This is a genomic window from Pseudanabaena sp. CCNP1317 (assembly GCF_034931345.1).
Taxonomy (GTDB): domain Bacteria; phylum Cyanobacteriota; class Cyanobacteriia; order Pseudanabaenales; family Pseudanabaenaceae; genus Pseudanabaena; species Pseudanabaena galeata.
Genome location: NZ_JAYGIF010000010.1, coordinates 1 through 57,671 on the forward strand (window position 1 = coordinate 1; position 57,671 = coordinate 57,671).

Below are 57,671 nucleotides of genomic sequence, written 5' to 3' on the forward strand. Positions count from 1 at the left end.
ATTCAATTGTAAGTTCGATTTTTACTTTTGTGCCTTCTACACTTATTAACTTTGCCGACATTTTCTTTCTTGATCTCCTTCGTTATTCTTTCATTGTTCTACAATCTTCGTATTATGTCAAGGTCGCACCCCCACCCACAAGGCAAAGGGAAAAAGACAAAAGGAAGAAATGAGCGAATTTCGATGATTTCTTGCGATGGGGCATCATAATTTGGCAAGGAAAAAGTAGAAAGGAAAAAGTGAGCGAGTTTTGGGCTTTCGGGCGTGATTACATCCCAAACCCTACCATCCGCAAAGCCAATATATCACTAAATTTTCTTGTGTCCCCATCTCCCCAAATTTTTTAAACATTCACCAAAACAAGTAAAAAGTAAAAAGTAAAAAGTAAAAATTATCGTAGGGGCGCAGCATTACTGCCACCATTTAGGCATTTCACCACAACCTCCAAACGGTAATGCTGCGCCCAAACCCCACCACGCAGAGACAAGCGATCGGCGAGAGCAAAGAGGGTTTAGCATTTGCGAATTGAGATTTTTTGTGAGGAGTTTGAATATTGTGGCGCAAATGCTTAACCCCTACAGTTTTTTGCTGTTGTTGGCTGTTGGCGATCTATTATCACAATAAAAAAAATCTCGTAGGGGCGCAGTATTACCGCAACCATTTACGCATATCACCGCGATCGCTAAACGGTAATGTGCGCCAAACCCCCACAACGCAGCTACAATTTATCTATAAATAGCCTTCCTCTTTTAGATAAGAGCGCCCTGTAAATTACTCTCATCAAGAATTGCGCCCGTTGTATTTGCATCCCTCAAGTCAGTACCCCGTAAATCAGCACCCCGTAAATCAGCACATTGGAGATCTGCATACTGGAAATTAGCACCCCGCAAATCTGCACCCCTTAAATTTGAAGATTGGAAATTGGCATAGCTACAATTGCTCCCATTCAGAGCTACACCACTAAAATCCGCGTGCTGTAAGTCAGCTTCCACAAAATAAGCACCGCGCAGATTTAGACCAGCAAAATTACGTTGCCCAATTTTGTATTGATTGAGCAGAGTATTGGCATTGATCGTTACATAATTAGCGATCGCCTCTGTTCCAGAACGGAGTAGTGATGAGTTACGAACTTGCTCCATTTGGATTGTCTGGTTATAGTCTGAGCTAATAGAGAAGCGATCGCCTACTTCATCAATAATTCGTAATACGCCCACAATCTTGCCATGGGGATCGTGAACGAGAACAGTTGAGATACTCACATTTGTCCAACTTCCATCACGAAGTTGAAACGTCATCGGGAACTCATTAAGAGGATGCCCCGCTAACGTATCGAGAATGGCAGCTTGTAGTTCCAATGCTTGGGACTCAGGAATGCTAGGGACAGGATAACCAACGATAGTAGAAGTATTCCAAGCAAATAGTTTTTCGGCGGCTGAATTCCATAACAAAACTTTTCCTTCGGGACTGACAATATCAATTGATACAGGAACAGCCTTAATCACTGCGCGTAAAAGTTCATTAGTGCGTTGAAGGCTAGATTCTGCTTCCCCCCGTTCGCTAATGTCAATACAGACTCCATCAGCCAATACTGCGCCCGAATCCGTATGATAATATCGCGCAATGTTCTGTACCCACTTGACTTCACCAGAAATCGCGATCACACGAAATTCATGGCGAAAAGTAGCAAGTTTATCGAAGCCAGCCTTGATGAGTGCTTTGAATTGATCGACATCTTCAGGATGGATTAAGTCCAATAATTGATATGGAGAAGAAATCGCATATCTCGGTGAGATCCCGACTAAATCGATTAATCCATCACTGATAAATGGAATAGAAATTTTCCCTTCTTGTGAGATTGCTAGACGATAGAGAGTAGCGGGCATACTTGAGGCGATCGCTGCTAATCGAAGTTCACTTTCTTGAAGTGCTGTTTCTGTGCGCTTACGTTCCGTAATGTCACGAGAATTGATTACTAAACCTTGGACATTGGCATCTTGTAAAAGATTACAGCAAACTGATTCTAGATGAACCCAATCACCATTAATATGTTGATAACGCATCACAATTGGTATTGATACGGATAGAGTATCGACAGATTGAGTCAGAAAATCTTGAAAAATTGGTAAATCATCGGGATGGATAAACTGCACAAATTTTTTGCCAATCACATCTTCAGGTAAATACCCTAGAGTCTTAAATAATGCAGGACTACAATAGTGAATAGTCGTATCAATATCGAGAATATTCACTATATCTGAGGAATACTGCATCATCGCCCGTAGTTTTGCTTCGTTACGGATGAGGTTGCGAGAAATACGACGTTGCTCTTCTCTTTCTACCCGAATTTGGCGATCCATCAGGTTGAGTTTAGCGTTCATTTCGGCAACACGAATCTCTAAGCGCTGATGAGACTGCTGCAATTTATCAATTTCTTGTTTGCGTTGGGTAATGTCTTGAATCCACCAACGCATCCCAGTTACGCGCCCATCTAAGGGCGTGCGAATACTGATAATTGTAAAACTAGCGTCAAAGGGTTGCCCTGTCGGAAACTGCATCCGAAAGTCCAAACTCTTGATGTTTTGACCGCGTTGAAGTTGACCTAATAGTATCTGAAACTGCTCTTTGTAGGAAGGGTAGACAAAGTTTTCTAAGTTTTGACCAATTGGCTGTGACCCAAACATTAGTGTAGCGGCTCGGTTAGCTTCGGAAATGTCGCCATTAGCATCGGTGACAAAATAACCATCGGGGGCAAAATCAAATAGTTCGCGATACTTATCTAGTTCTCCCGCAAGCGATCGCTGACAAACTTCGAGTTCTATTAAGCTAGCTCGCAAAACATTAACGGCATCTTCTAAGTTGAGTTTTTTTGTCTCAATTTCCTCAGAAGATGCTTCGGATGAAGCTGCAATATGCTCTAGCTCATGCAGTTGCTGAATCGAGGTTGCGATCAATTCGAGGCAAAGGCGCATTCCCATAAAGCATCCATATTTTAGTCTGGCTAAGACTTATATAGTATAACAATGATAGCGAAAAGGGGCGCAAAGCGCCCCCATTTCGCTGTCGCTATGGAAGACATCTATAAATATTCATGCCCAAAATAGCAATACCCAAAAGTACAAAATGGCTATGCCGTTTTGTGCTTTTGCTAGAACTGATGTTACGTAGAACAAAGATCTCCATACTGTCTCTATATCATCTTAAAAGAGGATTTGGAGACCAAATCCCTACATAATTATCTTAAAAGAGGATTTGGAGACCAAATCCCTACATATTGGTAGTAGGGGCTTGGTCTCCAAGCCACATTCTCAGCATTCCACGTAACTTAAAAGAACGTCAGTTCGACGAAAGCGAAAAATGGTAAGAATTGCTTAGCGATTCTTACCATTTTTCGCCATTTGCATCGTGCGAAGCACGCCGCAAATGGCTATATCGAACTCACGTTAAAAGAGGATTTGGAGACCAAATCCCTACATATTGGTAGTAGGGGCTTGGTCTCCAAGCCCCATTATCAGCATTCCACGTAACATCAGTGATATAACTACCGATTACGGTTGTGATGTGAGTCTCCACGCTCAGATCTTACTGGTTGAGACACAGATTGAGAGGTGCTTTTGCCTGATTGACTTCTTGGTTGTGGCTTAGCAGGAGATTTACTAGCCCCAGACGAATTCGATGGTTTTGCAATTGGATTACGATCGCCATGTCCACCCCGTCGAGGCTGATGCTTTTGTCGCTGTCCAACTTGGATTGGTTCAGGCTTAGCGCGGGGATCAGGCTCGAAACCAGTAATGATTTCTTGAGGTAGCGATCGCTTGATCAGTTTCTCGATATCTGACAGAAACTTGCGCTCATCCACACATACGAGTGAAATAGCTTCACCCGCAGAGCCAGCACGTCCTGTGCGTCCGATCCGATGGACATAGTCCTCTGGCACATTTGGCAACTCGTAGTTAACCACATGGGGCAGTTCGCTAATATCCAAACCTCGTGCGGCGATATCCGTTGCAACTAAGACTTGCAAACTGCCATCTTTAAATTTGCCAAGGGCGCGAGTACGAGCGGCTTGGCTCTTATTGCCATGAATTGCCATCGCCACAATGTCATCTTGGTGCAATTGCTTGACTAGGCGATCGGCTCCATGTTTGGTGCGGGTAAACACCAATACCTGATACCAATTGTGAGTCTTGATTAAATGGGTGAGCAGATCCCGCTTGCGATCGCGATCGACAGGAAAGACTCTTTGCGTTACTAAATCGGCAGTAGCATTTTGGCTTGCCACTTCCACCATTACAGGCTGATTGAGCAAGGTATTAGCAAAGGCTTTAATCTCATTGGAGAAAGTTGCTGAAAACAAGAGATTTTGGCGTTGTTTTGGTAATAGTGCCAAGATTCGCTTGATATCCCGAATGAAGCCCATGTCCAACATGCGATCGGCTTCATCTAATACCAAGATTTCCACTTGCGACAAGTCTAATCGCCCCTGCTGCACATGGTCGAGCAAGCGTCCGGGGGTTGCCACCAAGATTTCGACACCACCTCTGAGGCGATTGATCTGGGGATTAATATTCACGCCACCATAGATCACCATTGAGGTTAAAGGTAGATGTTTGCCATAGGTCTGCACGCTTTCTTCAACTTGGGCGGCGAGTTCACGGGTGGGTGTGAGAATCAGGGCGCGGATCGGAATTTTCCCCGTAGCCGATCGCTTGACGACTTTCTGAGAAAGTAAATGTAAAATTGGCAGGGTGAATCCTGCGGTTTTGCCCGTACCAGTTTGAGCGCCCGCTAATAGATCGAGACCTGAGAGGACGACGGGGATCGCTTGTGACTGAATTGGTGTGGGATTGGTATAACCGCGAGATGCGACAGCACGGACAATTTGCTCAGACAAACCTAATGCTGAGAAACCCTGTGCTGAGGCGATCGGTGTAGAAGATTTGTGAGATACAGAAGATTTCTTAACAGGCAATGTAATTGAGGAAGAAGACATAGAACTCCAAATTTTTTATTGGTCTGCCGCTGTTAGCGTTGCCATTTGTAGTCGTACCAATTCTTAGAGTTTTGCGACATTCCTAAGAATCTAAAACCTTACAGAAAAAATAATCAGGGGGGATTTTAAAGCTTCAAAAGCTGGAGTTACCATTTTTTGAAATTGGTGTCAGACGGATCAGAGACAGAATTGTGTAACGTGTCAACAGCATCAATGACTGGGAGCAGACACTGTAGGGTTACATCTTAGCAGAGGTTCGCGATTTATAGTAATACCAAAGAACCGATTTTTTGTGGTCAGCTTCGCTGACCACAAAAAATCGGTTCTTTATTAAATCGCAAAACCTCTATGGTAGAAGTCCACCACCACTTCCAATACCCAGTCGTTCTGCAACACCAGAAGTAAGTGGAAGTAAAGTAATCAACATCCAAAAGAGCGCTACTACACCCAAGGCTTCGCGATCGCCATCGAGTTCTGAAAGTTCATTCAACATTGGACGTTCCAAATCTCGCAATAGAATCAAAATAATGCCACCCCAATAGAGCGCTAATGGATTAATCACTGTGGCAATCACTAGGAAAATCAAGGTTAATACCGTTGTCCAGCTGGCTGTGCGTCGTCCATAGATTGATTGCACAATCCGACCACCATCTAACTGACCTGCGGGCATCAAATTTAAGGCGGTGATGACTGAGCCAAGCCAACCCAGAATCACTAAGGGATGAATCGAAACAAAGTTAGTATGTAATGCATCACCAAGGAAGAGTTTGGCTAAGGTTCCTGCTAATACTGAAGCTTGGAAAATTTGACTGGGAATGTCAATACTGCCCAACCCAATCGCCGATAGATATAAACCCACAAGCAACAAGCCCAAAGATAGTAATCCACTAACTACGGCTGGGGCGATCGCAATATCAAACAGAGCAAGACGATTGGGCAATGGCGTAGAAATCCGACTGAACGCACCGAAAGAGCCTAATTGTGAAGAAGGCAAGAGAAAAGGCAAACTCATCGTTACCTTATATTTCTTTGCCATCATCCGCATCGCCAACTCACGCACGCCTAAAATTGTGCCAATCCCAAGAGCAAAGGGCAATCCTACTAAATATTCTTGAGGTGCTTGTACCACAGGAATACCCGCAACTAATGCGCCCAAATTTAAGGCTGTATAACCATTTGCCACAATCAATACTGCAATCAATATTCTTTGAGGAATCGTATTGTTATCAATAGTGCTGACTCGGCTAGGCAATACAATCACCACAGGTTTGCGATCTTGTCCTTCCACTAAAAACAAATTGTATTTATCGCCAAGGCGATCGCTGAGGGTCTGGGTGAGTCGATTGTGAACAACATCAGGCTCACCGCGCAAATTCCCTTTAAAAATCGCTCCTTCTTGATAGGGAATCGTCTCAGTAACGTAGTAGGTTTCAATTCCAAAGATCCCCTGTATCAGCTTCATATCTTCCACAGGCAGAGCCTTAAACAGTTTTAGCTGTGTTCGACCCTGAGACATAGCCACAGCAATGGGAGAATTAATTGGTGATTTATTGGTTGAGTTGTCAGGAGCATTAGAGCGATCGCCTGCTTCAAGATCTTGCTTAAGTTTCTGCTCGATCTCTGATTTTTGCTCAGTGACGGCTTTGCGTAATTGATTGCTAATGGCTACATAGGCGATTGTGGAACCAAGCAAGAGGAATAATAGCGTTGTGAAATTTATAAAAACACCCGATACAAACAAGCCAAAGTAAACTAACCAAGGCGACATAAGAGCTACGAATTGTAGCCAAGACAGTAACCCAAGCTTGCCAAACTTGCGGGAACGAAAATATCCCCAACCGAGCAAAGCAAGGGTGAGTATAAATACGGTGATTGGAAGAAGTGGAGTTGACATCATAAAAATAAATTACAGGAAATCCTAGGAACTCTCGACAAAAAGCCATAATTCCCTACAATTTCTGAGTAGTTTGGCGGTGTTCTGTGTATTCACTTTAGCGACAAACCGTAAGCTACTGCATAGAAACAGAAAGTTTTTAAAATCTTGCTACATAAGTTATTTTTTTACTCTCTAGGTTATATTCTGCTTCCCACCACTAATTCTTGACGGGAAGAGAGTATACAAGCTCTAAGGGTTGGCTCAGTAAAGTTACAGAAATTGCCGATCAAACGAGCCAGAAAGAAAATGAAAGCGTTGCTTTGTAACGCTTTCATTTTCTTTCTGGCTTGGGTTTGAGAGCAAAGTGCTGTAGGAATTGATTTTTTCAGTGGAGTAGCAAAAAAATCTAATTCTTTATTAAATTGCAGCACCCTAAGTATTGTAGTATTGAGATCGGATATAATCAACGGTAAACACACAGGTTAACAGTGGATTTGTGAAAGCTTTTATAAAATTAATTAACTTATACCAAGGCACAAAATGGCGTAGCTATTTTGTGCTTTTAAAACCCTTGCTGGGTCTGGTTTTCAATCCACAAAAGTGTTGCCACTCTTTTGTGAATTGGGATTACTCTATAAAAGCGATCGCGTCGGACATGTCAAGACAATTTGAGGTAAGTGCAACGTGGGCATTGTTGTAGAAAGCGTAGTTAAGCAATTTGGTGATTTTTTAGCCCTAGACAATATCAATCTTGAGGTCAAAACTGGCTCTTTGGTGGCGTTATTAGGTCCATCTGGCTCTGGTAAGTCCACTTTATTACGATTGATTGCTGGCTTAGAAACCCCTGATCGCGGCAAGATTTTTCTGACTGGCAAGGATGCCACTGATCAAGATGTACGCGATCGCAACATTGGCTTTGTGTTTCAGCACTATGCCCTATTCAAGCATATGAACATCCGCCGCAATATTGGCTTTGGGCTAGAAATACGCAAAGAACCGAAAGCGAAAATTGCCGAACGTGTTGAAGAATTATTAGAATTAATTCAACTTAAAGGTTTAGGTCACCGCTATCCATCCCAACTATCGGGCGGACAGCGCCAACGGGTCGCCCTCGCCCGCGCTCTCGCTGTTCAACCCAGTGTCCTGCTCCTTGATGAACCATTTGGAGCACTCGATGCCAAAGTCCGCAAAGAGTTACGGGCTTGGCTACGCCGACTCCATGATGAGGTGCATGTCACCAGTGTATTTGTTACCCATGACCAAGAAGAAGCGATGGAAGTTGCTGACGAAATTGTGGTGATGAATAAGGGCAAAATCGAGCAAATTGGTACACCTGCGGAAGTTTACGATCATCCAGCCACTCCCTTTGTGATGAGCTTTATTGGACCTGTGAACGTACTTCCTGCCAATCGCGATCGCAAGAGTGAGTTTCATGAAATTCATCAGCACGATAGTGATGTTTACATTCGTCCTCGCGATATTCATATCGAACTTGAACCAACGAGCACTTCTATATCCGCCAGAATCACGAGATTGATTCATCTTGGTTGGGAAGTTCAGGCTGAATTAATACTAGGCGATGGACAGGTTTTGACTGCTCACCTGACTCGTGAACGCTATGATGAGTTGAAGTTACAACCACAGCAATATGTCCACATTGAGCCAAAGGATGCCAAGTCATTTCCACTCGATTATTCGATTTAGTTAGATGCTATTTACGGAATCTATCAGCTCTATTGCGATAGATATGTTTGTAGTCTTTGGCTTTTTGAAAAGGCGATCGCTGTAGTTTGATATTTGCTAATTAGGATTTAGGCGATCGCTTTGTTTTTGGTGACTTTGGCATCTTTGATTTTTGTGCTGAAAGTTTTTGCAGTTTTTGAACCTGTTTCAGAGTTAACCCTGTAAATTGGGCAACTAATTCTACGGAAATATTAGAATTCAACATGTTTAGGGCGATTTTGTTAGATGCCTTAGCCTCGCCTTTAGCCTCGCCTTTAGCCTCGCCTTCCAGCAGAATCTCTTGATAAATAACTGATTCTTTCATGATTTCGCTCCTCAAAAGTCTTTGGATGATTTCTTTATTCAGGGCTATACCCGATATTATAGCGGTCGATGCGGCGACGTTATTTTGTAGACAAACAACTACAAAGCAACGTTGCTGCATCGTCTTTATATTGGTAATATGCACAACATATGTCAGCTATTCTTATTGCTAAAGCTAAAGAAGTTCGTGACGATGGCTCGATTGTTGAAATCGTGATTTGGGAACTTCCCCAGCCTCTACTGCCATCAATGCATAGCTACAAGTACCGACTTTACTACGGTGCTTCTGGCATTTGTCGAGTTCGTTATGACAATGAGCGCGGTAAAGGTGACCACCGCCATTATGGCGATCGCGAAGAAGCTTATAACTTCATCACACTTGAGCAACTACTGGCAGATTTCGAGCAAGATGTGAACGGATGGAGTAACCCATGAAAGCAATTATTGAACTAAGTCATAAAGGCTCGATCTTTGGAGCAGTTAAACAGCAAATCATTAACTCTCGGCAAGGACAATCACCTGACTACTACTTAAGCTTCGAGTCTGCCCGCGCCTTATTTTCTGAATTGACTCCAGCCCGCCTCGACTTGCTTGACACCCTGCGTCGCATGGGCGCTAGTAGCATGGATGCTCTTGCCAAAAACTCTGCTCGCAACTACTCAAACGTTAATACCGATGTATCTCGACTACTGGAACTAGGACTGATCGAACGTGCTGAAGATGGCATGGTTTGTGTACCATTTGAAGCGATCGAGATTCGTTTTCCCTTAGCACAAGTCGACTAAATCTTGTACTTTGCTGCCGATCGCTACAGGCTCAAAAAAATTTGGTATAAACTAGTGATCAGATGTTACTTAGGAGCTAAAACTATGATTGTTAAAAATATTTCTCTAACTGCGGTAAGTCTTGTGTCAGCCACGATGTTTGCATCGGCTGGCGCGATCGCCCAGATAAACCCTGCACCAACTCTATCTGAGCAAACCTTACGTGAAGCGCAACAACAAGAGAGAGGCTCACTTAGCGTCGGTGGCAGCAACCTCAACTTATTGCAACTAATTAATAATATCAACCTTGCTGGTGGCAAATCCCCTGAGCAGTTTCGAGCAAATCAAGCTGAATCCCTTGAAGAAGCTGTTTCTAATTTTAGAGATCAACAACGTCGTGAAGTGAAGATTTCAATTCCCTCAGCAAACACTCAAGCCAATTAATGTTCCACAAAAAGGGGATGACGTTTTATGTCAGCCCCTTTTTTACTTCAAACTGGTGTTAGGAAGGAATTTTTGCGATGGCGTAAGTCTAGGGACGGCACGGGGGCGCAGCCCCTACAAGATCTGAAATTTACAGGTAGGGGCAGCAATCCCCCCGTGGTTGCCCTGTTATGCTAGCAGCAAGAGGTTCATCATCTGAGTTCCACGTAACATCAGTTCAAAGTCAAAAACTTATCGAGAGCCGTAACCAGTGATGGCGGCCAACGTCGAATATTTTTGACCCAATTAATATCTCGATAGCGTGGATCGAGATTTTCTACAGAGACCCAATTGCTTTCGGCTTCGCCTTGTTTTTTTTCTGCCCAAAGAGCAGCAGTTAAAGCAGCCCGCACATCCGTAAAGTTAGGATATTTGCGGAGAATATTCTTCATCGCCTTAATTGCTTCATCGCTTTTACCGACCTCATACAAAGCGATCGCCTTATTCCCAAAAGCTGTGCTAAAGCGCGAATTGACATTCATTGCCGTTTGATAATCAGCGATCGCCTCTTCCCATTTACCTAGCCCTGCTTTTGCGTTACCACGATTGTTATAGGCGGCTGCATCCTGAGGATCTATCTCTAAAACGCGATTATAATCAGCGATCGCCTCTTCCCATTTGCCTAAGCTTTCTAACGCCGCACCACGATTGAGATAGGGATCGGGGAAATTGGGTGCAAGTTCCACTGATTTGTTGTAGTCGGCAAGCGCCTCTTGAGGACGATTTTGGCTCATTTTTGCGTTGCCGCGATTGCTCCAACCTGCGGCATTTTCAGGATAGAGTTTGATTAAATCAGTCCAATATCCTTCTGCGGATGTGAATTCTCCAGCATTTGTTGATTCAAAAGCCTTTTTGACCAAGGCATCAAGTTGATTTGATTCGACTTCGGTAATGTTGAGTTGAGCTTGCACTGGTGCAGGATTCAAAAGTAAAAGCAAGGCAATTATGCTAGCAATGATTAAGTGCATCGGTTCTAATTAATATTGGCTCAATAGGTGGTTCAGGGAGGTCAAACATGATAAATGAATCAATGCTAAGTAGCTCACCATAATAAAAACCTAAAACCAGTAGCTGTCCTGCCCGCTACGCGGGCGGGACAGCTTTCTAGGTTTTTAGTTTACTTATGCTTAGTTACTTATTAATGACAGGTGTTTCAGGCATCAAAGACTTCCGAGGCTAAAACTATTGTATGTCAAGTATTTCAGCTCAAACATGCTCTTATTGTGGGTGGATTTTATTTACCCATATTGCGTTTGAGGCGATCAAGTTCTTCATCCATTTCCCAACGCCGAAAAGTTTCTTCTAGTTGATCGTTAGGATCTCGAAAAGGTGGAGTGTAAAGGTTATCCCAATTTAAAGGAGTACTAGTTGGCGATTTTGCCTTGGCAGTTTTGGCGGCTTCAGCGACTTTGGCTTGGACTTCCTTGCGCCGATCTTGGATTTGCACTTGTAGTGTTTGGCTATCAGTTGCACGTTTTTTGACCAGTTCCATCTGCGCCCAGATTTGATTACCTTGGCGCAATAAAGCTGCTTCACGTTCTTTAGCCGCACTAGCTAAGTCAGGACGATCAAAGGATTCAGCTTTGACAGTGCGATCGTGCCAGACGCGAATTTCTTCAGCAATTTCCAGAATCCGATCTTGGAGTTTTTTCTCCTCCAGTTTCGAGCTAACGATTAGTTTCGCTATTTCTTCTTCTTGCTGACGCAACTTATCTTCAAGGATTTGCAACTCAATCTGTGGGTTATTGCGAATAAACTCCTCTAGGCGGGTCTCTAAAAAGCGAGATATATCCTCTATTAACCCCATATACTTTCCTCAGATGTTTTAAGCGCTTTCCAGAAAAATTGTAACTCAAGATCAACATTGGCATTGACACCAAACCGAAAAGAGAGTGGCGGCGCAAAGTGCCACCACTCTCTTTTCGGTTTGGTTAAAACTTTTGACCTACAAATATAGTTTTAGTTTCCTTACCACGTTTGAGGATAATCTCTTGCTGACTAACGCGCGATAAAATCCAACCTGTATTATTGATCGCCTTGCCTAGTCCGATGGACTGCACAGAGCCATTGATATCAAGCATGGCAGTAGAGCGATCGCCTAAATCCAGTACACCAATCAATGTATATGATGGTGCAGGTGCAGCAGCAACTGGAGGAGATACCGCCGCAGTATTTGGTTTTGCTGTAGTTGCTGAGTTAGAGACATCCACCGAGTTATTTGCGGTGACAGGTGGCAAGGCAAGGGGAGATGGGGCGTTACCACTATTGCTTAAAGCTGGTGGTTGATATACAGGCACATACATGGGTTGTTGGATGCCATTAGCAAAAGGATTATTTGCGCCAACGGGTAGGGGCATATTGCCAACTAGGGGCGCAGCCATGAGCGGAAGGTTGCTACTGATATTGTTGGGATTAGTGGCGATCGCGCGATTTTTATCTGCTACTTCCGATAACATCCGCTTAATTTCTTCGCCAAAGGATTTGTTGGCAGCGGTATCTTTTGATGAAACCTGAGCAACAGTGACTGATTGGCGACCCAGCCAAATTCCATGATTAATCGTCCACATTACGGCGGCAATCAAGGCTGAGCTACAAGCAAATACTAGTAATAGCCGATCAAGCAGATTATATTTTGGAGCTACTGGTTCGGGTGGTATCGGTGGCAGGTTGCTAGTCGGTTCTGGATTCCGCATGATGTAGGGTTGAATCCAGAGGACATCTTGTTTGGAGATGGGCGGTAAGGCAATATCAGCAACGTTAAGTTTGGTAATGCTAACGGTATCTTTTGAGGTTGACATCTCTTTTTCGGAGGTGTCAATTTTGGAAATAGCAACTATGTCTGAGCTTGAGGAGTTTACAGATGCATAGGGGGCTGATGATTTGCTTTGTTTGGTTTGTGGATTTTTTGACCTAAGCGATCGCTGCTTAGCATAATCGACATGGAGGGTGGATTCGACATCTCCAAATAGATCGTCCATTAAGTTATCAACGTTGTCTGTATAAGCATCAACGTCTTGAGTTACATAAAACTGGTTTTTATTATCTGTATTTTGCATCATATGCCGATCCTATTCACTCCATGAGCCATACACATTTGGTAATACCCAATGTGCTGTTTTTACCGCTATCTTAGCCAAATCACAATACTTTAAACTTGTCTCAGCAAAAATAAGAAAAAATAATACTGGTAAGTGATACCACAAATTGTCTCTAAGCGCCACAAATTTACACGAGATTTCGCAAATCTTTAAGGCAAAAAGGAAAAAGGACACATTGTGTCCTTTTTCCTTTTTGCCTTAAAGATTGATGGCAGCGCTTTGCGCTGCACAAAATCAAAACCCAGTAAGAGAATGGCGGCGCTTCGCGCCGCCATTCTCTTATCGTACTAACAGAAAAACCTTAAAAGCTTTGCTTTGCGAAGCTTTTAAGGTTTCTCTTGGTTTGGGTTTGAGCACAGAGCGCTGTATCTAGATTCTGACTAGATCGGGATAGATCGTTAGAACTTCATCGTTAGTGAGGGTATATTCCTCAGATTGGGGTTCCCATAATACTTCGACGGCTAACAGGTTGTCCGTAGGCACAGAGCCAATTACGGATAGTGCCGATTGTAAATCTGCGGAAGAGCGCAAGGTTGGTAATTTGCTGAGGGTTTCGCCAGCTACCGCAAGTAAAAGCGTCACCACAATATATTCGCTAGGATCTTCTAGATTGAGGCTACCTTCGCTGGGCAAAGATGTCGCAGTTTTGCCTTGGAGTACCCGACCACCGACATTGCTCAAGACTTCAGCATTAAGTTTGCTGCGCTCAGACATTACTAGACTATTAAATTTTTGTTCAGCTAGGGCAAACTTGGTATTTTCGTTAGCGCTACTCACATAAACCCAATATTCGGGATGACGCATTAAAGCGATCGCTGTTTCACGGGTGACTGTAGCTAAGCCTTCCGATGTTGAGGTGTCCGACTCTAGCGCGAGACGAGTTAACTCTTGTTGCAGCGATCGCGCAGAAGAGAGTAGACCCACTTGGATTTTGGCAACACTAACTTTGCTACCCATGCCAGTAATGCCTTCGCCATCACCATTGCCACGAAATGCTTGCATGATCGCGCCTGCAACGATTACCAATAACAGGAGCGTAAACAGTCCGCCGCCACCGCCACCAAAAAACATGGGCAGGAAGAAAAATCCTCCACCACCGCTATAGTTTCTGCTGCCGCTATAAGTAGATCGAGATGGCGATGAACGACTTGGGGAAGATTTGAAGGCGCTACCACCAATGCGACCACCTGAGCGTTTAGCAAAGGCTTCGTGGGCATTGCCAAATATGGTCATCGCAACTAAGGAAATTACGACCAGCGATCGCGTCCAGACTGTGATGTGAGCTTTAACTTTTTTCATAAATTCTGGGCTAAAAAACTTCATAGGTAAAAAGGCTATTTCTCAAAGAATTGCTATAGATGTTCTAGATCAATTCTAACCTAGTCAAGATCTGCTACATGGGTTTCAGCACCTACGGCGCTAAAACCGATGGTTAATAGATTAACCATCGGTTTTAGTTGCTAACCAATCCATTACCCGATCGCCTAGTGACACACCATCAAGGCGATCAATTTCGCGTACACCTGTGGGGCTAGTGACGTTAACTTCGGTTAGGTAGCCGCCGATAACATCGATACCCACAAACATTAAGCCATCACGCTTTAGAGTCGGTGCAAGTTGAGTACATATTTCCCGTTCGCGATCAGTAATATTGACCTGAACTGCACTGCCACCTGCTGCCATATTGCCACGAAATTCTCCTGTTTGGGGAACGCGGTTAACTGCGCCAATTGGTTCTCCATCTAGCAGAATAATCCGCTTGTCACCCTTTTGTGCGTCGGCTAGATATTCCTGCACCATTACGGGAGTTTTACCGATATTAGTGCTGATTTCGATGAGAGAGTTGATATTGCGATCGCCTACTTCCAAAAACAAAATTCCCTCGCCACCTTTGCCGCCCAATGGTTTCATAACTGCCTTGCCCTCAGCCGCCACAAAGTCACGAATTGTCCCTTTATCAGCCGTCACGATTGTTTTAGGGATTACCTTGGTAAATTGCAGTGCATACATTTTCTCGTTGGCAGCACGAATGCCCTGTGGTGAGTTAAGAACTGTAGTTTTGCTAGCATCCACATAATCGAGAATATAGGTGGCATAGAGATATTCTGTGGTTACGGGTGGATCGGGACGCATCCACACAAATTGCATAGCTTCTAATGGTTGAAATTTGCCCTCGGCTACTTCATACCAAGGATTTGGGACTTGCCATTTACCATCAACTAGTGGCACAGGATGAATTTTAGTAGGTTGTAAAAAAGCCCAAGCCTTGCCATCTTTGACACTGAGTGTATTCATATTAGTGATAAATACTTCATACCCCTTACGACAAGCTGCTTCCATCAGGGCTACACTGGTGTCATGGGCGGGATCGAGTTTTGCGATCGGATCAATAATAAAGGCAAGTTTCATGGGATTTTATTGATTTTTAGAGCTTTTAACACTCAATCTATCAGTTTTATAATCAAAACCCAAAAGATAAGTGATGGCGCTTCGCGCCATCACTTATCTTTTGGGTTTAAGCCAAACCAAGAAAGTTTTTAAAAGAGTTGCTTTGCAACTCTTTTAAAAACTTTCTTGGTTTGGGTTCTATTCATCAATAGTAACTGTGGAAACTAGTCGTAATAATTTGGGAATTTCCTCAGTGTCAGGCGCAAATTCTAACTGAGTTTCGCGGGTGGGCAAATATCCTGACTCTGCAAAAGAGATTAACATTCTCTGCAACGCAATCCAGACTTCCGATTCAAATTCCCAGTCATAACGAGAGTTAGCTCGACCTGCGATCGATCGCAAAGCCCAAAAGTAACTATTACGGACGATTGAGCCTTGTTTGTTATACTTCGGTACGTCCTCACGATGGATAAATAGAACTTCATTCTCAATCTTGACTCGCATAATCTAGACTTGCCTAAACGTTTATTTGCAAAATTCTTGCCAATCTTGATGTACTTGCTGGCTATAGGTCTTAGCATATTCCATCAGTTCTGTTTTCCACTCTGTTTTACTTGCAAAATCAATTAACTGATCGGCGATCGCTGAGCCTTGTCGTCCACTAGTTCGCAAATGTGACCAAGCCACAATCTGCCCTAGCGATCGCATTAATTGTTCGGATTTTGACAACTTATCATCCCATTTCTCGATCTTCAAATGATCGGTGGGGCTTTGGGTAGACTGAAGTTCTCGCAATACAAAAGAATCCCCATCAATAGTGACAGCATGGAGAAAGGCAATCGGGATCGCTTGCGATCGCTTCTGAATCGACACAATGCGATCAGCTTCACTTTGCCACTTTGGTTGTTCCCAAATAACATAGGGGCTAAGCGAAGAAGGAAGAGATTTTTTGAGATCGAGCAGATAATTGCCATCGGGTGAGCCTTTACCTTCTACCAGCAAAACATAGCGCTCAATTCCCAGACTTCCTTTGCCCGCAATCCGTTGAGCAACATCTAATAATTTGAAAAATTGGGGATTAGGTTGTTGAGCCGCAAAGGATTCTATAAATTTGGTTACCTTCTTCCTTTGTTGTTCAGAAATTGATTTTGCTTTTTTGTTATCAATTTTAAGCGATCGCCTTTGTTTATCTTTATTGAAAACTGTACGCTCATCAAGGAGTTCCTTGCGCTGTACTTGCGTTTTACGACAAAGCAAGTCTGTAATCACTGAAGGAGCCATATCTGCACCCATCCAATAGGATTTACCCTCCGCGATCGCCTGAGTATAGGCATTGAGAAACTGCTGACAGAGGCTTTCGGCAACTGATGGCTTAACGGCAAAGGTTTCTGAAGCCACAAAAATACTGGTCAATAACCGCACAATTTCCCAAGTACATGGAGCTAGTAAGGCTTCATCAAAATCATTGACATCAAAATAAACATGGCGATTATCCGCTTTGTAATTGCCAAAATTCTCAACATGAAGATCGCCACAAATCCAGACCAGAGGCGCTTTTTTTAACCAAGATTTTATTGGCAAGTCTTCGTAAAACAGATGACAGGTAGCCCTAAAAAAGACAAAGGGATTTTCTTTGTCTGCACACATTGCCGCATATTTGTCCTTAAGCAATTCAGGATCTCGTGGTTGGCTGAGATTAAAACGCTGAATGCGATCGCGAATATTTCGACTTGCCATAAACATCCCCAAATTAATGTAGTCAACCCTTCGGGTTTACTACATTAATTTACTTTACTAAGCCCTGTATAAACATTTTCATTTACTAATCCCAGCCAAGGATCACTAGCAGGAGTGAGAAACAGCTCATCGTATACTCGACGATTAAGAGCCGTTAAAGTAGCAGTATCACTATTTAGAAATTCACCATTGGCAAACCAATTATGAATCTGCGCGTGAAATACATACTCATTGCGAACTGTATCCTGCGCGATCGCCCGTTCAAAACTGCTTACCACCGTAGCCATAGAGGCACTTGGTGATAGTTTACGCTGCATGACATTCAGACTACCTTGATCGAGATAGACGCGATTTTGGTAAAGCCTTGCTAATCTTGCCCAATTAGCATCACTGAGCTTGTCAAATGGAGAAGAAGGTGTAACTTCAGTCAGAGGTTCACCAGTAGTACGGCTTAACGTGGGCATTTCAACCATCATTTTTCCCACTGTCAAACGACTTGTCAGCATTGCACTAGCTTGGGGATTGGTAACCGCCAGTGGCAGTAATGGTTGGGTTGGTAAACGCAAACGGGTGAGATCTGAGCGCCAGTTTTTTTCTAACTTAGCGTAGCGGTCACGATGATATTTAACCAAAATTTCGCGTCTTAGATTTAAATCACCATTAAGATTGTTAACTGAGTTTGCGACCCTCTCAGCATCCTTGAGATTTTCGATAAAGGCTTGTGGACTATATAGCCCCGGAATCGCATCAACTGGACGACCTTCACTGTCGAGAACATAGTGAATACTATTGCCTGTAAGAGTTTGCTCTAGCTTGCGACCATCCCCAAAATCAATCGTTACCTTCGGCACAGGACGCTCTGATTGCCAGTGCAAAATAAAGCGATCGCGCAGCAGTTGCGACACCGCCGCATTAGGATAAAGTGCCGTGCGAAAAAATCGGCTATTAGCACAACTCAATTCGTCATTAAGGTTGCCCAACAAGCGTAAAGACAAAATCGGCTTACCTGTTTCTTTGGATACAGTCTTAGCCGCTTCTAAATCTTTGTACCAATACAACTTTGAGGCATCACAGTCCTTCTGTTGGCAAATTGCGTCTAAAGTTGCTCGTAATTGCGGATTATTCGGCAAATCCTTTTGATAGGCTTTCCAAAATGCATCCACACCCTCGTTTTTAAATTCGCGTAACCTCGCGATCGCCTGTTGAGAAGTTGCTTGATCCTTGGAAGCTGCTTGTTGTACAAGGCTGTCTAAACTCGGTTGCTCTGAGGCTCTGGCTGCCTGTGGTGAAGAGATGGCAGAAAAGGCGATCGCGCCCAAGCTCAGCAAAGTGAAACATGAATTAGCCAGCGTTGTCTTGACAAGCATCATAAAATCTCCCTAATCGCATAGGCTTAAACTTACCCCGACAGACGTATTTATAATTCATATTGTTCCTAAGAAATGTTTGATGGGGCTTTGCCCCATCAAACATTTCTTAGGAACAATCAAAGCTAGCTACAGCCATAATAAAATTCAAAGCAATGCAAGTTTTGCTTAAACTAAAACCCCAGAAGATGAGTGGCGGTGCTTAGCACCGCCACTCATCTTCTGGGGTTTTGTCTTGTATTAGCTAATTGTTGATTTGCTACAAAAGACATAGCAAATTACTAAGTTTGTGTTCTTACATTACTTGCAACGATCCCCGCAAAGATAGACAATGTTTGCATTCAGAAAAAATATGCAAATAAAAAAGCCAAGATAATCCGAATAATTTATGAAAAACGTACTGGCTATCATTCTGGGCGGCGGACAGGGAAGCCGACTATATCCCCTCACTAAGACCCGTGCTAAACCCGCAGTCCCCGTAGCAGGCAAATATCGATTGATCGACATTCCTGTAAGTAACTGTATTAACTCAGGCATTGAAAAAATCTATATCCTGACGCAGTTTAACTCCGCATCCCTTAATCGACATGTCAATCAAGCCTATCGACCTGCATCCTATTCTGACGGCTTTGTGGAAATTCTTGCCGCGCAGCAGACCCCCGATAGTCCAGACTGGTTTCAAGGTACAGCCGACGCTGTTCGTCGTTATGCATGGCTTTTAGAATCTTGGAATGTCACTGAATACCTAATTCTGTCGGGCGATCAACTCTATAATATGGACTACGCAAAATTTGTAGAACATCACCGCAATACTGGTGCAGACATTACCTTGTCCGTACTGCCCGTTGACCAAAAGAAAGCGACTGCTTTTGGGTTACTTAAGACTGATGCTCAAGGTCGCATCATCAAGTTTCTCGAAAAGCCCAAGGGTGAAGCCCTAGAAGAGATGCGCGTCGATACTACCAGTTTAGGCTTGAGTGCAGAAGAAGCCAAATACACACCTTTCATTGCCTCGATGGGGATCTATGTCTTTAACAAAACGGCAATGATGAAGATGCTGAGCGATAATCCTGACTTTACCGACTTTGGTAAAGAGATCATTCCCAACGCTATCCATACTTCTAATGTTCAAGCTTATCTGTTTTCAGATTATTGGGAAGATATTGGAACAATTGAGTCTTTCTATCAAGCAAACCTTGATTTAACTCGCCACCCCGACACTGCTTTTAATTTTTACGAAACCAAAAAGCCCATTTATACTCGCGCTCGCTATTTGCCACCAAGCAAAGCTCATGATTGCAAGATCAAAGACTCGATCATTGGCGAAGGATGTCTCCTGAGTCAAGCAACTATCACTAATTCCGTCGTTGGTATTCGGATGCATATTGATGCTAACTGTACGATCGAAGATACGCTCTTAATGGGATGTGATTTCTATCAGCCTCAAGAAGATCGCAAATCAGATCTCGAAAACAGCATAGTCCCAATGGGCATTGGCGAAAATACGATCATTCGTCATGCAATTATCGACAAGAATGCTCGGATTGGAAAGAATGTACAGATCATCAACAAGGATCGTGTGCAGGATGTAAATCGTGAAGATCAAGGCTATTGCATTTGCAATGGCATTGTTGTCGTTGTCAAAAATGCCGTTATCCCTGATAACACTATTATTTAAAACAGAAACGGCACAAAGTGCCGTTTCTGTTTTAGTAGAACAATAAAAGCCTTGCTTAGCAAGGCTTTTATTATTTATATAGAAGGCTGACGTTTGTGCCATTCCGTTGATTGCTCGTAGCCATAGGCAACTTGTAATAACACATCTTCTCTTAAGACATTAGAAATCATTTGCAACCCAATTGGTAGCCCTTTGGCATCAAATCCGCAGGGAATACTAATCCCTGGAAGCCCAGCCAAATTTACAGGAATCGTCATCAAATCAGATAGATACATTCCCAGTGGATCTTCCGTTTTACTGCCTGCCTTAAAAGCAGTAGTTGGTGCTGTTGGACAAACTAAAACATCAACCTGCTCAAAAGCCTTTTGGAAATCTTGAACGATTAGGGTTCTGACTTTCTGCGCTTTGAGATAATAAGCGTCATAATAACCAGCCGATAGAACATATGTCCCAATCATGATCCGTCGTTTTACTTCCGCACCAAAGCCTTGTTCGCGAGTATTTTCATACATGCTCAGCAAGTTCTCCGCATCCTGATCACGGAAGCCATACTTTACTCCATCATATCGAGCAAGATTGGCTGAAGCTTCTGAAGGCGCAATGATGTAATAAGTGGGCAATCCATAGCGAAATCGAGGACAGGATATTTCATAGACTTCTGCACCCATAGTCTCGAAATGCGCGATCGCTTTTCTAACTGCAACTTCTACTTCACTATCTAAACCTTCGCCAAAGGTTTCAGTAATTACACCAATTTTTTTACCCTTGAGGGACTGAGTTAAATCTGGGGTTAATAAAGCTGCGTAGTCAGGGACTTCGATGTTAATGCTAGTGGAATCCTTAGGATCGTAACCTGCGATCGCTCCTAAAAATATAGCTGCATCTTCAACAGAGTTGGCAAAAGGTCCAATCTGATCGAGGGATGAAGCAAAAGCAACTAGCCCAAATCTGGAAACTAGTCCATAGGTAGGTTTTAATCCAACAACTCCACAATAGGAAGCAGGTTGACGAATTGATCCGCCCGTATCTGAACCCGTAGCAATTACACATTCACCACTAGAGACTGCTGCTGCCGAGCCACCCGATGAGCCACCAGGCACATAATCTGTATTCCAAGGATTAGCTGTGAGGGCGATCGCTGAGTTTTCGGTAGAACTACCCATCGCAAACTCATCGAGGTTGGTTTTGCCGACCATGACAGCCCCAGCCGATCGCAATTTTGCTGTAATTGTCGCTTCGTAGGGTGGGACAAAATTTTTCAGCATATTGGAGCCGCAAGTGGTAGGCATCCCCTTGACACACATATTGTCTTTCATACCTAAGGGAATACCTGCTAGTGCTGGTAAATTTTCTCCTGCGGCGATCGCGGCATCGATGACTTTGGCTTGGGCGATCGCCACTTCGGGCGTAACTGTCACAAAACTATGTAATTTCGGCTCTAACCGATCGATGCGATCTAAAAACTCTTGAGCTATTTCGGTAGCTGATCGCTCTTTATTGATTAAGGTTTGACGAATTTGGGCGATCGATGACATAAACAAGCTGATGGGTTATTGGGCAGAATCCCAATTATAAAACCAAACTAGCTAATGCTAAGGAAGACTCAGTAAAATCATATTTTTAGAGGCGCGGCTTTGCCGCGCCTCTAAAAATATGTAGCGATTTAGTGAATTCATTCACTGAGCCAGCTAAAAATAGTTTCTACGGTTAATTGCAAATCACTGGCAAAGTCTGGCATTGGTAAAACTTGTTCAGGGCGATCGTATATTTGCAGAGCCTGATTAGCACGATAGATAAAGATTACTTTGTCGTCAGGATCGAGTAACCATGCTATCTCAGTACCATTTTTAAGAGCAAATAGTATTTTCTTGACTAATTTAGTTTGCCGTTGATCTGGTGACAAAATTTCAATCATCCAGTCGGGAGGAAGGTTAAAAACATTAGCGATTTCGCCATTGGTATCGCGCACGATCCGATCCCACCGAAAAATCGATATATCTGGCACGATGGACATCCCGCCAAAGGTACAACGCAATTCTGAGAAAGCTCTGGCAATACGCTTTAACCTTAAGGAACTATTGATCCAAGATGTAAATTCGCTTTGAATGGCGCTATGTTTTCCTTTGGGCATCGGCTTCTGAATAATCTCACGGTCAAAAAATTCACTCTCTGGCTCAGTTTCAGGGGTGGCAAGAAATTCTTCTAAAGACAAAGAGTTAACAGTAGCTTGTACCATTTTTTTCGCAATGTTAAGGATTGAGGCTGAGGCGATCGCTTAGCGTAATAACCTGAAATGTAGGATGCGTTAGTGAAGCGTAACGCATCGATTGACATCATATGTATCGAATGAAGGGTTAAGCGATCGCTAATCCTTCATTCGCTTACATTTAATTTCCAAAACTTAACTGATTGGGCAGAATCCCAATTATAAAACCAAACTATAGCGCTACTAAATGAGTTGTAAGATTTTGCGTGTCGTGAGAGTTCGCCCCTTTGGGGCGAACTCTCACAACCTATATGGGATTGCTATAGCTAATGCTAACGATAGGGTAATTTAACAATTTTCTGGACAAGTGTGAAGAAAGCAAATACAATATATCCGCAAATTAAGGTACGTTCGCACCGCTTGGAGGTCATTATTCCTGAACCGCTAACCCTGACTGTGAGTTTACGAGGCAGCCGCGAAGTCAAGGACACCTATCAATTGATCCGCCTCACAGGTCTTCTAGACGCTTTCTCTGAGCCAGCCTTTAAAAAGGTCATTGGCAAATGCGTCGAAGATGGTCCTATCAACGTGATACTAGATCTGTCAACCATTGATTTTGTCGATAGCTCTGGACTTGGGGTTTTAGTGCAAATGGCAAAAAAAACTCAAACTTTGAGTGGCACTCTCCAGATTATTACCAACGCTAGAGTCACCCAAACTGTCAAATTGGTTCGCCTAGATCAGTTCCTATCGCTACAAACATCAATTGATGAAGCTCTAGCCAAGCTTGACCAGACTAAAAAAAACTAGTCAAAGTCAAAAGCTCTCATGATCAATCAAGCTGAAAACTCAACGTCTAATAACTTAGACGTAAATCAAGTAATTGATTGAGGTAATCTTTTTGTCAGATTTTCAGAAAAATTAAGCGGGGTAAATTTTCTAAATTCGAGTTTTTCCTTGATATGAGACTAATAACTTGAAATGATTTTGATGTTTTCATAATTTAGTCAAAAGCAAATTACAACGCTTTGCGCTCAGACCAAACCACAAAAAATTTTTAAAAGTGTTGTGAAACAACGCTTTTAAAAATTTTTTGTGGTTCTGTTGATAGAAAACTGCTGTATGATGTGAATGAGATAAAATTTATAAGCAAGTATGGGCAGGCTCCGTCTGCCCATACTTGTCTGAAATAAATGTAAATGTTGACTGTCTAAACATTTTGTCTACATACAAACTAATTAACCTAATTATTCTGTAATGGCATTCTTTCGTAATGTCTCTTAGTCCAACAGTTAACAATATTGCTGAGATTCCAGCCTCGGCTCTCGCCTATATCGGAGATGCTGTTTATGAAATGCAAATGCGGTTGCATTATTTACTCCCGCCACGCACCGCAAAACAGTATCACCAACTCGTAGTTAGTCAAGTAAGAGCCGAGCAACAAGCAAGACTTCTCGAAACAATCGATCTCACAGACTTTGAGTCCGATCTGGTAAGACGTGGACGCAATGCTGCGGGATCTACACCACGTAAAGTTGATCCCAAGATTTACCAAAGTGCCACAGGATTTGAAGCTTTGATTGGTTATCTTTACTTAACCGATCGCGATCGCCTTGACCAAATTTTCACCCAGCTACTTAGCCACATCGATAACCCAGCGCCGCCATGACAACGCAACCCAGACTAAAATCCAAATCCGACAAGAATTCTGACCGAGACGGAGAGAGGAGTTACGAGAAACGCTCCGAGAAGTCTTTTGATAAATATTCCGATAAGCGATCTGATAATCGCTCTGACAGCAGATCCGATCGCAGCACGGGCAAATATAGCGATAAACGCTCTGATAGCCGATCCGATAGCCGTCCAGAAAAATCGGCAAGATCCTTTGACAAGCCCTACAAATCTGATAAGCCTTACAAGTCGTCAGATAGAAGCACAGATAGAAATTTTGACAAGCGCTCCGACAGCCGATCTGACTCCTCTAAATATTCAGGATACGCAGGTAAATCAGACAAATACTCAGATCGTCGCCCCGAAAAAAGTTTTGACAAACCTTTTGAAAAGCGCAGTGACTCATCATCCGAACCGAGATTTGAGCGCAAGTTTGACAAGCCTGTCGGCAAAAAGTTTGGTGACAAATTCGCCGAAAAGAAATTCGGTGATAAAAAGTTTGGCGATAAAAAGTTTGGAGACAAGAAGTTCGGCGATAAAAAGTTTGAACGTAGCGATCGCCCTGATCGTGGCAGTGATCGTAATTTTGGCGATCGCCCTGATCGTAACTTTGGCGATCGCAAATTTGACCGCGATCGCAACTTCGGCGATCACAAAGTCCCAAACTTTGAGCGCCGCTCTTTGCCACCCGTCTCGCGCAATGTTGATCCCGATGGTGAACTAGGAATTGTGCCACCCGTTCATAATCCTGAAAATCCTGACATTGTGTATGGTCGTCATGCTGTTGAAGCAGTATTACAAAGCGATCGCAGCATTAATCGCGTTTGGGTAACGGCAAGATTGCGTTATGCACCAGATTTTTTACCACTGATTGACGAAGCTAAGGCTGCGGGAGCAGTCGTTGATGAAGTCGATAATACAAGACTGGATCGCATTACGGATAATGGCAGACATCAAGGTATCGCCGTTCAAGTTTCTGCTTACGAATATGCTGATCTTGATGAGTTGATTGTCAAAGCTAAGGAAAAATCGGCTAATCCTGTCATTGTGATCGCAGATGGTATCACCGATCCCCATAATTTGGGAGCAATTATTCGCAGTGCTGCTGCTCTCGGAGCGCAAGCCTTAGTAATTCCCCAGCGCCGTGCCGCAGGAATTACAGCCACCGTTGCCAAAGTCGCCGCAGGTACATTAGAGATTTTGCCCGTCGCTCGTGTTGTCAATCTCAATCGCGCCCTTGAAAAAATCAAAGAAGCGGGTTTCTGGGTTTATGGAACCATGGCAGGGACAAGCGAATCTATTCACAAAGCCAAATTCTCAGGGGCGATCGCTTTAGTGATTGGCTCAGAAGATGAAGGATTGAGTCTCTCAGTTCAAAAGAACTGTGACTTTCTCGTTTCTATACCTTTAGATGGAAAAGTGGAAAGCCTGAATGCATCTGTAGCCACAGGAATGGCTCTGTATGAGATTTTTAGACAACGTTGGGTGAATACGTTAAACCTGAACAATTTGTCTTAACACCATGTTTTAAGTTATATAAACTTATGGAAGAAAAGATGTAGATATAAGGCTTTCCTATTTTTTGAGTTACATTAAAGATATAGGAAAAGTCTTAAATCTAAGTCTTTATCGCTCACCAAAACCATTCACTTTAGCTATGTAAAATCATGGGTGGTAATTTGTTTAAGAACATTTTCACATCAATTCTCGAAACATTTGGTTTGGCTGTGTGGATCGAAATTGTTACCGATTCACCTCACTGCACTTATTACTTTGGTCCTTTTACGAGCGCGGCTGAGGCTGAATCAGCCAAGGTCGGTTATATAGAAGATTTGGAAGCCGAAGGTTCTAAGGGGCTTGCTATTACTGTAAAGCGCTGTAAGCCTGAAAACCTTACTGTTTATGATGATTCACTGGATTTTAAGTTTGACCGTTTTCTTGTATTTAGCGGTCAAACCTAAAACCACTAAATTTATGAATTAGACTAGGGGCTAAAGTCCCTATTTTTTAGTGAGATAAATACATATATGTTATTTGGACTTGGCAAAAAGTTAACACTTCCAACTGCAAGTGAAGCACTTCCTGGAAGAAATTCGGCAATTCCTACAGCCTCTCACCATTTTGTCAATGGGAAAGCCTTGAAACCACCTTTTCCCGAAGGTATGGAAACTGCTGTTTTTGGTTTAGGCTGTTTTTGGGGAGCAGAGCGTAAGTTTTGGCAACAAAAGGGAATCTATGTAACAGCTGTGGGTTATGCCGCAGGGCTAACTCCTAATCCAACCTATGAGGAAGTCTGTTCGGGTAGGACGGGACACAATGAGGTTGTGTTAGTTGTATTTGATCCCAAGGTGATTAGTTATGCTGATTTGCTGAAAGTTTTTTGGGAATCCCATAACCCCACCCAAGGAATGCAGCAGGGCAATGATAAGGGTACGCAGTATCGTTCAGGTATTTATGTGTACAACGATGTCCAACGCAAACTTGCGGAAGATTCGCGAGAAGTCTATCAGGATGCTCTTAAGGCTTCAGGAATGAAGCAGGGTATTACGACAGAAATTCGTGATGCTGGTGATTTTTATTATGCTGAGGGTTACCATCAGCAGTATCTCGCCAAAAATCCAGGTGGCTATTGTGGGCTAGGTGGTACAAATGTTTGTTATCCGCCTACTGCCGCAGTTAGCTAAAAGCCTAAAAAAGCCTCGCAACGCGAGGCTTTTTTATTCTTGAAGTGTCGCGCGAAGCGCGGCACTTCATTTTTTTAAAGGGTTTTTATCACCATTTCCGCTAGCTTTGTGGCTGCTCCCGCTTGTCCACATACTTGTTTTAAGCGATCGCGCATTTTTGTTAGTTCATCGGGGTGATCAAGATAAAACAAGATTTCCGTGGCAACTTGAGTTGGTGTCAAATCCCCTAAAAGTTCTGGCACGATCGCTGCACCTGCCCAAATATTCGGCCAAGCTAATAATTGACCTTTTTTTTGAATTTCGGTTATTAGGATGGAATTAATTAAAACCCTGAGAAATTTACCCAATACTGGTGCAGTAGCTAGTAAGCCTAAAATTCCGTCCCATCCCACCTTCATATCTACAAAATTAGTAGGTAATAGAACAATCATGGGTTGGTTGAGGGCTGCTAGCTCGGCAGTATTTGCCCCAACCGTCGTAATGCACAATTGACTGCTTTGGATGAGGGCATGGGCAGGGAATTCACGATGAATCTTAATGACTGTGCCTTTAGCAGTTACTAAATTCTCATCGATCAAAGTTGCGGTTGCCCCATCACTATCGTCTGTAGGAAAACTATTTTGAGCAAACTTCGCTAAGCCTTCTGTGGTAGTGGTTGGGGCTAAGGCAATTGCTAATTCCAGATCAGGACGCTTTTGCTTGAGGATATCGGCGATCGCCACCACTAAAGGCACACCGATCTGTAATTTATGTCCTTTGGAACCTGGCATAAAGCAAATTCGTAAGGTAGAGCCAGACTCACTTAGTGACTTTGTTTCTACCCGATCAACCATCAAATCTCCGATAACTATTGATTTTTGACGAAATTCTGCTGGGATCTTGTCGGAGATCGCTTGATTACGCACAGCGAATAAATCCGCCCAGCGATACCATCTAGCTTCCCATTCTGCATAGATTAAAGTTTTGTAACCTAGACGCTTGGCGATCGCTACCGTAAAAAATTGATCCCCGCCTAAAAAAATCACAATTCCTTGTTTTGCCCATTCCCAGTTAGGGGTTCGACCCCACAATAAGAAATCAAAAAACTGCTCCTGTGGCAATACTCGCTCAACATTAGGAAAGCTTTGGGCGAGTTGCGCCTCTTTTCCACTGGCGTTCTGACAAGGCGAGAGGGCGATCGAGATGCGAATTTTTGCTAGGGTTTCAGGCGATCGCTGCTGCTCGATTGCCAAAGCCTTGAGGAAAGGATATACCCATGTCGTTAACTCCCCAGGCCCATTCGACAGAATTAAAATATCTGTGAAAATATTTGTGGGTTGAGGATTGTTAATCATAGTTAATAAACTTGTAAATTAATTAGGCTTGTAAATTTAGACAGAGAAATTCGCGCCCTCTCTACTTTATGGGTTGATTGCTAGAAATTGGAATGGCGGGATCGAATTCACGATAAAATTATGCACTCATGATCGAGTTAAATTAAAAGCTAGTAACGAAGCTTTTTACCCCAATTTTTTACTCAAGTTTTTTATAAGCGTCACGCATGTGGATTTAAGTAGTTTATTTGATACACCAAAACCCGTGATCGGGGTCATTCATCTTTTGCCATTGCCTACTTCGCCGCGTTGGGGGAGCAGCCTTAAAGAGGTCATTGATCGAGCCGAACAGGAAGCAACTGCCCTTGCCGCAGGCGGAGTGCATGGAATTATCGTAGAGAATTTTTTTGATGCTCCGTTTACCAAAGATCGAGTTGATCCTGCGGTGGTCAGTTCCATGAGTCTGATTGTGCATCGTGTCAAACAGATGGTTGGCATTCCTGTTGGCATTAATGTGCTGCGGAATGATGGTCATAGTGCCTTAGCGATCGCCTCCTGTGTTGGTGCAAAGTTTATTCGCGTTAATGTCCTCATGGGCGTAATGGCAACCGATCAAGGCATTATCGAAGGGGATGCTTACAAGCTGCTCCGATATCGCCGTGAACTAGGTTCAGATGTGAAAATCTTTGCTGATGTTTTGGTAAAGCACGCTCAACCTATTTCTGTACCGCAGATCGCCGCCGCAGTTCACGATACTGTCCATCGCGGACTTGCCGATGCCGTAATTTTGTCGGGATGGGCGACAGGACATGCTCCAACTTCGGAGGATCTCAAGGAAGCAAAACTCGCTTGCGGAGATACGCCTCTATTGGTTGGTTCGGGCGCAACGTGGGATAACGTACCGCAATTAATGGAGTATGCTGACGGTGTGATTGTCTCTAGCTCTCTCAAGCGCAATGGTCAGATTCAACAGGCGATCGATCCAATTCGAGTCAGTCGTTTTGTCGATGCGGTACGGTTAGATATTGCCAATAAAAAAAATAAGCATATTGCTGAACAGGAAATATTGCGATCGCCACCAGTATCAATTGGATAAAATAAAGACTAGAGTTGCATAGCGACTCTAGTTATACCAAAACCTAAAATAGGTTAGCTATTTATATGTTTTGAAAACCCCTACTGGGTTTGGTTTTTAACTCATAAAAGTGTCGTTACACTTTTGTGAGTTGGTATTGTAAATCTATTAGCAGGTAGGTACAAAATTGTCAGGAACAGCTACAAGAAAACGATCTGAGCCTTGGTTGCATCGGTGGTCGCGCCCTGCGATCGTCGCTTTGACCCTATTTGGCTTTTCTCTAACAACTTATTTGACCGTAACTCACTTCTTTGGTCAAAAAACCGCCCTCTGTGATGTCCAAGGCAGCGGTTGTGATTTAGTGCTAAGCAGTGAGTATGCCAAGATTTTTGGAATCCCCTTAACGATTTTTGGCGCTCTAGGTTATCTCACTTTAGGACTTTTGGCGGGATTGCCATTGATCTTAAAGAAGGATGATCCCAAGGCGCAAGCGCAACTCAAGGAACTAGCGAATTTCTTGATGTTCATGGTTTCATCGTCAACATTTGTGTTTAGTGGATACCTGATGTATCTATTAGCCTCAGGCAGTATCGGTGGCCAGTCGCAGGTTTGCCTCTATTGCATTTCCTCAGCCGCCACCATGACCGCCATTTGGGTGTTAACAGTATTTGGGAATACTTGGAAAGATGTAGGTAATCTTTTCTTTACAGGCTCGATTGTGGCGATCATTACGCTTACTGCAACTCTTGGTGTTTACGCAAACCAAGGTAAACTCGCAGCCCAGAGTAACTCCTATGCAGGACGACTAGCCCAGCACTTAACCGCAACCAATGCAAAAATGTATGGTGCTTATTGGTGTTCACATTGTGACAATCAAAAGAGAAAGTTTGGTGAAGCCCAAAAGCTGATTCCCTACATTGAATGTGATGCTAATGGTGTAAATCCGCAAACTGCCCTATGTCAACAAAAGGGAATTAAAGGATTTCCCACTTGGGAAATTAATGGCAAGCTACTTTCTGGAGAACGAAGTTTAGATGAGTTAGCAAATGAGTCTGGCTACACAGGCGCTCGCAACTAAGTAAAAAAAGAGAGTGCAAAGCACTCTCTTTTTTTATAAGCCCCAAAAATTTGCTCTTTCTTTTAGCCAGCCATTTTTACGCCATTTTTCGACAATATCAAATACCCGATCGCGTAAGTCTAAATGTTGCAATCCTCGCGGCAAGGCGATCGCTAAACTATGTACGGCAAGGGGTTGCCCAATGATTGCAAAATCAGGATGCTCCTTAAGCCATTGAGTAAGACTAGTGCGATCGCCCACAAAAGCTTTGACTTTGCCCGATTGCAGAGCATCTAAACCATCCGCATAGGAACTTGCGCCAATGATCGCCGCCTTGGGGAATTGCGATTGAATCACCGCGATCGCTGCCGAATTTTTGAGAACCCCGATCGCTGAAGGTTGGCTTAGTTCTTGAAAGGTTGTGCTGCGCTTAGCGATCACAATAGTGCTATCGGTGTAATAGGGCAATGAAAAATCTATCAGCCGCGAACGATTATTGGTAACTGTGATTTGGGCGATCGCTAAGTCAATTTGATTATTTTGTAATGCTGCTAGGCGATCTCGATTTTTTAGTGGCACTAATTCAACGGGGAAATTTAGCTCTTTGGCTAACTCACGGGCAATATCAATTTCTAAGCCTGCTAAGTTACCACTGCGATCGCGAAATCCTAAGGGATACAAATTATCTTTGACCCCAATAACTAACTTGCCACGTTTTTTAATTTTATCGAGAGTATTTATGTCTGGGGTGATGGCTGAGTTGGTTTCGGCAGCGATCGCCGAATGATCGGGCTGAATCACCTTAAGATAATTCCCGCCAGCAAATAAGGCGATCACGGCGATCATTGTTTGGGCAAAAGTATTACTTTGAGCTTTTCTCACATAACCTCCTGAAGAATCTTCAAAACCCAAAAAACAAAAAAGCGGCGCATTGCGCCGCTTTTTTGTTTTTTGGGTTTATACAACAGCTTTAGCTTTCTCTACGATCGCCGTAAATGCTTGGGGATCGAGAATGGCAATTTGAGAAAGCATCTTACGATTGATGTCGATATTTGCTTTCTTGAGCAGCCCTGCAAACTTGCTGTAGCTCAAACCTTGTTGGCGAGCCGCAGCATTAATACGGGTAATCCAGAGACTACGGAAATCGCGCTTCTTCTTGCGGCGATCGCGGTAGGCATTACGCAGAGCTTTCATTACCTGCTGGTTAGCAGTGCGGAACAGCTTAGAGTGCGATCCGCGAAAGCCCTTGGCTAATTTTAGTACTTTGTTGCGGCGCTTTCTAGCTACGTTACCGCGTTTTACTCTCGTCATGGCTTCGTTATTATCGTGATTTGTTTTTTATTTGATTTTTTACAGGGTGCGAAGCACTTTGTAAAAAGCTCTTAGGCGTAAGGCATCATTGCGCTTACTCTGTCATTATCAGTCTCATCAACTATAGCCATCTTACCCAATCTGCTCTTGCGAACAGTGGGCTTATGCTCTAGTAGGTGGTTGCGACCAGCGTGGCGGCGAGCAAACTTGCCGCTACCCGTCACCTTGAATCGCTTGGCGGCAGATTTACGAGTTTTGAGCTTAGGCACTTCTTTTTAGTCCAAATTTTTGACCTTTACGAGTGTACCATAAGGTAATGCCATATATTGCATTTAGTAAGAAATTCCAGCAATTCTCATTATGAAACCAATTTTGGTATTTCCAGCACCTTCGGCGCTAGAAATACCAAAATCGGTTTTTTGAAAGCCCGCCGTTGGCGGGCTTTCAAAAAACCGATTTTTATAATGGGAATTGCTGACGAAATTCAAATAATTATCATTTCAAAATCGATTTTAGAGTTTTCTATGCCTACGGCACAGAAAACTCTAAAATCGATTGCAGTCGAACTCTATGGCACAACCTGTCTCTTACAACATAAGTATGGAATCTAGTTCAGAAATTAAGATCAAACGCCGTGTGTTTATCAGTACAGGGGAAGTTTCAGGCGACTGGCATGGGGCAATTTTGATTGAAGCTCTACATGAGCGAGCCGTCCTTAGAAATATCGAATTAGAGATCGTCGGGCTTGGTGGCGATCGCATGGTAGCAACAGGAGCGAGAATCCTCGGCAATACAGTTGGTATTGGTTCCATTGGTGCGGTTGAAGCCCTGCCCTATATTTTGCCCACACTCAAGGTGCAGCGAGATGCTAAAAAATGGTTGAAGACTTCTCCTCCTGATGTGGCGGTTTTAATTGACTACATGATGCCCAATCAAGGAATTGGTTATTATGCCAAGCGCACTTTAAAGATTCCAGTCATCTACTACATTGCACCTCAAGAATGGGTGTGGTCTTTTAATGACAAAAATACTAAGGCGATCGCTGCTTTTACCGATAAGCTATTAGCGATTTTCCCCCAAGAAGCAGTTTATTACGAGAAGCAAGGCACAAATGTGCAATGGGTCGGACATCCTTTTGTAGATCTGATGGCAAAGATTCCCGATCGCATTGAATCTCGTAAACAACTTGGCATTGCCGCTGATGACTTGGTGGTAACTTTGCTTCCCGCTTCTCGAACTCAAGAACTGCGATCTGTCATGCCGATTATTCTCAAAGCAGCGAAGATCATCCAAAACAAGTTACCTCATGTCAAATTTTGGTTGCCGCTATCCCTAGAGCGCTATCGCCCCGAAGTTGAGAAGTTGCTTAAGGAATATGACATCAAAGCTACGATTATTTCGGCTCAGTCACAAATTGCGATTAGTGCTGCTGACTTGGTATTGAGCAAATCTGGAACTGTCAATCTAGAAACGGCTCTTCTCAATGTGCCACAGGTAATTTTATATCGAGTTAGTGCGATTACGGCTTGGATTGCCCGCAATATTATCAAGCTGAAATTACCGTTTATTTCGCCCGTGAATTTGGTCAATATGGAATCAGTCGTGCCTGAGTTTGTTCAAGATGCGGCGATTCCCGAAGCGATCGCGGAGTCTGCTTTAGATCTATTAATCAATCCTCAAGCAAGGCAAACTATGCTCGATGGATATATCAGAGTAAGGGAAAGTTTGGGAGAGAAAGGAGCGATTAACCGCGTTGCTGATTCTATTCTTGATTATCTATAGAATCCATTTCAATGTTCATCAAATCAAAGGCGATCGCTATTACTGTGAATCGCAACTTCTAGGCGATCGCTTTGATGGTCTCAGTTGTAAAATTAGCGCGATCGCTGATCCTGTTATTTTGTTTGTGACAGGCGCAGACATATTCGGCTAGAATTTATCAAGACGTTCAGTATTGGAAAAGAAGCTCTATTTTGTCTAACCCAGATTCCAACACAAATCAGCCTCGCCTTTTATCATTTACCCTTGACGGTTGGTCTGTTTTGGGTGGTCGAGTTACTGTGTCTTTACACGATGGTGTTGCTGTATTAGTTGGTCTCAATGGTGCTGGAAAATCTTCTGTTATTGAGGGATTTGAGGCGATTTCTTTGTATGCAATTGGTAAGATTAATCGAGTGAGGCTAAATGATGATGACAGTATTCCCAAAATATTAGAAATTGAAGTTTTAACTCCGACTGTTCGTCTGCTTAAGTATAATTATGAACTGATAACTCTAAGTAGTTCAGTTGAAGAGCTGAATTTTGAGGATTCTCAAGATGATAAATTAGATGAAAGTCAATTTTCTTGGAATGATCGCTGCCAGTATGCTGATGGAGCAAAAGAGTTGGTGTGGACAACCGAATACGGTATGACAACTTTCCATAATATGTATAGCAGCATAACTAATGTTGTTGGAAGTATGAATGCAATCCGAAGATCTACCAGCTTAAAAACTTCACGGTTTGAGATCCCAGATGAAATGCAGTGGCTTTATTCTGCCTTAAATGAAATTCACATAATGGGAAAAACATCTGTTCGTAAAACCTCTAGGAGACGACTTTCACAACTAAGGGTATCACGTAAAGGTATAGCTTCTAGTTCGTTTGATCTGGTAGATAGTCTGGCTCAAAAAATATTTCGTCGTATGGGCAAGAAAGAAATTAATGAGCTTGAAGCCATTTGTCAGAGAATTGGACTCGGCAGAAAGATAACTATACAAAAGTTTGTTTTAAGTATAGATACTAGAGAAACATTGGAGGATGAAAGCAATGATGAATATATTGCCTCAGTATTGCTTGATGGAGTCAATATTGGGCTGCTTTCTGATGGAACTCTGCGAGTCTTATCGATACTTATGGAATTACTTGTCTCTTCTCCTAGTTCAACAATAATAATTGAAGAGCCTGAAACTCAAATCCATCCTGCTATGTTATCTAAGCTACTCAATGAGATCGAGACCTATACTTATGGGCAAAATTTAATTATTTCAACTCATTCGCCACAGGTAGTTGCATGGACTAGCCCCGAAAAAATCAATCTGGTTCACCGTAAGGATGGACAGACATTTGTTAGTAAATTAGGTGAAGATCAGATTCACAATGTCATTGAATATTTGTCTGAAGAAGGGGACTTAGGCGAATGGATTTACAGTGGTATTCTCGATGATGAGTAACATTAAAATCGCCTTAATTGCTGAGGATGAAACAGACTGTGCTGCAATTCGCAGAATTGTTCATCGTGTCCTTGGGGCAGAAGTCGCAACCAAAAAATGGGCTTCTAACGGTTGTAGTACATTAAGGAAAAAGCTAACAGCAAAGCTGAAAGTACTTTCCAGTGAAGGATGTAATATTTTTGTTGTCGTTCATGATTTGGATCGTAATCCTCAGAATGCATCTCTCAACAAAGAGGAAACATTGCGCTCAAAACTAGAAGCATTATCCTCAGAAATTAAAAGTTTTAATAAACATATCTGTATTCCCATTGAGGAGTTAGAAGCTTGGTTTTGGGCTGATCCAGAAATCATCAAATATCTCGGTGGTGAAAAAGGAAAAGCGCATCCTAACCCTCACGAAATTAAATCTCCTAAAGAGAAACTAATAGAATTATCTAGAGATACAAGTAGAAAGCCTCGTTACAGTACTAACGATAATGATAAATTGGCGACCATGTTAAATTTAGATCTATGTTCTAAACGGTGTTCTTCATTTAGGGAGTTAGTCAAATTCTTGCGATCGCTCTAAAATTTGTACTGAGAGCTTCTAGAGTTTATATATAGTGTCCATTCTATACAAGTCCTAATGATGAGGCAACCAAATGTCCACAGGCAAAGCCTGAAAATGCTACTGCATTTAAACCTTGTCCAGGGAAAGTGCTATCACCCACACAATATAAATCAGGAATAGAAGTTCGATTAAAAGGCATTCCTAAAAGTCCCCAAGGTTTACCCGCAGGGATTGGTCCATAGGTTCCATCGGCGCGACCGAGGAAACGGCGATGGCTTCGGGGTGTGCCGACTTCTTGATAGTCCATACACTCTTCTAGTTTCGGGAAAATCACTAACAGGCGATCGCATAATTTCCTTGCCGCCTCATTCTTCTTCTCTTCATATTCCGAAGCAGATAAACTTTCCCATTCACTCATCCAACTAGGCGTAAAGGTATGCACAATGTGATGCCCATTTGGTGCAAGGGAGCGATCGAGTAGCGTAGGAATCGAGACAAAAATTGTGCCTTGTTCCTTTTGCATATCTTTCCAATCTTCGAGCAAGATATGGTGACAAGCTGCATCATCAGGGATTGCGGAAGCTTCCACACCGAGATGTAAACTCAAGAAACTAGGGGACTTTTGATAGCGTGATTGCCATCCTTTTTCGCCACTGGGCAAAGGTTCATCCTTGAGCAAGTTCCCAAAGGTATCCCAGCGTGTCGCATTGGAAACTACTTTCTTAGCATAGAGAATTTCGCCATTCGCCAGCTTTACCCCGATCGCACCTTTGCCAGATTTTGCTTTGGGAATAATCTGGGTAACCCTTTCCCCATAGCGAATCTCACCGCCCGCTTTGTCCAAACCTTCTGCCAATTTTTCGGCAATCTTGCCCACGCCACCAACGGGATAGTTAATGCCACCATAATGGCGATCGCTAAAAACCATTCCTGCATTAATCGCTGGTGTGCGATCGGCAGGAACCACTGACCAGCAGTAGCATTCCATATCAATGAATTGCAATAACTCAGGATCGCGAATATATTTCTTGGCGATATCCCCTGCATTTTGGGGCAAGTAAGCAGCTAATCCTAAACAAGCCAAAGGATTCTGGAAAAATACGCGCATTAAGTAGCGCCATTCTTCGAGGGACAGCAACTCGATCGCATTTAAGCAATTAAAAATCTGCCAACATTCATCGTAAAACTTGCGAATTCCTTCGCGCTCATGGGGAAAGCGATCGCCTAATTCCTTAATAAACTGTTCATAATCGCGATGCACCTCGATTTCGAGATTATTTGGCAAATGGTAATGGATCTGCACGGGATCGGGAATCGTCTCCATTTTCATATTCACCGCCGCTAGCGCACGGGTGAGGAGATTGGTCGTACCGCGATCGCCAAAACCAAAGATCATCGATGCGCCCACATCAAAGCGATAGCCATTGCGCTCAAAGTAGCCGCCACTCCCCCCCGCAATCAAGTAGCGCTCAAGGACAATTACGCTTGCCCCCTTCGCCGCCAATTGCGTTGCGGTGACTAAGCCGCCAATTCCTGAGCCAATTACAATTACATCCGCATCGAGTGTTAGCGCCATCACATTTCTTAATCAAAACCTATCTTCAACTATATATTGCTTTGCCCTTCAAATGGACATTTGATTGACAGGACAATGCAAATGCATTACTTTTGGTAGAGCATTAACTGTCAAAAATCCCTATGACTGTAATACTAGCTCCATGTTCAGAATCTACCCTTACCGATCGCTACCAGACCACCATTCCTGATCCGATTCGTAAAGCGTTGGGATTAAATAAAAGGGATAAAATCTGTTACACGATTGAGTCGGATGGTCGCGTTGTGATTTCGCGTGCTGACCAAACCGATAGCGATCCCATCATTGGACAATTCCTGAATTTTCTTGCTCAAGATATCGAAAAAAATCCTCAACATGTAAAAGTTTTAAGCACCGCTCTAGTAAGTCGTGTTCAGGCTTTAGTGGCTGATATAGAGATAGATCTGGATGCGACCCTTACGGATGAGGATGAATAGATTTGTCTACCAATCAGCCGTTAGTAATCAATGGATGGAACATATTTGCCCATCCTCTTTTTCTAGATCAGTTGGAAGAACTTCTAAAACAAGTTGAAGGATTACGCCAGAAGTATCCCCATGATTACAAACAGAAAAATGCCACAAAGCGTCTTGCTGCGATCGCTAAATTAGCATTTGATGTCATTCCTCAAGATCCCACCCGTAGCGAATATCGCCAAGGTGCGACGCTTGGTAGCGAGTATAAGCATTGGTTTCGAGCAAAATTTTTTCAGCAATACCGATTATTTTTTCGATATCATCTGGAGAGCAAAATTATTATTTTTGCTTGGGTAAATGATGAGGGTTCTAAGCGAGCCTATGAAAGCAATACAGATGCCTATCGAGTTTTTAAAAAGATGCTCGAAAATGGTCACCCTCCAAGCGATTGGAATGATCTACTCACAGAATCAAAAGGTGAAACTAAGCGTCTAGTAAACGCAGTCAATCGACAAGAAATGAAAGCTTTCTAATTTGATATGGGTTTTACAAACGCTACTAACTAGCCCTTTGTCTGCTAATCTGAGAATTGGTATCTACTATACAAAATTGCATCATGGCCGATCGCCAAATCCTGCTTGACTTTGAAAAGCCCATCGTTGAACTAGAAAACCGTATCGCCCAAATCCGCGAACTCGCGAATGATAACGATGTGGATATGGTTGGTCAGATCCAGCTTTTAGAGCAGCGTGCTGAGCTTTTACGGCGAGAGATTTTTTCGGGATTAGGCGCGATGCAACGGATGCAGATCGCAAGGCATCCCCGCCGTCCTAGTACCCTTGACTATGTGCAAGCCATTACCGATGAGTGGATGGAGCTACATGGCGATCGCAGAGGCAATGATGACCCTGCATTAGTAGGTGGTATCGCGAGAATCAATGATCGGCCTGTGGTAATTTTGGGGCATCAAAAGGGGCGAGACACTAAGGACAACATGACCCGCAATTTTGGCATGGCTTCCCCAGGGGGATATCGCAAAGCGTCAAGATTGATGGATCATGCAAATCGCTTTAAATTGCCAATTATTACCTTGATTGATACCCCTGGGGCATATCCAGGAGTATCGGCAGAGGAGCAGGGACAAGGCGAGGCGATCGCCGCAAATTTACGACAAATGTTTGGCTTGACTGTACCAATTATCTGTACCGTCATTGGTGAAGGCGGATCGGGTGGAGCCTTGGGGATTGGCATTGGCGATCACATCATGATGTTTGAAAATTCGGTCTATACGGTGGCGACTCCTGAGGCTTGTGCGGCGATTTTGTGGCGCGACTCGGCAAAGGCTGGCAAGGCGGCGGAAGCCTTAAAAATCACGGCTCCTGACTTGAAGCGTTTGGGTATTGTTGATTATGTAATTGATGAGCCTCTGGGTGGGGCGCATCGTTTCCCATTACAAGCGGCGGAAAATCTGAAAGCTGCGATCGTGGAGAATCTCGATCGCTTAAGTCAATTACCTGTGGAAGATTTGCAAGAAATGCGTTATCAAAAATTCCGTAAGATGGGCGTATTTCTCGAATCATAAAGCTTGAGGCGATCGCACTAATCATCTCTCCAAAAGACGATCACCAATCTATCAGAGCGATCACAGCTTATGCCCAATTAACGTCAGTTCGACGAAAGCGAAAAATGGTAAGAATTGCTAAGCGATTCTTACCATTTTTTGCCATTTGCGGCGTGCGAAGCACGCCGCAAATGGCTATATCGAACTCACGTTATTTTTAGACTGGGAAGGGCGTAGGAAGAAAATCTGTTTGATTGTTATGACGCAACTGCCCCAAATTTTTAAGTGCCTGAAAGCGATCGCAAGTCAGCATCCATAAAACTGCGATCGCCTAAAATCTTGAGCATTGGGCCAAGTGCGCCAAACTGAACTACGCTCAGCGATGCGGCTGGAACATCAATGCGATCGCGATATCTACCCATATCGATTCCCAATAAACCACAGAGAATGACGCGAATTGTTGCCTTGTGCGAAACGACTAATACATTACCCGATGGATACATTTCTTGAATTTCGGCAACTACAAATGAAGCTCGACTGGCAAGTTGTACTGCCGTTTCACCGCCCGTGGGTGGATTCCATGCAGGTTCCGTCAACCAACGGAGATAATCATCGCTATAATTCTCTTTGACAAAATCATTGGTTAGTCCTTCCCATTTGCCATAACGTAATTCTTTTAAGCCATCTCGAAATTGCATTTCCATGCCGATCGCTTTGCATAATGGTGTGGCTGTGGCGATCGTGCGTCTCATGGGACTGACAAATACGGCATCCCATGCGATCGCTTTATAAGCATCGCCAAAGGCTACTGCCATTTTTTCACCATTCTCAGTTAACTCAGGATCAAGCTCTCCACAATAGCCGCCAGTACGACTATAGGCAGTTTCTCCATGACGAAGCAGGTATAGTTTTAAGCTCATAATTCCTTATTGATTTGCTCCCCTCTCCCATTGGGAGAGGGGCTGGGGGTGAGGGCTTAATGGGGATAACGCCAGTTCACGATTTCAGGCATATCGATACCATGCTCGTAAGCATATCGACGACAATCAATTTGTTGATTGAGCAAAGCTTCCTTCGCATGAGCGCCGATATTTTTGAGCTTCGGTACACGATCAATTACATCGATCGCCAGACTAAAACGATCAACTTGGTTATTGATGGCAAGTTCCAAAGGCGTATTGATATTCCCCTTCTCCTTGTAACCGCGCACATGCAGATTTTTGTGATTGGTGCGGCGATAGGCGAGACGGTGAATCAACCAAGGATAACCGTGGAAGTTGAAAATAATTGGCTTATCAGTGGTGAAGAGCGAATCAAAATCGCGATCGCTTAAACCGTGAGGATGTTCAGTATCAGGCTGTAGCTTGAACAAATCCACAACATTGATAAAACGGATCTTCAACTCTGGGAAATGCTCCCATAACAAGATTGTGGCGGCTAAAGCCTCTTGAGTTAGAATATCCCCACAACCTACCATCACCACATCAGGTTCGACACCTTGATCATTACTTGCCCAGTCCCAAATGCCTAAACCTTTGGTGCAGTGCTTCACCGCATCTTCCATATTCAGGAATTGCAAATGTGATTGCTTATCGCAAACGATCACATTTACATAGTCAGTACTACGCAAACAATGATCGGAAACCGATAGCAACGTATTCACATCGGGTGGTAAATAGATGCGTGTTACTTCTGCACTCTTGTTCACTACCACATCCAAGAATCCGGGATCTTGATGGGTAAAGCCGTTGTGGTCTTGTCGCCATACTGTTGATGTAATCAAGAGATTAAGCGAAGCGATCGGCGATCGCCAAGGAATCTCTCTACTGATTTCCAACCACTTGCAATGCTGGTTGATCATCGAGTCGATCACATGCACAAAGGATTCATAGGTCGAGAAAAATCCATGTCTTCCAGTTAGTAAATAGCCCTCTAGCCAACCTTCTAAGGTATGCTCACTGAGGATTTCCATCACGCGACCATCGGTAGCTAGTTCACCACCATCAGCATCTTCAGGTAGATATTCAGCAATCCAGAACTTCTTACTGACTTCATAAATCGCTTGCAGTTTATTAGATGTGTTTTCATCGGGACCAAAGACACGGAAATTGTCCATGTTTTGAAGCATCACATCGCGCAGGAAAACACCCAAAGGCTTGGTATTTTCGGCTTCACTTGTGCCAGCCTTGTCGATTTTTACGCCATAACTGCGAAAATCGGGCATTCTCAAACCACGACGAACTAAACCACCATTAGCGATCGGGTTCGCGCTCATACGGCGATCGCCTGTGGGAGCAAGATCCTTCAATTCAGGAATCAACTTGCCTGATGCATCAAACAATTCATCAGGCTTGTAGCTCTGCATCCAATCCGATAGCATTTTTAAATGTTCGGGATTATTATGCATTCCCGACAGTGGTACTTGGTGCGCTCGCCAAAAACCTTCGACTTTATGCCCGTCTACTTCCGCAGGACCAGTCCAGCCTTTAGGAGTTCGCAATACGATCATTGGGAACTTGGCGCGTTTAGGAATACCCGTACTGCGAGATTCTTGTTGAATAGACTTAATTTCGTTAATGCAGTGTTCTAGGGTGGCAGCGATCGCCTGATGCATCGACTCAGGGTCAGAACCTTCCACAAAATAGGGTTGATAGCCATAGCCAATAAAGAGGCTTTCTAGCTCTTCGTGGCTGATGCGCGATAGGACTGTGGGGTTATTAATCTTATAGCCATTCAAATGTAGAATTGGCAATACCGCACCATCACGGATCGGATTAATGAACTTGTTGGAATGCCAAGCAGTGGCGAGGGGGCCAGTTTCCGATTCACCATCACCAACCATCACTACCGAGATTAAATCGGGATTGTCAAATACAGTTCCATAGGCGTGGGAAACGCTGTAGCCAAGTTCTCCGCCCTCATGTATTGAGCCTGGAGTTTCAGGTGTACAGTGGCTACCAATCCCACCAGGAAAAGAAAATTGCTTAAAGAAAAGCTTCATTCCTTCTGCATCTTCACTGATGTCGTGATAAAACTCGGAATAGGTTCCTTCTAGATATACAGGACCTAAAATCCCTGGTGCGCCATGTCCAGGTCCTGCCAAAAAGATGGCATTCAAATCGTATTTCTTAATCAGGCGATTCAAATGTGTATAGACAAAACTCATGCCAGGACTCGATCCCCAATGTCCGAGCAAGCGATTTTTGATATGATCTGGCTTCAAAGGTTCGCGCAAAAGTGGATTTTCGCGTAGATAGATCATCCCGATCGCGAGATAATTACAAGCCCGCCAGTAGGCATCGGTTTTCCGCAGTTCTTCGGCACTGAGAGGGTTTCCTGCAACAGTGGAGCGTGCAGTGCCATAGCAACTGATTGATGTGCTGCTAGAGAAGTCCGTGTCAGCCATTTTGAGAGGAGTTGATACCATAAAATTACGATTTGTTCCTGTCGTTAATTAGTTTTATAACTTCTGACTTCACAACTCTACATGAGATTGCAAGAATTCGGAGTGATGTGTATGTCTCTTTTAGCTTAGCTAATTAGGATCGCTTATCCCTATATCTGGTTTAGATTTGCGGGTGGGGATCGCTTATACTTCTATATAAGGTTTCATAAAAAGAGAAGACAGAGCGAAGCTTTGACTTCTCTTTTATTTGTATTTTTAATTTTGAACAATTTGCGCTGAAAGCTCCAAAATCAGTTTTTATAATCAGAATTACGGCTCAAATTCAAAATTTATTGTCAAAAAAAGTTAACATTAACTTAATAATTCTAGAAATCTTAACCAAGTTATTTTTCCATAGCTTGTAACAAGAAATCATACTAATTCATGAAAATATTAGCATATTCTCGTGAATTAAAGGCGGGTTAAACAAGATTTTTAAAGATGAAATGGCTTAGCTACTTTATCTTTTGGTATAACTTTAAACTTCGCTAAAAACTAGAATCTTAGTAAATCAAACCCTTTGAACTCAAACGTCATGGCTCGACAACTCAAAAACATTGCACCGCATGGTGGTCAACTGATCAACCGCATGGCTACAGAAGCCCAAAAAGAAGTTTTTTATAGCAAAGCTGACCACTTGCCGATTGTGCAATTGACTGAGCGATCGCTCTCCGATCTTGAGCTAATAGCGATCGGTGGATTTAGCCCCCTAACTGGTTTTTTAGGCAAAGCTGACTATGAGTCCGTAGTTTTAAATATGCGTCTCGCCAATGGCTTGCCTTGGTCAATTCCAATCACATTACCTGTCACTTCTGAAGTTGCTGACACCTTAAGCGTTGGTAGCCTTGTCCGTCTGAATGACCCCAATGGCGTATTCATCGGTGTATTAGAACTAAGCGAAAAATATAAATACGACAAACTTAAAGAAGCTATCCATGTCTATCGCACCAACGAAGATCGTCACCCAGGGGTCAAGGTAGTCTATGCCCAAGGTGATGTGTATCTGGCTGGTGATGTCTGGTTATTAGAACGTCGCCCGCATCCTCTATTTCCCACTTACCAGATCGATCCTGTAGATTCTCGCGAATTATTTATCGAAAAAGGTTGGCGCACCATTGTCGGTTTCCAAACTCGTAATCCGATCCATCGCGCCCATGAATATATCCAAAAATGTGCGCTCGAAATGGTCGATGGTCTATTCCTGCATCCTCTAGTCGGTGCAACTAAGAGTGATGACGTGCCTGCCGATGTGCGGATGCGTTGCTATGAAATTATGCTGGAGCATTACTTCCCATTAGATCGGGTAACTCTAGCGATTAATCCTGCGGCGATGCGCTATGCAGGCCCCCGCGAAGCGATTTTCCATGCTTTGATTCGCAAAAACTATGGTTGTACGCACTTCATTGTGGGACGAGATCATGCAGGTGTCGGGGACTACTACGGAACCTATGACGCTCAACATATTTTCTATGAATTTGAAGATGGCGAACTAGGAATTATTCCTCTGATGTTTGAACATGCTTTCTATTGCAAACGCGCTCAAGGTATGGCAACCACGAAAACAAGTGCCAGTCTTCCCGAAGAGCGAGTCCATCTCTCTGGTACAAAAGTCCGCGAAATGCTCCGTCGTGGCGAATGTCCTCCTCCTGAATTTTCCCGTCCTGAAGTAGCTGCCGAACTGGCGAAAGTGATGCACAAAATGGCGATCGAGGAAGCTTCTACAGGCTTTGAAATTTAAGCAGTATGTACTCAAGTGCGGGATAAAAGCTCAAACCTGTTTCAACGGGTTAATTGGCAGTATTCTTCAGTCCGCTAGAGCATACTTGAGGTTTTAGCCAAGAACTCTAGTTCTTGGCTTATTTGTGGAAATTATAATGAGATCAAATGGAAAATTTATGAATCCAGAACTAGAAAAAGAAATAAGCAATTTACGAGCTTTAAACCTAACTCCAAAACAGATAGCGCGTAAGTTGGGTCTAAGACCATCTGAGGTTACGGCTATTATTCAGAACCAAGCTAAACAGGTTGCGCTTGCACTAGATAAAAAAGGGGAACTAGCCCCAATCGCGAAGTGCTTAGCTAATAAAAATATGATTCAGGAACTGTTACAGCCAAAATCTAAAAATTGGTTTGGTCTCAAAAGCAAAGAGAAAGATCTGGACTTAGATTCTGGTTCTAGTGGTTTGGGGCTTGTTTTGGTAGCTCGATCTGTATCTAACCGATTTCGAGTTTGTTCTTATCTGGTCGATTACTGGTGCTTGGGTGTGAAAGATGCGATCGGTCCGCGACAGATGGATCGGTTCAAATATGAACAATTTCTTCACCATGCTTTCCAAATGTATCCTGAGGGATATGCAGAAATAACGCTACAGCAAGCTCAAGACATCGTTTTCGGATCGGTAGAATATGCTGAAACACTTGGACTAAAGCCACATTCTGACTTTGTCGCAGCACGAGATCACCTTGGAGAGTGGAATGACAAAACCGCTCTTGAGTTCGGTCGTGATGGAAAGCCATTTTTTATGGCTGGCCCTTACGATAACGTGAATAAGATTATGCGTACCCTTACACAGACTGTGGGAGAAAATAACTTTAATTTTGTAACTCCACTTGATGGCAATGGTTACGGCTCCCTTAATTGGTAAAGCTTTTATTTGTAGTGGTTATGAAAGTAGTAGCTGTCACATAAAAAAAGTCGGTGCACTGCACTGACTTTTTTATGTGCGATCGCTAATTGACTTTTGTTCTTTTTGCGATCGCAGTTCCTTAGCTTTAATCCTCTGCCAAACTTTAAAGCAAGCATAAGCCATTAATATCGTACTAATCGCTGCATAGGTTCCACCTGCAGGCATTCCTGAAACCGCCATCGCAATACTCCCAACCCAAAGGGTGAGGGCATAGATAAATAGAACGGTAAGCCGTTTAGAAACGCCTGCTTGGACTAAGCGATGGTGTAAATGCTGCTTACCAGCCGTCATCGGTGATTCACCCCGACCAATACGCTGCACAATCACAGCCGTCGCATCCACAATCGGCACAGCTAAAATCATATAAGGCATAATCAGAGCCACCGTCGCTACTGCCTTAACTAATCCGATGACGCTCACCCCAGCCAGCGTAAAACCTAAGAAATAAGCTCCACCATCGCCCATAAAGATTTCTGCTGAGCTTTTAGGCTTGAAGTTGTAGCGCAAGAAGCCTAAACATCCTCCAGCGAGTGCCGCCGCAATCAGCGCCGCCGCAGGTTGCTTCATAAACAAACTAGTAATTAAAATTACAGCAGCAGCGATCGTGGTTACACCAGCCGCAAGCCCATCAAGTCCATCTAGCCAGTTGATTGCATTTGCCATCCCTGACAGCCATACCATCGTAATTGGCAAGCTGAACCACCCAAATTTAATAATGCCGATAAATGGCACTGAGATAAAGTCTATTCTCACACCCACGCGCCATGCCGCAGCCGATACTGCTAACTGAGCTATTAAACGCGGTAATGGCGGTAAGTTAAACAGGTCATCAGCAAAACCAATCAGGAAAAAGGCTGCGCCACCGATAGTTACACCCCAAACTTCATATTCTCTGGTTTGCGGTAGAATTCCAAAATATCCACCTGCCCAAACTAGCAGCAAGGCGCTGACACTGCCCAGAAAAATTGCTACCCCACCAACACGCACAACTGGGGTTGTATGCATTTTACGGTGGTTAGGTTTGTCTACTAATCCTGCTTTAAGTCCCAAATGGCGAATAATTGGCGTACTAAGCCAGACCACGATCGCAGATACTGCAAAGGCGACCAAGTAAGGAATGGCAGTTGGATGCAGCATTACAAGAATAAAATTAAGTACTGGAGTTGGGCAAATTTATGCTTGCAAGCATAACACTGGATCGGCTAAACGCAACTATATTAAAGCATTAAAGCCAAGTTTAAAGAGAGTGCTAGACACTCTCTTTAAACAATAATTCTCATTATGAACCCGATTTTGGGATTTCCAGCGCCTTCGGCGCTGGAAATCCCAAAATCGTTTTTTTGAAAGCCCACTGTCGGCGGGCTTTCAAAAAAACGATTTTTATAATGAGAATTGCTGCTCTTTAAATTGGCTTTAATATCTGGTCAAAAATCATGTTAAGATTAAAAGCCGTGTCAAAAATTTTGATCATCAGTAAACGTTAGGCATTAGTTCATGAAAGTTGTTAGCTCCCTCAGATCGGCAAAAACTCGCCATAAGGACTGCAAAGTTGTACGTCGTCGCGGCAGAATTTATGTCATTTGCAAATCAAACCCAAAGTTCAAAGCTCGTCAAGGATAATCAACGATTTTGCGTTATTTATCAAGAAAGAAAAAGCCCGTCATATGACGGGCTTTTTCTTTCTTGATAAATATAGCTATATTCACCTGTATCAGGACAAATCAAAACCCAGATAGTGTGAGGCGGCGCTTCGCGCCGCCTCACACTATCTGGGTTTTATGTCCTAACAAGAATGGCGACAGCTATAACGCAAAATAGCTACGCCATTTTGTGTTTTTAAAACCCTTATGGGGTTTGGTTTTTAATTCACAAAAGTGTTGTCACACTTTCGTGAATTGGTATTAATACGAAGAGATTCAGCACGAAGTGCTGAATCTCTTCGTATAGATTGATCCTAACGAACGCGCACTGCAAACCTAACAAATCCATAGGAATCAATAGGAGTACCTGATCCTGTCGCAAAAGGTACATCTGTAGTCGCACCAAGTCGGACTAAGATTGCCCCATCAGGATTTGTGCTTCCATCGTTACATGGAGCAGGTGCATTCGTAACTGATACATTTGTGGCTAAAAATTGACCTGCATCTGCATCTGGCACATTGTTGAGGGCGACTTTACCCGGCCCAGTTGAGGTTGTCGGATCGGGTAAAATTGCCGCCGTGCTGTCCCATCCCAAAACAATTCCATTACCAACCCCATAGGTGTCAGGCTGAAAAGTTGTATTGGTAGGGATGCGATCGCATAATTGGACATTTCTTGCAGGTCGTCCGCCATTGGAGAGGAAATAGATTGTATATTCTATTACATCATTTGGTTGAACTGAAGGTGCATTGATTGCGCCTCTCAAATATTGAGTATTCAGAGAAGGCCATCTAGCGTCACTATCGTTAGATGTTGCGGTAGGTGTGTCACTGACAAACCCATTAATATTAGTCCCATTAATCGCAGTAATCCGTTTAACTAAGTTGAGACTAGACGACAATCCAACTGTTACATCTTCGCCAGTATTATCAATGTAAGTGACTGTTCTCGTTCCACCAGTTGCAGGATCATTATAAGTAGCTGAAGCAGGGTTATTGTAAGTTCCATTCGCAACTCCTGCGTCTACATTAACCGTAAACTGAATTTGTACTGAACCACCACCAGGAATCGAAAAAGTACCCCAAGATAAGTTGCTTGTTCCTGCTGTAGGCGCAGATGTAGTAGGACGTGTTGCACCTCCTGACAAAGTAATCGTAGGTGCGGGAAGAGCTGCAAGAGTAAACCCTGCGGGTAAACTGTTGTCGTTGATCACAACATTATTTGCTGTGGCTAAACCTGCACCATTACTAACAGCAATTGTGTAGCTCGCTGTACCACCGGGACTTGTGGTAGGTGTACTAGTAGTTTTTACAACTGTTAAAGCAGGAACACAAGCTGCACCAGAACTAGCTCCAGGGATAACACCAACTGCAAGTGGTACGGCTAATCCAGTTCCAGCTACAGCCCCATTATTGGGGTTAGCTGCAATACCAGTAACACCTGCTATACCCCCTTGTAGGTCAGCTGTCACACCAGGATTAGAAACCACAACACCGCCGCCGCCACCGCCGCCTGGACCATGCGGGTCGTTGAATATCGCACTACCACCATTACCGCCCCTGACGTTAACTGTGAGCCCAGTAAGATTGTTACTCAGTGCAGAGACTAATACACTACCGCCAGCACCGCCGCCGCCGCCGCCATCTCTGGTTACAGAACGAGCATTTGCACCATTAGCACTGATCGTTCCCGCATTACTTACCGTATTGGTTCGTAACATTACTAATCCACCGCCCGATGCGCCACTGCTAAATAAGCCACTGAGAGAATCATCTGTATCAGGTGGCGAAAAAGAACCATTGTTGGTTGTTCCTGCACCACCACCACCACCAAGTACTAGAAGATTGGTAGCCGCAGGAAAAGGCGCACCGCCAAATCCACCTGTTGGTAAGTTAGAAGACCATGCTCGGCCACCAATCCCTCCAGAGCCGCCATTACTACCACCACCACCTCCAGAATTTTGATCGTTACTATTGCTATTACCATCAGTACTTCCCCCGCCTGCATTTCCAGGAGAACCTCGACCATAACTGCCATCGGGATAACCTTCATCAGTGTTATCAACCAGCAATAAAGTTGTTGGATTAATTACAAATCTTGGCGTTCCTGCTATACCTTCTGCCTTAGAGCCATTTTTATCCAATGTTGAAAGAGTTCTGTAATCAGTATTGGGACTAACAGCACCATTGAGTAACCGACCTCCTCCACCTCTAAACCCTCTGCCATCCACATTGATACTACCCGTTAGATTTAGGTTACCAGCGACATCATAGGCGACGATTGCGCCTGTGTTGCCATTCCAAAATGATGACGTAGCAGAGCCTAGGGTGGCACTGGAATATTGTGGTACGCGCACCACTTGATAAGTCTGTCTGCCTTGGGTCGCCGTTGCTGCCGAGCTAAAGTAACTGTTGATCAGCCCCCCGCCATTAGTTCCTGTAATGGGAACTGAACCTGCGGCTACTGGACCAGTCGCTACTACATATTCATACCTACCAGCCGTACCGCCAGTAAACCCACTAGCCCCATTGGTAGGTTGTGTGCCTCCTGCTACTAAAGCTGGAACATCTCCACCGACACCATTCCCATAAGCATCGGTATTAGTAGAGTTGATCGTGGCATCCTGCATTTGAATGATCAGTAATAGATCTCCAGCAGTGATCGCAGTGGGAGCGCCATTAACATCTATAGCTCCAACGGAAATCGAGGTAGCTCCTGCTGTGGCTGTGCCTATCCCCGGATAATAAGTGTTAATCACTCCCGCAGGAGCGCCAACACCGTCCTTACCAGGGACTGCACATAGAGCAGGAGTTGCCTGAGCATTAACTGGCTCTATGAATGATGGGAGTGAAATTTTACTTGAAGTGGCAGAAAAAAAGACTTGAGAAAATGGGATAGGAAAGAAGGAAAAAAATACAAATAAGCAAGCTAAAAGTAAGGGTAGCCACTTACGACGGTAAGTAGTAATTAGCTTTTTTATGGACTTTTCTATATTTATCGGTAGATTGAATCGTGGATTCATATTAATGACTTTCTATGCTTAAAGGATATATGAAAGAAGACTGAATTTCAGTCGCTCATTATTGTTCTCTTAGTTCTCAATTTGCAAATCTTCCTTCTGTGATTCAAAGCGAATCTCGACATCGCGCACATCGGTAAATTCAATTTCGACACGCCGATCGCGGGCATAGTCAGTAACTTGATTACCCTGTGAGGCGCGTTGGGTTTCGCCAAGCGATCGCACGGTCATCCGTTCAGAAGCAATACCCTGTCGCATTAGGTAATTACGAACTGCCCGCGATCGCCTAAAGCCCAGTTCGCGGTTGTAGGTCTCACTAGCTCTAGGGTCAGTATGTCCTGAGAGGGTAATCATAATTGTGGGATATTGCTTTAATACATCAGCGATCCGATTTAGGACTTTAGCGCTGATAGGGCTGATTGCATCACGATCTAGCGCAAAGTGAATTTGCCGTGGCACAGATAGCACAATTGGCTCCTCTGGCGGTGGGGGAGCTTGGACAATCTGAGGGGGTGTCGTACATGCGGGAATAGTTGCATCGACCTTTGCTAGTTCAGGAGCCGACAGATCGGGATTAACGATTCTGGCATTGAAGGCTGGCTCAGAAGTGCCGTACTGTGGATCAGTGGCGATCGCGCTAATCGTATCGCCAACTTGGAGATTATTTAAAGAGGCAGCAAATTTACCCTTAGCATCAGTCTTGACCGTGGTCAGATATTCACCAAGAGAACCATAGGGCAGACTGAGATCCACTTTGTCAGCGACACGATATATGTCTACTTCAGTATCAGGATCAGCCGTACCATCAATATTGACTTGGCTCGGACTAAACATCGGAAAAGTTGTCGCTAAAAAAGTCGGTGCATTGATCGCTCCATTAGCGGTATCTACGCGCCGAAAATGAGAATCACGGGGGCGATTAATGCCGTCACCTGTAATGAAATCGCGAGTATTCACATGGCGCTGAGAAATCAAGTCAATACTCAAGCCCTTGAGAGCCGAAAAAGTATTTTTGCGAATTAGATTGCGATCGCTTTTAGGATAAGCAGCGATCGCTACACCTGCACCACGTTGATTGCGAATTTGATTATTTGTAACTTGATGATCGTTGCCCATTAAATAAATGGCGGCGTAGTTGGCACTGCGATCGTTAAACAAAATGCGGTTATCTTCAATGGTGATCGCGCCTTTAGGCTTGAACAGATAAACGCCACTGCCATCATTAGCACAAAGGATATTTCCCTTGATACTTAAGTTGGCAATTTCACCTTCGAGATAGATCCCGTGAGGCATTCCATCAAAACCATTGCTAGTAATTGCATTTTTGAGAATCTGCGTTCCTGTTGCTTTTACCGATGTGACGATGCCACTACCCTCGTGGTAAGCAATACGATTGCGACGGATCAGCGTATCAGTACTATTAAATAAATAAACCCCAAAACTAGAGGGTTGTTTGGGCATTTTGCCTGTGGGCGTAATGCCCAGCCAGTTAGCTTCGAGAATGACACCTTGAGGGGGAAGATTGCTGTCATAGAAGGGCGAAAATTTGGCGGGTTGCTGTTGCTGTGTGGTGTCGGGCGGTGGTGCTTGGTGGGAAATGAAAATATCGGCGGATGGTGTGGTGGTTGGGACGCTCTCGATCGCATTAAAGCCATAGATACTTAAGCCCTTGATCGTCACGCCATCAGCAACAATGGTCAAACCTCGGAAAATTTCCACACCATCGGCGGGAGAAATCTCCACAATTGGTTGGGGAATCGCTAGCTCTTGGGCAAAGGAACTTTGAGAGTCATAGCCTGCTTGAGTCGTACCGTCAATAGTCAGGTATGGACTAGTAAGGTCTGGTAGAGGCTTGCTTAACAAAATCTTGGTGCGATCGCTAGGCAAATTAAAGCCAATCTGTGAACCTTTTTGATTAACTAAGGGCTTCACCTGAGAGCGTTCAGTATCACTAAGCCGTTCAAGGGTAAGGCTACCATTGGCGATCGCCACGGCTTCGCGCAGGGTTAACTCGAGATCGGGTTGGATGTCACCATCGCGATCGCTATTTACAATAATTTGGTATTTGAGAAGACTGGGCGAAGTGGTTTGGGTAGTGTTTTGGGCGATCGCCAGATTGTCATTTGCCCTAAACATTTCGATAGCTATACCAGAGAGACCGATCAACCCGATAGAACTAATCAATGTAGCTGTTAATTTTTGGCTGGTTACTTTTTGCATAGTTCCTAGTTCTTTAGATTTGAGAGTTGATCGGGATCGATCACAAAGCCGCTTTTCTCGGTAGTGCTAATTCCCATGGCTCGCAGGAGTGCTGTTACCGTATCACCTTCACTAGTCAACAAGAAGTTAAACGCGGTGGCAAGACGGCGGGTGGCTCCATCCGTAGGATTGACATTGGCTGGACTATTCGCAGAATTATTCACGGTTAGTTCATTACCCAATAGCATACTTACCAGTTGCGTTGGTGAGGCTTCAAAGGCATAACTCCAGAGGCGATCGCGATCATCCGATGGGAAAGCAGGATCGACAGGTCGAGCGATCGCCAGCAAGAACGAATCGACGGTTGGCAATTGGGTTAACAAGGGGCTAAATTCAAGATTGGGGATTTGAATAGATGTATTAAATACTGGATTGAATTGAGGATTAAGTTGAGAATCGGGAATTGCACTTTCCAGCCAATTGGACAAGCGGCGATCGGCTTCTAACAAAACCGCCAAGGGCGAAGTAGAAGTATCGGCAGTTGCCAAGGGGACAGGAATAGTGGTAGCACTTGCCTGAGAAGTTGATGGGGTGGTTGGGGTTGTCGCAATATTAATATTGCTCTCATCTACATTCAATGAGATATAAACTTGCGAATTCCCTGCTTGATTGGCTCTATTAGAACTTAGTAAAATGCGATCGGAACTCACACCCTTATCCAGTAGATAGCTCCTGACAGCAAGTAATTTAAATGTTTCTAGATCCTGTCCTGACACAGCACTGAAGGCTGAGCTAGTCTGAATCTCAAACATCAAATTAGGATTGGTATTCAGTCGCTCAACCATCCGATCCAGAGTGGCATAGCTCAAGTCTGCAATTTTACCGTCGTTGCCCACATCCACACCTACAGAAATATTAGGATTTGCGCCACTAATATTCGAGGGACGATTAACAGGTGTGGCATTAGCTTGCAAAGTGGATTGAGCATTGGGCAAGATGCTTTGCAAAAATTCGGTTGTCGGCGAATTGGATGCCATCGTTTGCAAACGGGTAGCGATCGCATTAAAGACATCGGCTTGACCACTGAGCGCAAAACTAACGGGGGTAGCATTGGCCGTACTAGCTTGATTAGAACTGTTGGTGCTAGCAATACCACCTAAGGAGCGTAAGGTCATCTGCGAGCTTGCGACACCACGTTCAAGTAAGTACTTTCTCGCCGCCATCATGCGATTTGCAGCCAGATTATCACCTGAGTTCATCTCGGCAAGTGAGCCAATATGTCCTTGGATGTCAATGGAGAGATTATTATATTCTTTCAAGACTGATGCTAAGTTTTCTAGAATCGCAATATCTGATACTGCTAACTCTGTACTCTTGCCTTGACGACCCTCTTTAAAGGTCAGCGATCGCGCTACATTTAGGCTGATGATTTGAGGACTAGGGGGAATGGCTGCCGCTAGTTTCTGCTCAGGTTGTGGTGTTTTAGCCACTGGTGCTACAGGCTCAACAGGCTCTTGTTGCTGGCGTGGAGGAGTCTTTTGCAAGCCAAAGCCATCAAACAACTCGTTCAACTTCACGGTGATGCCTGCATATAGACCACTTGCCGATCTGGAACCATTAAAATCGCGATCAACATTAACGGAACCACTGCTATAACCAGCCGCTAAGCGTAGGTTAGGAGTGAGGAAATAGCCAACTTCGCCGACTAATCCTAGTTCACTGTAGCCTGCGGTTGGTTGATTGAGAAATCTAGTTTCTCCCACTAGTTCGACGTTATAGCCAAGACGATAGGTAACTCGAAATTGCGATAAATTGGTACTAGATACACCTGTGAAATCACGGGCGATCGTGGTGGTGCTATTACGGAGGGCAAGCTTGCCATAAAATTCCCATTGCCAGTTAGGAGCATAAATTGCTTCTAGCGCAAGGGTGTGATCGGCATAGCCACTACCGCTACCGATCAGCAGTGACTCAGGGACAATACTGGGGTTTTGGCGATATTCATAACGTAAGAGAACGTTGAATTTGTCATCTTCAGGATCGCGATAGGCAAGCCCGACCTTGAGATTGGAGATCGTTCCCAATCCAGAGATTAATTGATTGGCTGCACTTGATTGCTGATAGTTAAACAGCATCGTCAAAGCAGGAGAGAGCTTACCCAGAGCCGCAGCCGTAAACACGGTACTAGTAGTATTACTGTCGCTACGATGTTCAAATCTAGCACTTGCCTTGAAGTCAGGATTATCTGTATATTCCGCCCCAATGTTGAAGCTGCTGCCGTTTTGGAAGGTCAGGGCGCTAGAGGATTGACCAACCGCAAAGGGCTGTAAAAATGATGTTCCTGTAGTTGTAGCGGTAGCAAAACTGCCAAATATATGTTCATAACCAAAACTCATGCGTAGTCCTGGTAATATTTGCCAGCGCTGATTAATACCCAATGCACCTTGAGTAGATGCGGCATTGTTCGCACCACCAATCACCGAATAACGTCCTGTAAAGGTAGTATCAGTGCCGAGTTTATACTCTCCCAACAGATCGGCACTGGTGATGGCATTGCCTGCTAGAGGTCCTGAATGGAACCATTGCTGCCCCAATCTTGCGGTCAATCCTTGAACAATTGTCCAATCTAGTGCGAGAACACTGCGATCAGGAATGACAGCATCGGAGCTTGCGGAAAGGCTTACTTCATTTTGGGCTGTCACTCGCAGATTATCGGCAATTGGCACACTGAGACGCGATCGCAATTGGGTGGAGTTACTCGATAAAACATTGGGGATTTGGCGATCTTGGCGATCGCGATATAACACATCTAGATTCAGTAGTGCTGCACCGATATTTTGCTGCACGCCCAAACTAATTGTGCGAAGTGAATTATTTACTAGCGATCCAGGGATGGCTTCTTGCCTCGTATTGAGAAGATCGGCAAGGGTCGTCAATGGACGTGGCGCAATACCCACATTGTCTTCTTGGTCATAGCGAAATTGCAGGCTAGTTGTGGGACTGATCTTGGCACTTAAATTTCCTCCGTATCGAGTTTGTCCTGGCACGAAACTAATCGTGGCATTATTAGCAAAACCTGTTTCCGCCTTACTGTAATAGAGCTTACCGAGAATACCTGAAGCAATCTCACTGTTTAACTCAAAGCGCATTGCTGAGCCGCTCACGTAGCCCAAGATCTCCGAATCATTTTGCGATCGGGCATATTCAGCAATTAGTTGAGTCTTCTCACCAAAGGAGATGAGGGCATTCGCACCATACAGAACAAAATTGCGAATGCCGAGACTTTCTTTAAAATAATTTGCACCAATCCAACTAGGCTGACTTTGACTGCGGTTGAAATGATAACGTAGCTGTCCACCATAAAGACTACTGTCACCACCGACCTGCTCATTCTGATAAGTAACGACTATTTGACGACGTAAAAGTTGTCCAGCATCACCCAGTTGGGTTTGCAATAATGGCTGTCGAAATAGAATGGAGCCATTGTCATAGTTAATATCGTAGTCTTTGCCACGGATTAGCTCTTGGCGCGAGACTACTGTACCTGCACTAAAGAAATCGATTAATTCGATAGTTACATTCTCACTACCATTGATTAACAAACGTTTCGAGAGAAAGTAAGTGCCACTCGTGCCATTAGGGGTGATCGTGTCGCGCTGAAATCCTTTGCCAACGTTGCTATAAAAGCCCGTAATTTGCAGATCGCCTAAATTAAAGTTCCCTTTGAAACCTTGCAATTGCCTTGAAATCGCACTAAACTGCTGCGATCGCGTGGCGAACTCTTCTGTCCCATAATTACCCCACATGAAGTAATCAGTACTTGCACCCTGCACAGGCGAATTACGCTCAAAGCGCAAAAACAGGCTGTCATAGGATGGCGTTGTGCGAGTTACGCTAGAGCTATCACCATAGACAGGATATTGTTGATCGCAATATTTTTCTGTGCCAGCTAAGCTGCTATTGCCAGCACAGTCTTGATTAAGAGTGCGGCTGTTATTAAATGCACCTGTAAATAGCCATTCTCCAACACGTCCAGTTCCAAATACCGCACCATATAGGTCAACTTGAGTACGATTGTCGCGATCGGCAGGCAAAAAGTCCCGCAAGCTGCGATAGAAGTCAGTTCCTCTTGCGCCAACCCGCAGATCAATTACTCCAGTCACCAATGAAGGGCGCAAATCAGTTTCAAACTGAACCTGCGTAAAAGCTTCCATTTGAGCGTTAACCGCTCGAATTGTCACTGTTCCTGTCTTTAATCCCGATCGCAACTGGGTTGAGAACTTCCCTTGTTTAGCTTCAACTTGAAAGCCGGGCTGTTCTGACGAAGCATCAGTACCAATAAACGTACCTTCACTAGCTTCAAGGGTGACTAATGCATCCCAGTTGGAACGATTGCCATCTTCATCAACTAATTGTCCATCAACTGTCACATAGGAACGCCCATCCGCAGGAACTTTCGATTCCAACGTACTCACAACTAATTTAGTGGGAGCGCCACGAACTTTGAGATTGATGGAACTAGAAGCTGATTCAGAACCGATCGCTCTTGCCGTAATCTGGTTGTCACCTGCCTGCAAAGGTACGCCATACCATGTTTGCGTGATGGTTTTATTAGTTTCATCTAGTTCCGATCGCCCAATTGAACTAGGATCAACAGCTTTTCCATTTACCAAAAGCTCAATCCTAGCATTGCTCGGCATTTGGATGACTACGGTCGCCGCAGGAGCATCCAAAACAGTGCCAACCGTAGGCGAAAGAATAACGATGCGCGGAGATGAGTTGTCAGATGGATTAGGAGTATTAGCAGTTTTCGGAATATCGGTAACAGCCTCAGAAGTCTTGAGGGTGCTAGGAACTTTCTCAGTAGATGAGGATTGATCTAGTTGTTGAGAATTTTTACTCTGATTAGGTTTTTCTCCAGTCTGACGATCCGTTTGACTAGTTAAGTTGTCTTTTTGCTTAATGTCTGGATCATTTTTGATGTCAGTAACTAATTCTGCTTTGACCATTGCTGTTGTCAGTAACAACATGATCTGCGGCAAAACTAAAATCCCTAACTTTACAAGAGGTGCAGAAGTGTTTTTCATTACTTTGTACCTTCCTGTTTTGTATCGCTTATACCACGAGCCGCAGGGGTGACTGCAAAGTTAACCCGCCCTAATGCTCCAGGAGCAAGTCGCACTAAACGAGATTGGCTATTACGCTCAATAAAATACAAGTTAGGTGCAAGGGTATATCCTGGAACGGAAGTTAAGTCGAGTGCTAAAGTGCGGTTACCAGATAGAACACTACTGAGAGAGTAAAGTCCATTCGCATCAGTCACTATTCGATTACCATCATCCATATAAATCACTGCATTCGGTACGCCTGGTTCACCGGGTTGCTGTTCGCCATCAAAGTTTTTATCAACAAATACTCGTCCAACTAAGGTTCCACAATCGGACAAGATCCCTGGACGAATTCGCATCAAATGTGATACAGGCCCAGTACGAACGATTCGTCTGTTATCAGTACGTGTACCTGATATAGAGGCTCGGTTAATCCCACTTCCACGAATCGCATCATTGGTAACCTGTGCAGCATAGACAATATTAAGGGGAATA

48 protein-coding genes (1 of these 48 running past the window's edge) are annotated in these 57,671 nt (G+C 43.8%); 22 read left to right on the forward strand and 26 right to left on the reverse strand.

Annotation, left to right across the window (positions count from 1 at the left end):
* Positions 1 to 749: 749 nt before the first annotated feature.
* The 3 genes from VB775_RS05505 to VB775_RS05515 form a co-directional block, all read right to left on the reverse strand.
* A complete protein-coding gene (locus VB775_RS05505; protein ID WP_281006537.1) occupies positions 750 to 2,975 on the reverse strand; it encodes a PAS domain S-box protein in 2,226 nt (741 codons plus the stop codon).
* Between the two features lie 563 nt (positions 2,976 to 3,538).
* On the reverse strand, positions 3,539 to 4,990 hold the full coding sequence (locus tag VB775_RS05510) for a DEAD/DEAH box helicase (protein WP_281006538.1): 1,452 nt from the start codon (positions 4,988 to 4,990) through the stop codon (positions 3,539 to 3,541).
* 346 nt (positions 4,991 to 5,336) lie between these two features.
* The gene (locus VB775_RS05515; protein WP_281006539.1) at positions 5,337 to 6,887 is read right to left on the reverse strand and encodes a site-2 protease family protein; all 1,551 of its coding nucleotides are present in this window, start codon (positions 6,885 to 6,887) and stop codon (positions 5,337 to 5,339) included.
* A 663-nt stretch (positions 6,888 to 7,550) separates the two neighbouring features.
* Between VB775_RS05515 and VB775_RS05520 the strand changes: the two genes are divergently transcribed.
* Positions 7,551 to 8,570, forward strand: coding sequence for a sulfate/molybdate ABC transporter ATP-binding protein (locus VB775_RS05520; protein ID WP_281006541.1), 1,020 nt, complete (start codon positions 7,551 to 7,553; stop codon positions 8,568 to 8,570).
* A gap of 100 nt (positions 8,571 to 8,670) precedes the next feature.
* On the opposite strand, the gene VB775_RS05525 is transcribed toward VB775_RS05520, so the two are convergent.
* Complete coding sequence (locus VB775_RS05525) at positions 8,671 to 8,913, reverse strand: hypothetical protein (protein WP_281006542.1); 243 nt, start codon at positions 8,911 to 8,913, stop codon at positions 8,671 to 8,673.
* Between the two features lie 149 nt (positions 8,914 to 9,062).
* Here VB775_RS05525 and VB775_RS05530 point away from each other — a divergent pair, with 149 nt between their 5' ends.
* The 3 genes from VB775_RS05530 (at position 9,063) to VB775_RS05540 (ending at position 10,120) form a co-directional block, all read left to right on the forward strand.
* Entirely contained in the window at positions 9,063 to 9,347 is a 285-nt protein-coding gene (locus VB775_RS05530) for a toxin-antitoxin system TumE family protein (protein WP_281006543.1), read from the forward strand.
* A complete protein-coding gene (locus VB775_RS05535; protein ID WP_281006544.1) occupies positions 9,344 to 9,697 on the forward strand; it encodes a hypothetical protein in 354 nt (117 codons plus the stop codon). The genes VB775_RS05530 and VB775_RS05535 overlap by 4 nt, the downstream gene beginning before the upstream one ends.
* A gap of 84 nt (positions 9,698 to 9,781) precedes the next feature.
* Positions 9,782 to 10,120: a hypothetical protein gene (locus VB775_RS05540; protein ID WP_281006545.1), complete on the forward strand. Its 339-nt coding sequence runs from the start codon at positions 9,782 to 9,784 to the stop codon at positions 10,118 to 10,120.
* 212 nt (positions 10,121 to 10,332) lie between these two features.
* Here VB775_RS05540 and VB775_RS05545 read toward each other — a convergent pair whose 3' ends face one another.
* The 8 genes from VB775_RS05545 to VB775_RS05580 all read right to left on the reverse strand — a co-directional run bounded on the left by VB775_RS05545 (position 10,333) and on the right by VB775_RS05580 (position 18,752).
* Positions 10,333 to 11,127, reverse strand: coding sequence for a tetratricopeptide repeat protein (locus VB775_RS05545; RefSeq protein ID WP_281006546.1), 795 nt, complete (start codon positions 11,125 to 11,127; stop codon positions 10,333 to 10,335).
* 266 nt (positions 11,128 to 11,393) lie between these two features.
* Positions 11,394 to 11,966, reverse strand: coding sequence for a TIGR04376 family protein (locus VB775_RS05550; protein WP_281006547.1), 573 nt, complete (start codon positions 11,964 to 11,966; stop codon positions 11,394 to 11,396).
* A 124-nt stretch (positions 11,967 to 12,090) separates the two neighbouring features.
* Entirely contained in the window at positions 12,091 to 13,218 is a 1,128-nt protein-coding gene (locus VB775_RS05555) for a hypothetical protein (RefSeq protein WP_281006548.1), read from the reverse strand.
* Between the two features lie 408 nt (positions 13,219 to 13,626).
* Positions 13,627 to 14,556, reverse strand: a complete 930-nt coding sequence (locus tag VB775_RS05560; RefSeq protein WP_281006549.1) for a DUF1517 domain-containing protein — start codon at positions 14,554 to 14,556, stop codon at positions 13,627 to 13,629.
* 141 nt (positions 14,557 to 14,697) lie between these two features.
* On the reverse strand, positions 14,698 to 15,666 hold the full coding sequence (gshB, locus tag VB775_RS05565; protein ID WP_281006550.1) for a glutathione synthase: 969 nt from the start codon (positions 15,664 to 15,666) through the stop codon (positions 14,698 to 14,700).
* Between the two features lie 177 nt (positions 15,667 to 15,843).
* Positions 15,844 to 16,149: a hypothetical protein gene (locus VB775_RS05570; protein ID WP_281006551.1), complete on the reverse strand. Its 306-nt coding sequence runs from the start codon at positions 16,147 to 16,149 to the stop codon at positions 15,844 to 15,846.
* Positions 16,150 to 16,170: 21 nt separating this feature from the next.
* Positions 16,171 to 17,382: a DUF2252 domain-containing protein gene (locus VB775_RS05575; RefSeq protein WP_281006552.1), complete on the reverse strand. Its 1,212-nt coding sequence runs from the start codon at positions 17,380 to 17,382 to the stop codon at positions 16,171 to 16,173.
* Between the two features lie 44 nt (positions 17,383 to 17,426).
* Positions 17,427 to 18,752 carry a hypothetical protein gene (locus VB775_RS05580; RefSeq protein ID WP_281006553.1) on the reverse strand — a complete coding sequence of 442 codons (1,326 nt, stop codon included), beginning with the start codon at positions 18,750 to 18,752 and terminating at the stop codon, positions 17,427 to 17,429.
* Between the two features lie 385 nt (positions 18,753 to 19,137).
* On the opposite strand from VB775_RS05580, the gene VB775_RS05585 reads away from it, so the two are divergent.
* On the forward strand, positions 19,138 to 20,427 hold the full coding sequence (locus tag VB775_RS05585) for a glucose-1-phosphate adenylyltransferase (RefSeq protein ID WP_281006554.1): 1,290 nt from the start codon (positions 19,138 to 19,140) through the stop codon (positions 20,425 to 20,427).
* A gap of 74 nt (positions 20,428 to 20,501) precedes the next feature.
* Here VB775_RS05585 and gatA read toward each other — a convergent pair whose 3' ends face one another.
* Positions 20,502 to 21,962: an Asp-tRNA(Asn)/Glu-tRNA(Gln) amidotransferase subunit GatA gene (gene gatA, locus VB775_RS05590; RefSeq protein WP_281006555.1), complete on the reverse strand. Its 1,461-nt coding sequence runs from the start codon at positions 21,960 to 21,962 to the stop codon at positions 20,502 to 20,504.
* A 137-nt stretch (positions 21,963 to 22,099) separates the two neighbouring features.
* Complete coding sequence (locus VB775_RS05595; RefSeq protein ID WP_281006556.1) at positions 22,100 to 22,663, reverse strand: Uma2 family endonuclease; 564 nt, start codon at positions 22,661 to 22,663, stop codon at positions 22,100 to 22,102.
* Positions 22,664 to 23,032: 369 nt separating this feature from the next.
* Between VB775_RS05595 and VB775_RS05600 the strand changes: the two genes are divergently transcribed.
* The 5 genes from VB775_RS05600 (at position 23,033) to msrA (ending at position 26,988) form a co-directional block, all read left to right on the forward strand.
* Entirely contained in the window at positions 23,033 to 23,443 is a 411-nt protein-coding gene (locus tag VB775_RS05600) for an STAS domain-containing protein (RefSeq protein ID WP_407072999.1), read from the forward strand.
* Positions 23,444 to 23,906: 463 nt separating this feature from the next.
* Complete coding sequence (locus tag VB775_RS05605; protein ID WP_281006558.1) at positions 23,907 to 24,302, forward strand: Mini-ribonuclease 3; 396 nt, start codon at positions 23,907 to 23,909, stop codon at positions 24,300 to 24,302.
* A complete protein-coding gene (rlmB, locus tag VB775_RS05610) occupies positions 24,299 to 25,822 on the forward strand; it encodes a 23S rRNA (guanosine(2251)-2'-O)-methyltransferase RlmB (RefSeq protein WP_281006559.1) in 1,524 nt (507 codons plus the stop codon). The genes VB775_RS05605 and rlmB overlap by 4 nt, the downstream gene beginning before the upstream one ends.
* 149 nt (positions 25,823 to 25,971) lie before the next feature.
* On the forward strand, positions 25,972 to 26,265 hold the full coding sequence (locus tag VB775_RS05615) for a DUF1816 domain-containing protein (protein WP_281006560.1): 294 nt from the start codon (positions 25,972 to 25,974) through the stop codon (positions 26,263 to 26,265).
* 66 nt (positions 26,266 to 26,331) lie between these two features.
* The gene (gene msrA, locus VB775_RS05620; RefSeq protein ID WP_281006561.1) at positions 26,332 to 26,988 is read left to right on the forward strand and encodes a peptide-methionine (S)-S-oxide reductase MsrA; all 657 of its coding nucleotides are present in this window, start codon (positions 26,332 to 26,334) and stop codon (positions 26,986 to 26,988) included.
* Between the two features lie 74 nt (positions 26,989 to 27,062).
* Here msrA and VB775_RS05625 read toward each other — a convergent pair whose 3' ends face one another.
* Positions 27,063 to 28,322, reverse strand: a complete 1,260-nt coding sequence (locus VB775_RS05625) for a lipid-A-disaccharide synthase (protein ID WP_281006562.1) — start codon at positions 28,320 to 28,322, stop codon at positions 27,063 to 27,065.
* Between the two features lie 208 nt (positions 28,323 to 28,530).
* On the opposite strand from VB775_RS05625, the gene btpA reads away from it, so the two are divergent.
* Both btpA and VB775_RS05635 read left to right on the forward strand, forming a co-directional pair.
* Positions 28,531 to 29,397 carry a photosystem I biogenesis protein BtpA gene (gene btpA / locus VB775_RS05630; protein ID WP_281006563.1) on the forward strand — a complete coding sequence of 289 codons (867 nt, stop codon included), beginning with the start codon at positions 28,531 to 28,533 and terminating at the stop codon, positions 29,395 to 29,397.
* A 166-nt stretch (positions 29,398 to 29,563) separates the two neighbouring features.
* Complete coding sequence (locus VB775_RS05635; RefSeq protein WP_281006564.1) at positions 29,564 to 30,454, forward strand: vitamin K epoxide reductase family protein; 891 nt, start codon at positions 29,564 to 29,566, stop codon at positions 30,452 to 30,454.
* A gap of 33 nt (positions 30,455 to 30,487) precedes the next feature.
* Here the strand turns inward: VB775_RS05635 and VB775_RS05640 are convergent, their stop codons facing one another.
* The 3 genes from VB775_RS05640 to rpmI form a co-directional block, all read right to left on the reverse strand.
* Complete coding sequence (locus VB775_RS05640) at positions 30,488 to 31,315, reverse strand: transporter substrate-binding domain-containing protein (protein ID WP_281006565.1); 828 nt, start codon at positions 31,313 to 31,315, stop codon at positions 30,488 to 30,490.
* Between the two features lie 75 nt (positions 31,316 to 31,390).
* Entirely contained in the window at positions 31,391 to 31,744 is a 354-nt protein-coding gene (rplT, locus tag VB775_RS05645) for a 50S ribosomal protein L20 (RefSeq protein WP_094533164.1), read from the reverse strand.
* A 71-nt stretch (positions 31,745 to 31,815) separates the two neighbouring features.
* Positions 31,816 to 32,013: a 50S ribosomal protein L35 gene (gene rpmI / locus VB775_RS05650; RefSeq protein ID WP_103670288.1), complete on the reverse strand. Its 198-nt coding sequence runs from the start codon at positions 32,011 to 32,013 to the stop codon at positions 31,816 to 31,818.
* A gap of 331 nt (positions 32,014 to 32,344) precedes the next feature.
* Between rpmI and lpxB the strand changes: the two genes are divergently transcribed.
* Genes lpxB through VB775_RS05670 form a run of 4 tightly spaced genes read left to right on the forward strand, consistent with a single transcriptional unit; the run spans position 32,345 to position 35,524 of the window.
* Positions 32,345 to 33,526, forward strand: a complete 1,182-nt coding sequence (lpxB, locus tag VB775_RS05655; protein ID WP_407073000.1) for a lipid-A-disaccharide synthase — start codon at positions 32,345 to 32,347, stop codon at positions 33,524 to 33,526.
* The gene (locus tag VB775_RS05660; protein WP_281006567.1) at positions 33,513 to 33,677 is read left to right on the forward strand and encodes a hypothetical protein; all 165 of its coding nucleotides are present in this window, start codon (positions 33,513 to 33,515) and stop codon (positions 33,675 to 33,677) included. Before lpxB ends, VB775_RS05660 begins: the two co-directional genes overlap by 14 nt.
* A 40-nt stretch (positions 33,678 to 33,717) precedes the next feature.
* Complete coding sequence (locus VB775_RS05665; protein ID WP_281006568.1) at positions 33,718 to 34,956, forward strand: AAA family ATPase; 1,239 nt, start codon at positions 33,718 to 33,720, stop codon at positions 34,954 to 34,956.
* Complete coding sequence (locus VB775_RS05670) at positions 34,949 to 35,524, forward strand: DUF4276 family protein (RefSeq protein ID WP_281006569.1); 576 nt, start codon at positions 34,949 to 34,951, stop codon at positions 35,522 to 35,524. Before VB775_RS05665 ends, VB775_RS05670 begins: the two co-directional genes overlap by 8 nt.
* Before the next feature lie 43 nt (positions 35,525 to 35,567).
* Here VB775_RS05670 and crtH read toward each other — a convergent pair whose 3' ends face one another.
* Complete coding sequence (gene crtH / locus VB775_RS05675) at positions 35,568 to 37,082, reverse strand: carotenoid isomerase (RefSeq protein ID WP_281006570.1); 1,515 nt, start codon at positions 37,080 to 37,082, stop codon at positions 35,568 to 35,570.
* A gap of 122 nt (positions 37,083 to 37,204) precedes the next feature.
* Here crtH and VB775_RS05680 point away from each other — a divergent pair, with 122 nt between their 5' ends.
* From VB775_RS05680 to VB775_RS05690, 3 genes are all read left to right on the forward strand, one after another.
* The gene (locus tag VB775_RS05680) at positions 37,205 to 37,537 is read left to right on the forward strand and encodes a type II toxin-antitoxin system PrlF family antitoxin (RefSeq protein ID WP_281006571.1); all 333 of its coding nucleotides are present in this window, start codon (positions 37,205 to 37,207) and stop codon (positions 37,535 to 37,537) included.
* Between the two features lie 2 nt (positions 37,538 to 37,539).
* Positions 37,540 to 38,049 carry a type II toxin-antitoxin system YhaV family toxin gene (locus VB775_RS05685; protein WP_281006572.1) on the forward strand — a complete coding sequence of 170 codons (510 nt, stop codon included), beginning with the start codon at positions 37,540 to 37,542 and terminating at the stop codon, positions 38,047 to 38,049.
* An 83-nt stretch (positions 38,050 to 38,132) separates the two neighbouring features.
* The gene (locus VB775_RS05690; RefSeq protein ID WP_281006573.1) at positions 38,133 to 39,098 is read left to right on the forward strand and encodes an acetyl-CoA carboxylase carboxyltransferase subunit alpha; all 966 of its coding nucleotides are present in this window, start codon (positions 38,133 to 38,135) and stop codon (positions 39,096 to 39,098) included.
* A 260-nt stretch (positions 39,099 to 39,358) separates the two neighbouring features.
* Here VB775_RS05690 and VB775_RS05695 read toward each other — a convergent pair whose 3' ends face one another.
* Entirely contained in the window at positions 39,359 to 39,997 is a 639-nt protein-coding gene (locus tag VB775_RS05695; RefSeq protein ID WP_281006574.1) for a histidine phosphatase family protein, read from the reverse strand.
* A gap of 56 nt (positions 39,998 to 40,053) precedes the next feature.
* Positions 40,054 to 42,504 (reverse strand): phosphoketolase, encoded by a 2,451-nt coding sequence (locus VB775_RS05700; RefSeq protein ID WP_281006575.1) that lies wholly within the window; start codon positions 42,502 to 42,504, stop codon positions 40,054 to 40,056.
* 553 nt (positions 42,505 to 43,057) lie between these two features.
* Between VB775_RS05700 and sat the strand changes: the two genes are divergently transcribed.
* Entirely contained in the window at positions 43,058 to 44,260 is a 1,203-nt protein-coding gene (gene sat, locus VB775_RS05705; protein ID WP_281006576.1) for a sulfate adenylyltransferase, read from the forward strand.
* Between the two features lie 157 nt (positions 44,261 to 44,417).
* The gene (locus VB775_RS05710) at positions 44,418 to 45,167 is read left to right on the forward strand and encodes a hypothetical protein (RefSeq protein ID WP_281006577.1); all 750 of its coding nucleotides are present in this window, start codon (positions 44,418 to 44,420) and stop codon (positions 45,165 to 45,167) included.
* A gap of 72 nt (positions 45,168 to 45,239) precedes the next feature.
* Here VB775_RS05710 and VB775_RS05715 read toward each other — a convergent pair whose 3' ends face one another.
* Positions 45,240 to 46,346 (reverse strand): glycosyltransferase family 4 protein, encoded by a 1,107-nt coding sequence (locus VB775_RS05715; protein WP_281006578.1) that lies wholly within the window; start codon positions 46,344 to 46,346, stop codon positions 45,240 to 45,242.
* 357 nt (positions 46,347 to 46,703) lie between these two features.
* On the opposite strand from VB775_RS05715, the gene ykgO reads away from it, so the two are divergent.
* The gene (ykgO, locus tag VB775_RS05720; RefSeq protein ID WP_094534052.1) at positions 46,704 to 46,829 is read left to right on the forward strand and encodes a type B 50S ribosomal protein L36; all 126 of its coding nucleotides are present in this window, start codon (positions 46,704 to 46,706) and stop codon (positions 46,827 to 46,829) included.
* A 334-nt stretch (positions 46,830 to 47,163) separates the two neighbouring features.
* Here ykgO and VB775_RS05725 read toward each other — a convergent pair whose 3' ends face one another.
* The 4 genes from VB775_RS05725 to VB775_RS05740 form a co-directional block, all read right to left on the reverse strand.
* Complete coding sequence (locus VB775_RS05725; protein WP_281006579.1) at positions 47,164 to 49,872, reverse strand: beta strand repeat-containing protein; 2,709 nt, start codon at positions 49,870 to 49,872, stop codon at positions 47,164 to 47,166.
* 69 nt (positions 49,873 to 49,941) lie between these two features.
* Entirely contained in the window at positions 49,942 to 52,089 is a 2,148-nt protein-coding gene (locus VB775_RS05730; RefSeq protein WP_281006580.1) for an OmpA family protein, read from the reverse strand.
* Between the two features lie 5 nt (positions 52,090 to 52,094).
* Positions 52,095 to 57,155 (reverse strand): OmpA family protein, encoded by a 5,061-nt coding sequence (locus VB775_RS05735; protein WP_281006581.1) that lies wholly within the window; start codon positions 57,153 to 57,155, stop codon positions 52,095 to 52,097.
* Positions 57,155 to 57,671, reverse strand: partial view of a DUF11 domain-containing protein gene (locus VB775_RS05740; RefSeq protein ID WP_281006582.1) — the 3' end only. 1,028 nt of this gene lie beyond the right edge of the window; the window shows 517 of its 1,545 coding nt (coding positions 1,029-1,545); its start codon lies beyond the right edge, outside the window; the stop codon is at positions 57,155 to 57,157. Before VB775_RS05740 ends, VB775_RS05735 begins: the two co-directional genes overlap by 1 nt.

Excerpts from the sequence above, each read along its gene's own strand:
- VB775_RS05505 (WP_281006537.1), bottom strand. The coding sequence starts at position 2,975 with ATGGGAATGCGCCTTTGCCTCGAATTGATCGCAACCTCGATTCAGCAA.
- VB775_RS05510 (WP_281006538.1), bottom strand. The coding sequence starts at position 4,990 with ATGTCTTCTTCCTCAATTACATTGCCTGTTAAGAAATCTTCTGTATCT.
- VB775_RS05515 (WP_281006539.1), bottom strand. The coding sequence starts at position 6,887 with ATGATGTCAACTCCACTTCTTCCAATCACCGTATTTATACTCACCCTT.
- VB775_RS05525 (WP_281006542.1), bottom strand. The coding sequence starts at position 8,913 with ATGAAAGAATCAGTTATTTATCAAGAGATTCTGCTGGAAGGCGAGGCT.
- VB775_RS05530 (WP_281006543.1), top strand. The coding sequence starts at position 9,063 with ATGTCAGCTATTCTTATTGCTAAAGCTAAAGAAGTTCGTGACGATGGC.
- VB775_RS05535 (WP_281006544.1), top strand. The coding sequence starts at position 9,344 with ATGAAAGCAATTATTGAACTAAGTCATAAAGGCTCGATCTTTGGAGCA.
- VB775_RS05540 (WP_281006545.1), top strand. The coding sequence starts at position 9,782 with ATGATTGTTAAAAATATTTCTCTAACTGCGGTAAGTCTTGTGTCAGCC.
- VB775_RS05545 (WP_281006546.1), bottom strand. The coding sequence starts at position 11,127 with ATGCACTTAATCATTGCTAGCATAATTGCCTTGCTTTTACTTTTGAAT.
- VB775_RS05550 (WP_281006547.1), bottom strand. The coding sequence starts at position 11,966 with ATGGGGTTAATAGAGGATATATCTCGCTTTTTAGAGACCCGCCTAGAG.
- VB775_RS05555 (WP_281006548.1), bottom strand. The coding sequence starts at position 13,218 with ATGATGCAAAATACAGATAATAAAAACCAGTTTTATGTAACTCAAGAC.
- VB775_RS05560 (WP_281006549.1), bottom strand. The coding sequence starts at position 14,556 with ATGAAAAAAGTTAAAGCTCACATCACAGTCTGGACGCGATCGCTGGTC.
- gshB (WP_281006550.1), bottom strand. The coding sequence starts at position 15,666 with ATGAAACTTGCCTTTATTATTGATCCGATCGCAAAACTCGATCCCGCC.
- VB775_RS05570 (WP_281006551.1), bottom strand. The coding sequence starts at position 16,149 with ATGCGAGTCAAGATTGAGAATGAAGTTCTATTTATCCATCGTGAGGAC.
- VB775_RS05575 (WP_281006552.1), bottom strand. The coding sequence starts at position 17,382 with ATGGCAAGTCGAAATATTCGCGATCGCATTCAGCGTTTTAATCTCAGC.
- VB775_RS05580 (WP_281006553.1), bottom strand. The coding sequence starts at position 18,752 with ATGATGCTTGTCAAGACAACGCTGGCTAATTCATGTTTCACTTTGCTG.
- VB775_RS05585 (WP_281006554.1), top strand. The coding sequence starts at position 19,138 with ATGAAAAACGTACTGGCTATCATTCTGGGCGGCGGACAGGGAAGCCGA.
- gatA (WP_281006555.1), bottom strand. The coding sequence starts at position 21,962 with ATGTCATCGATCGCCCAAATTCGTCAAACCTTAATCAATAAAGAGCGA.
- VB775_RS05595 (WP_281006556.1), bottom strand. The coding sequence starts at position 22,663 with ATGGTACAAGCTACTGTTAACTCTTTGTCTTTAGAAGAATTTCTTGCC.
- VB775_RS05605 (WP_281006558.1), top strand. The coding sequence starts at position 23,907 with ATGTCTCTTAGTCCAACAGTTAACAATATTGCTGAGATTCCAGCCTCG.
- rlmB (WP_281006559.1), top strand. The coding sequence starts at position 24,299 with ATGACAACGCAACCCAGACTAAAATCCAAATCCGACAAGAATTCTGAC.
- VB775_RS05615 (WP_281006560.1), top strand. The coding sequence starts at position 25,972 with ATGGGTGGTAATTTGTTTAAGAACATTTTCACATCAATTCTCGAAACA.
- msrA (WP_281006561.1), top strand. The coding sequence starts at position 26,332 with ATGTTATTTGGACTTGGCAAAAAGTTAACACTTCCAACTGCAAGTGAA.
- VB775_RS05625 (WP_281006562.1), bottom strand. The coding sequence starts at position 28,322 with ATGATTAACAATCCTCAACCCACAAATATTTTCACAGATATTTTAATT.
- rplT (WP_094533164.1), bottom strand. The coding sequence starts at position 31,744 with ATGACGAGAGTAAAACGCGGTAACGTAGCTAGAAAGCGCCGCAACAAA.
- lpxB (WP_407073000.1), top strand. The coding sequence starts at position 32,345 with ATGGAATCTAGTTCAGAAATTAAGATCAAACGCCGTGTGTTTATCAGT.
- VB775_RS05670 (WP_281006569.1), top strand. The coding sequence starts at position 34,949 with ATGAGTAACATTAAAATCGCCTTAATTGCTGAGGATGAAACAGACTGT.
- crtH (WP_281006570.1), bottom strand. The coding sequence starts at position 37,082 with ATGGCGCTAACACTCGATGCGGATGTAATTGTAATTGGCTCAGGAATT.
- VB775_RS05680 (WP_281006571.1), top strand. The coding sequence starts at position 37,205 with ATGACTGTAATACTAGCTCCATGTTCAGAATCTACCCTTACCGATCGC.
- VB775_RS05690 (WP_281006573.1), top strand. The coding sequence starts at position 38,133 with ATGGCCGATCGCCAAATCCTGCTTGACTTTGAAAAGCCCATCGTTGAA.
- VB775_RS05695 (WP_281006574.1), bottom strand. The coding sequence starts at position 39,997 with ATGAGCTTAAAACTATACCTGCTTCGTCATGGAGAAACTGCCTATAGT.
- VB775_RS05700 (WP_281006575.1), bottom strand. The coding sequence starts at position 42,504 with ATGGTATCAACTCCTCTCAAAATGGCTGACACGGACTTCTCTAGCAGC.
- sat (WP_281006576.1), top strand. The coding sequence starts at position 43,058 with ATGGCTCGACAACTCAAAAACATTGCACCGCATGGTGGTCAACTGATC.
- VB775_RS05710 (WP_281006577.1), top strand. The coding sequence starts at position 44,418 with ATGAATCCAGAACTAGAAAAAGAAATAAGCAATTTACGAGCTTTAAAC.
- VB775_RS05715 (WP_281006578.1), bottom strand. The coding sequence starts at position 46,346 with ATGCTGCATCCAACTGCCATTCCTTACTTGGTCGCCTTTGCAGTATCT.
- ykgO (WP_094534052.1), top strand. The coding sequence starts at position 46,704 with ATGAAAGTTGTTAGCTCCCTCAGATCGGCAAAAACTCGCCATAAGGAC.
- VB775_RS05725 (WP_281006579.1), bottom strand. The coding sequence starts at position 49,872 with ATGAATCCACGATTCAATCTACCGATAAATATAGAAAAGTCCATAAAA.
- VB775_RS05730 (WP_281006580.1), bottom strand. The coding sequence starts at position 52,089 with ATGCAAAAAGTAACCAGCCAAAAATTAACAGCTACATTGATTAGTTCT.
- VB775_RS05735 (WP_281006581.1), bottom strand. The coding sequence starts at position 57,155 with ATGAAAAACACTTCTGCACCTCTTGTAAAGTTAGGGATTTTAGTTTTG.